This window comes from Paraburkholderia phenoliruptrix, assembly GCF_019511605.1.
GTDB lineage: Bacteria > Pseudomonadota > Gammaproteobacteria > Burkholderiales > Burkholderiaceae > Paraburkholderia > Paraburkholderia phenoliruptrix_A.
The window spans coordinates 1-57,671 of record NZ_JAEUAV010000021.1 but is presented as its reverse complement, the minus strand read 5'-3'; the positions used below and the strand labels follow the sequence as shown (position 1 = coordinate 57,671).

Sequence of the window (57,671 nt, the reverse complement as noted above, 5' to 3'; positions counted from 1 at the left end):
TCACCTTTTCCTGCGCCAACTTTCTTTTAGCGCCGTCCGTCCTGCGTCGGCGCGACGAAAACACCGCTGGCAAGCGCACGTTTTTTCTCGCGGCGCCAGTTGGTGTTCTCGAACCTCCTGGAACTCCTCACCATCCCGAAACAGCTCACCTTGACAGGCATTGCCTGGTCGCTAAAAACAAAAGGTGAGACTTTACGGGAGGCGGTATTGCGACTCGCGGCTTTCGCTCAATGCCGCGGCGAACCACACGGCCACACGCGGCACTTCCCACCCCCGCAGAAACCTCCACGTCGAGGCGCTGCCAGCACTGTCTGCCGAACAGACGAGTGCGCGCTTGCAATCACTTTCTTCCAATTCGACCCGCGGCCTGGTTGTCGCGCCGATCCCCACCCGGTAAACCCGATCCCCCTCTTTTCAAGGGGGCTGGTGCAGTTTGTCTGCTGGCAACCTAACGATCAGAGGCTTCAGGCGCAAGCACCGACACAACGCCAGGCGCTATGACGAGGAGACCAGCGCGGGCCGATTGGCGCAGACAACAGGCATGCCTGACAAAGCATGGCCGGCCACAACGGAGGAGGGAGAACCAAGATGTCTCGCAGCACACGAGCAGGAAACAGGGCGCCGCATCGCGTGACGATTCTTGCAGGGATGATTGCAGCCGTTGTGGGATCGAACGCGCACGCTTTCAAGATCAACACGTCCTCGTCCGACTGGGACCTGAATTGGGACAACACCGTCACCTATAACCTGGGCGTTCGCGCGCGCGGCATCGACCCGAGGATCGGCAACAATCCGAACTTCGACGACGGCGACTACAAGTTCCGACATGCCGGCGACGTGGTCACGAACCGCGTCGCGATGGTTTCCGAATTTACCGCCGCCTACAAGGGCTACATGGGTTTCAAGCTCTCCGGCTCGGCATGGAAAGATTTCGCCTATGGCAGCGGCGACGTCACCAACCCCGGCGTTTTCGCGCCGGCTGGAGGCGGGTTGCCGGCCGTGACGTACCGCTCGCTTGCCGCATATCCGAACGGTCACTACGGTTCGTTCACGAACCGCTATTACGTTCAGGGCGCCCAACTGCTCGACGGCTTCGCGTTCTACAACACGGAAATCGGCGGCAAAGCGGTCTATCTGAAGGCCGGCCAGTTCACCGAATACTGGGGCAACTCGCTGCTGTTTCCGTTTTCTGGCATTTCGGTCGCGCAAGGCGCGCTCGACAGCATCAAAGGTCTGAACTCCCCCGGCACGCAAACCAAGGAACTGCTGCTTCCGCGCCCGCAGATCAGCATGACCGCGCAAATCACGCCCGAGCTCTCGCTGTCCGGACAGTACGCGCTTGGCTGGACGTACAACCGGCTGGCTACGGGCGGCACTTACCTGCAGGCAAACGACGCCATCGCGCAAGGGCCCTCCGGACTTCTCGCGACGACGCTGCCGGGCGCCGCGGTCGGTCACCCCGGCGGCTTTGTGCCGGTGTTCGTGCCGCAGGGTGCTTCGAACACGCCGCCGCAGATCGATAACAACTTCGGCGTGAAGCTCGGCTGGACCCCCAGTTTCTTCACCGGACAGATGGGCTTCTACTACCGCCGCTTCGACGAGTCGCAGCCGTGGGTGCTGACCAACTGGTCGCGCGGGCTTCCCACCGACTATCACCTGGCCTACAACCGCGGCGCGCAACTGCTCGGCTATAGCCTCGACACGACCATCGGCAACGTGGCCGCCGGCTTTGAACTGTCCTGGCGGCACAACACGGCGCTCAATACCGCGCTGAGTTCCAACATCGCAAGGCAGACGGAAGGGGCCAAAGGCGACGTGCTCAACCTGATTGCGAACGCAATCGTTCCGTTGTCGAGCTCGCCGTTGTGGCAAACGGGCTCGCTGGTCGCGGAACTGTCGTATTCGCATCTGCTGTCGGTGACGGAAAACGCGTCGATCTACAACGGCGTGGGCTACCGCGGGTGTCCCAGCAACAACAAGTGGAACGGTTGTTCGACCAAAGACTACGTCGGCGCCGGTTTCGTGTTTACGCCGCAATGGCTGCAGGTATTGCCGGGCGTGGACCTCAGCATGCCCACCTCGATGACAGTGGGCCTCTACGGCAACAACCCGCAAAACCCGGGCTCTTCCGCAGCAGGCCAGGGCTTTTTCACCTATTCGGTCGGCTTGCAGGCGCTGGTTCGCCAGAAGGCCACCGTAACACTGGCCTACAACGGCTATCACGCACACGTGAACACCCGGTCCGTCACGCCGAGCGGCTTGCCATACGCGTCAGGCGGCAATGGCCTGTTCGACCTCAATGACCGTCCGTGGATCTCGTTGACTGTTCAATCGTGGTTCTGACGCGGACCTCGTAACGACTGGAGACAAGCATATGAAAACATTGTTCCATCTGATAGCGGCAGGCGTCGTGACGCTGAATGCGCTCGGCGCATTTGCCGCCGTGTCGGCCGACGAGGCCAAACAGCTGGGCACCACGCTGACCGCGTTCGGTGCCGAGAAGGCGGGCTCGAGCGACGGCGTGATTCCCGAATATGCGGGCGGTTTGACGAAGCCGCCTGCGGATTTCGCGCCGGGCAGCGGCGTGTGGCCGGACCCGTTCAAGAGCGAGAAACCCGTGCTTCGCATCACGGCCTCCAACATGGGGCAGTACGCGGACAAGCTGACGCCCGGCGTACAGGCGCTGCTGCAGCGTTTCCCCGACTATCGGATCGACGTTTATCCGACCCATCGAACCATGCATTACCCGCAGTGGGTGCTCGACAACACGCTGAAGAACGCCACCCAGGCGAAGCTCACCGGCAAGGTGGAAGGCGATGGTGTAGAGGGCGCATTTGGCGGCATTCCATTCCCGATGCCGAAGAATGGTTATGAGGTCATGTGGAACGCGCAGTTGAGCTATCAGCGCACGCAGTACGACGCACAAAACGTCGGCGCGTATCTCGTCGACACGTCCGGCGCGCGCACCGAACTGCCCGTCATGAACGTGATCGAGTACAAGCCGTACTACGACCGCAGCCGCGCTGGCGACAAGTTCAAGGGACCGCACGACCGCATGTGGCTGACGCTGCTCACGCCCGCCACGTCCGCGGGTACGTCGAACCTGGTCGACTATTCGATCAACTACTCCGAAGCCGACCAGGTGAGCTGGGCGTACTTCCCGTCGCAGCGCCGCGTGCGCATGGCGCCCGACTTCAAGTACGACACGCCGACAGCCGCCTACGGTGGCGTGCTGTTCTGGGACGAGGCGAAATTGTTCGCCGGCCGTATGGACAAATTCGACTTCAAGCTGATCGGCAAGAAAGAGATGATTGTCCCGTACAACAATTACCGCTACTCGCAGCTTCCTGTCGATGAAGTGTTCGGGCCGAAGCACATCAAGCCCGATGCGTTGCGCTGGGAGCGGCACCGCGTGTGGGTGGTGGAGGCAAGCCTGAAGCCGGACGCACGCCATGCGTATTCGAAGCGCGTGTTTTACGTCGACGAAGACGGCTGGACGCTGCAGGAAGCCGACGGCTACGGTCACGACGGCAAGTTGTGGCGCGTGGGCCTCGACTATCCGATCAACTATTACGACGGCAATGGCGGCGTCTTCATCAGCGCGAACACGTTCTACGACCTGCAAAAAGGCAACTACTTCTCGTTCTTTACCAGCAGTTCGCGCGGCAGCCCTCAGCTTCGTGTAGCGGACAAACTCGAGAAGCCGAATCTCTTCACGCCAGCAGGCATGGCGGGAACAGGACTTCGCTGATGCGTGCCGGTCTGCCGCACGGCAGATCGTCGAGGTGCGAGACGGCGGGCGGAACAGCTGCGCAACGCCCGCCGGGTGTGCGGAACAGGTTATGAATCACCGAGGGCGGCACATGTTTCAGCAAAAGTATCCGGGCCTCGTTTGCGGGCGCGTCTTCGCGGCAGCGCTGCTGGCCGCGCTGTTTGCCACGCTGTCGCCCACACTGACAGCAGCGGCACCGGCAGCGACCGGTGCCCAGACTGGCGCCGGCGCGGCGGCGCCGCATGCCGCGCCGGGCGATCCGTTCGTCGATCCATTGGATGGCGAGGCGGTGATGCACGCCGACACCACAAAGCGGCCATTGATGGCCGTCGCGCTTGCCGGGCAACGTCTGATTGCGGTCGGCATGCGCGGCCTGATCGTCGGCTCGAGCGACGGCGGCAGGACCTGGTCGCAAGCGCAGGCCCCGGTGAGAAGCGACTTGCTGGCGTTGAGTTTTCCCGACGCCGAGCACGGCTGGATAACCGGTCACGACGGCGTGATCCTGCATTCCGCGGACGGCGGCCGCACGTGGAACAAGCAGTTCGACGGACGCGCGGCACAGCAGGCGTTGATCGACCACTACAAGACGCGCATTGCTGCCGGCGAGGCCGCGCTAAAGCCGTATCTCGACCAGTTGCTGCTCAATTACAAGGCCGGCCCTTCTTTGCCGCTACTCGGCGTGTGGTTCAAAGACGCGCTGCACGGCATCGCAGTGGGACCGTTCGGCATGGCCATTGCCACGGACGACGGCGGCAAGCACTGGGCTCCCATGCTGGAGCGCATCGAGAATCCTGGCTTCCTGCATCTGCAATCGATCAGCGAAGTAGCGGGCGATGTTTTCATAGCGGCCGAAAAGGGAACCATCTTCAAGCTCGATCACGACACCGGCGTTTTCCGCCCGGTCGCAACGGGCTACGCGGGCAGCCTCTTCGGCGTGGCCGGCAACGGCGGCGTATTGATCGCATACGGGCTCAAAGGCACCGTCTATCGGAGCCTCGACCACGGCGCGAGTTGGACCCGCGTCGACAGTCCGTTGCACGGCCTCGTCACCGCCGCTGCTTACGTTGCGCAGAAGAGGGCGTTCGTGCTGGTCACGGCGGCTGGAGAAGTCGCGCTCGCGGACGAAACCGCGCATGAGTTTCATGTCCTCAAAGCCACCCGGCCGGTAGCCGCGACGGGTGTGCAGCCGCGCTCCGCGCATGAGATCGTGGTCTGCGGACTGGACGGCGTGCATGCCGTCGCGCTTCCGTAATTCGTTCGCTTCAGGAAGATCAACATGGGAATTTCATCGGACGGCGAACGCGTCGATGCTATGCCGGTCATCCGCCATCTTGCGGAGTTCGACACGGCCTCCGGCTCGCGGCTTGAGCGGCTCATCTTCAATCACCGGCGCTGGATCGTGGCCGTGTGCGCGCTGCTCACCGTCGTGCTCGGATTGCTGGCCACGCAATCCACCATCAGCGCAAGCTACGAAAGGATGATGCCCAGGTCCAGTCCTTTCATTCACAACTATCTGGCCAATATGGGTTCTCTGCGGGGGCTCGGCAATTCTGTGCGCATCGTCGTCGAAAACCCGAACGGCACTATCTACGACGCCGCCTACCTGAAGACGCTGCGCGAGATTAACGACCGTATTTACCTCATTCCGGGCGTCGACCGCTCGTTCGTGAAATCGCTGTGGATGCCCGTAGTCCGCTGGACGGAAGTGACCGAAGAGGGCTTTCGCGGCGGCCCCGTGATGCCGGACAACTACGATGGGTCCGCGGCGAGCATGGCCCAGTTGCGCACGAACGTGGCGCGCTCGGGCATTGTCGGCGCGCTTGTCGGCAACGACCTGCGCTCCAGCATGATCTTCGTGCCGCTGCTCGACCGTTACGCGGACACCGGCCGCCTCGTGGACGCGCGCGCAGTGCACGACGAGATCGACAAGATCCGCCGGCAGTATTCCGGCGAGAATGTGCGCATGCACGTGATCGGCTTTGCGCAGCTGGTCGGCGATCTGATTCACGGCCTGATGCAGGTGGCCGTGTACTTTGCGATTGCGGCAGTGATCGCGGCCGCCGTGATCTTTGCCTACACCCGCTGCATGCGCAGCACGGCGCTTGTCATCTATTGTTCGCTGACGGCCGGGTTGTGGCAACTCGGTATCGTGCATTTGCTGGGCGTGGATCTCGACCCGTATTCGATCCTCGTCCCGTTTCTGATTTTCGCTATCGGCGTGTCGCACGGCGCGCAGAAAATGAACGGCATCATGCAGGACATTGCACGCGGAACAGACCGCTACGTGGCCGCCCGATACACGTTCAGACGGCTTTTCGTCGCGGGGCTAACCGCGCTTCTTGCCGATGCCGTCGGCTTTGCAGTGCTCATGCTGATCGACATTCCCGTGATTCGCGGCCTCGCGCTCTCGGCGAGCATCGGAGTCGCCGTACTGATTTTCACGAACCTTGTGTTCCTGCCGGTGCTGCTCTCCTACACCGGCGTCAACGCAAAGGCGGCCGCCCGCAGCGTGCGGCCGAGCGACCATCATTCGTTCATCCGGCTGCTCACGCCATTCACGCGGCGCGGCCCGGCCGCCGCAGCGGTGTTGTGCGCAGCGGTGCTGAGCGTAGGCGGTCTGGTTATCGGACAGCATCTGAAGATCGGCGACCTGGACCCCGGCGCGCCCGAACTGCGGCCCGATTCTGTCTACAACCGCGACACCGCGTACATCACCGGGCACTACAGTCTGTCGACGGACCAGTTCGCCATCATCACCCGAACGCCGCCTGGCCAGATCAACGACTTCAGGACGCTGGTCGAAATGGACACCCTCGAACAGGAACTGCGCGACCTGCCGGGCGTGCAGACAACCCTGTCCATTAGCGGCCTGAGCCGCCGCAATACTGCGGCGGGATTCGAGGGAGACCCGCGCTGGATGACGCTCAGCCGCGATCCCATCGTGTCGACCGAAGCTGTCAATAACGCCTATGTAGCCAACCCGGAACTGGTCGACGATACGCGCTCAGTTGCGCCCATCGTCGCTTACCTCGCGGACCACCGGGCCGAGACGCTCGAACGCGTGGTCAAAGCGGTCGAGTCGTTCGCAGCGCGGCACGACGGGCCACAGCGAAAATTCCTGCTCGCGGCGGGCAGCGCAGGGATCGAGGCGGCGACCAATATCGCGGTCGAGAAGGCGAACCGTTCAATGCTGCTGCTCGTGTACGCGGCCGTGGTCGTGCTGTGCTTCATCACGTTTCGTAGCTGGCGTGCGGTCGTGGTCGCCGTCGTGCCGCTCGTGATTACGTCGATATTATGCGAGGCGCTGATGGTCGTGCTCGGCATCGGCGTAAAGGTCGCAACGCTGCCGGTTACGGCGCTCGGCGTGGGCATCGGCGTCGACTATGCGCTATACCTGGTGAGTGTGCAGTTGGCGTTGCAGCGGCGCGGCCGCTCGCTCGACGACGCGTATCGCGAGGCCCTGAACTTCACCGGAAAGGTGATTGCGCTGATCGGCGTGACGCTCGCGTCTGCGGTTCTGACGTGGATATGGTCGCCCATCAAGTTTCAGGCGGACATGGGCGTTCTTCTCACGTTCATGTTCGTCTGGAACATGATCGGCGCGCTCGTGCTGATCCCGGCGTTGTCCCACTTTTTCCTTTGCCCGGAAAAAGCGGCAGCGAAGAAAAAGGCGCTCGCGGAAGGCCGCATGGCGGAGAAGCCGCAGTGAAAAGTGCAGACTCTCGCGGTGTGAGTGGCAACATGCGAGTCAAAGCCTGTTGCCAGGCTAGATATAAACGGTGGAGACACGAATGAGCGGTAAACACACAAGCACGCTGGTGCACCGGTTTCTGCACTGGGAGAACGTGCAGCCCGATGCGGTCTATCTCACGGAGCCGTTGCCGGACGGCCGCATGGTGGATTACACCTGGCGGCGAGTGGGCGACGAAGCGCGGCGCATGGCGGCATGGCTGCGCTCGCAGGACCTTGCGCCGAACAGCGCGGTGTCGATCGTGGGAAAGAACAGCGCCCACTGGCTCATCGCCGACCTCGCGATCTGGCTGGCCGGCCACGTGTCCGTGCCGCTGTATCCGGGCATCAGCGCGGCGACGGCGCGATACATTCTCGAACACAGCGACGTGCGCTTGCTGCTGGTCGGCAAGCTGGACGGCCAGACCGATTGCTGGGACGCTGTGAGCGACATCGTGCCCGCGCATGTGCGCCTCGTGAGCCTGCCGATGTCACCGCCCCTGCCGGGTGCGCTGGCTTGGGAAACCATCATGGCCCAGCACTCGCCGTTGTGCGACGTGCATTTGCCCGAGCCTCAGCATCTCGCCACGATCATCTATACGTCGGGCAGCACCGGCCGGCCCAAAGGCGTGATGCATAGCTTCGGCACGATGCACGACTATGCGCTTGCGGCCGGCAAATTCTGCGATTTCCGCCCTGGCGACCGCGTGCTTTCTTATCTGCCGCTCGCGCATACGGCCGAGCGCTCGTTTGTCGAGTCGAATTCGCTGTGTCACGGCTTTCGCGTCTTCTTCAATGACAGCCTCGCGAGCTTCACGGAGGATCTGCATCGCGCGCGGCCTACGGTGTTCATCTCGATGCCGCGGTTGTGGACAAAATTCTACCAGGCGGTGTGCGCGCGGCTCGGTGCGAGCGAGCAGGCGCTGTTGCATACGACAGCGCCCGAAGCCGACGCGCTCAAAAAGCAGGTCCTCGCCATGCTCGGGCTCGACCAGACGCGGCTGGCATTCACAGGCTCCGCCCCGCTGCCTGCGGAGATTATCGACTGGTATCGCGCGCTTGGTCTGGAACTGCTCGACGTGTACGGCATGACGGAGAACTTTTCATACTCGCACTACAGCCGGCCGGGTCAGGTCAGGGTGGGTTACTCAGGGCAGGCTATGCCTGGCGTCGAGTGTCGCATCGACGAAGGCGGCGAGATCGTGCTCAAGGCGCCGACCATGATGCTTGGCTATTACCGCGAGCCGGAGTTGACGGCGCAGAGCATGACCGCAGACGGCTTCTTCAGAACGGGCGACTGCGGAGAGCTGGACGAGCTAGGTCGTCTGAAAATCACGGGGCGCGTGAAGGAAATCTTCAAGACGAGCAAGGGCAAATACGTTGCGCCCTCGTCGATCGAGAACCGGCTGAGCCATCCGAAAGTGGATGCGGCCTGCGTGATGGGCCACGGCCATGCGCAGCCCTTCGCGTTGCTGTTGATGTCGCCCGCCGCGAGGGTCGAGCTCGAGAACGCCGAAGCACGTCACGCGCTGTGCGAGCAGATGCAAGCGTTGCTCGATCGTGCGAACCACGAACTGGAAGCCCATGAGAAGCTGGAGTTCGTCGTGCTCATGAAGGAGCCGTGGACAGCCAGCAACGGCCTCCTCACGCCGACCATGAAAACGCGGCGCAAAGCGATCGAGGAACGATACCTGCCGCTCGCCAGGGCATGGGCCGAGCTTGGGCAGACTGTCGTCGTGGAAGAACGTTGAGAGCACTCACATGCTATTCAATCAGGTCATGCTTGCGCGCCCACACCATTGCGTCATAGCGGCTCGACACGCCGAGCTTGCCGAAAATGTTCCGCAAATTCCATTTGACCGTCTCTAGCGTGATATTGAGCGAGAGGGCGATGCGCTTGTTCGACATCGCCTGTGCTACGAGGCCGATGATTTCGACTTCGCGCTGTGTCAGCACTGGCTGCAGCTTCGACCCTCCATTCCGACGCACGCTGCCTGCCGTGCCGTCGGGAACGGCCGCCTCGGGGAATTTGTCCAGCAGTTCGGTCGCGTAGCGCAGCGCGGCCCCGTCCAGTTTTCTCTCGCGCACCATGCTGGCCAGCAGCTTGCCGGCCGGCGGCCCTTCGTCGATGAAGGTACGCACGAGGCCAAGTCGCTGCGCGGCTTCCACACTTCTTGCGAGGCACACCTGGGCGTCGTCAGCGCTTTTCTGGTCGGCGAAGATAATGGCCGAAAGCAGGTCCGTCAGTGCAGTCAACCGGCCTCTGCCGAACGCCTCGGCATGACTGCGCGTCACCTGCAGCGCGCGCAATGCTGTCTCCGGTTGCTCGTCGCGTAACAGCCGTGCCTTTGCCAGCGCTGCGATGGCGGGAATTTCTGCCCGGAAGCCCTGTTCCGCCGGATACGCCAGCGCCAGTTCCTCTAGCGACAGGTAGGCCTCGTGCGCCTGCGCGCGGTCTGCCTTGACGAGCAACACCCTGACCTGCTCGGCCAGCATGTGAGCGACAGCCCGCATCTGACGCATGCTGCGCAGGTGCGCCACCTGATGCCGCAAGAAAGCCAGGGCCGCGTCCGCGCTTTCCTGCAGCAGGTCGAGCCGCGCACGGCACAACGACGTGCGGATCATCACGTCAGGTCCCGACGATTGCAGCAGGCCACGGCGATTGGCGATGGTTTCGCGGGCGTCGTCGATACGATCCAGTTCGTAGTAGACGTCAGCAAGCACGCTCGCACAGATGTTCGCGCTGATCGAATAGCGGCCGACTGCCTGAATGGAGCGAGTCAGCAGGGCCGAGCCCACGCGCTCGGCTTCGCGCGCATGGCCCTGCAGCAGCAATGCCGACGCGTGCGTTGCCTGGGCCACGAGAGCCATGTCGTTATGCTCGTCGGTGGGCGGAATGGGGTGCGTGTCGAACAGACGTTTTGCATCCGCGTATCGGCCTGCCGCGCCGTAAGCCGCGCTTAGCGCGGCGAGGCGCATGTATTCGAGAAACGGATTTTCCAGCGGCACGTCGCGATGCGGTTCGAGCAGATCGATCATGCGCTGCGAGTCGTCCTGCTGGAATGCAATGGCCGCACTGATCAGCGGGATGCTGTGCGCGACCTCGGGATCGCCTGAGGACGCGCGCGATTGCAGCTGCGCGAGCCACGCCTTGGCTTTCACGGGCCGCGTGGTCAAAGCCACCGCAAGGCACGCGATGAACAGCAGCCGTTGATGCGTGAGCAGGATGTCTTCCGGCAGATGCTCCAGCAGATGAAGCGTTGGCCCCAGATATTCGAGGCTCCAGGTGGCAGGCGCAGCGCGCTCTATGACGGCGGCCGCAAACCCCACGTCTTCGCCGATGCTGGCGTGCCTCACGGCCTCTACGAGCAGACCGTGCTCGGCGAACCATTGAGCCGCCCGCCTGTGCAGGTCGCGCACCGCAGCCGGGTCGCGCCCCGCGAGCCGCGTTGTCAGATATTCGCCGAACAGCGGATGAAAGCGGAACCAGCTCAGGCGGTCGTCGGAATCCACACGCATGATGAGCAGATTCTCGTCTTCCATGCGCTTGAGCAGTTGAGCCGTATTCGCGTTGTGCGTGACATGGCGCGCGAGCGGCGCACTGAAGCGGCGAAACACGGACAGCGCTTCGGCGAATGTGGTGAGTTCCACCGGCAGATACGCCATGACTTCTTCGCTCAGATACGTTTGCAGATCGCTCGAGCGCCAGACGAGATCATGCAGCGTGGCCCGCGTTTCGGGCCGGTTTTTCAGCATGATCGCGATAAGCTGTATGCACGAAGGCCAACCGCTCGTCAGTTCGTGGATGAGCGTGAGCTCGTCTGCGTTGAGCTTGCCGGGCCCGAGGTTTTCGTCGATGAAAGCGCGCGTTTCCGGCAGGTCGAACGGCAGCGCCGCGCTATCCACCTCGACAATCTGATCCATCATGCGCAGCCGGCTCAGCCCGAGCGGCGGTGCGACGCGCGAGGCGATCACCAGATGCAGGTTGCCCGGGCCGTGATCGAGCAGCTTCTGCATGAACCGGTGCGCGAGCGGCGCCTCGACGTAATGGTAATCGTCGATGATCAGATAAAGGTCTTTGGGCAGATCGAGCGCTGCCTCGACGATCGTGGCAATGGACGCGTCCATTGCCGGTGCACTCGCTTCTTCGAGCGGCAAGTCCATTTCGACAGGAATACCGCCGCGCTGCATGGCAGCGAACAGCGCGGTGCAAAAAGCGATGTAGCCCTTGTCGTCTGCAGTGAGCGACAGCCACGCGACTTCCGCGCCTGCCTTCAGACATGTCTGGCGCCACTGCGCAAGCAGCGTGGTCTTGCCATAGCCCGCGCTGCCCGTGACGAGCGCAAGCCGGCAGTGCTGCATGCGCTCGAGTTGCGCGAGCAGATCAGTGCGCTCGACGTGCTTTGCGCCGATGCGCGGCGGCGAGAACCTGGTAGAAACCAGATGTTTGATAAAGGGCGTATTCAAGGAGTCACACGGTCAATGCATGGCGGCAGACGGGCGGCGCTGCGCCTCCGTCTTTGCCCTCCACCTTCGCCTATCTGCGGCTGCAAATGGCCCCCTCACAATGAGGGGTGATTAATAGGATGGCCGGACCTAACTTATCACAACCGCAACGTCAGGCAATGGCGTTCGTCAACATCCGGAGGGGAGATGAGTTATTCGCAGACGGTGGTGGGTTCGGTCGGCTGGTTGACGATGGACCGGCCAGCCGCAATGAACAGCCTCAATCGCGAAATGGCGACGGGGCTGACCGCGCAACTCAATGCATGGCGCAATGACGACGCGGTGCGCGTCGTCGTGTTGACGGGCAACGGGCGCGCATTCTGCGCGGGCGCGGATCTGATCGAGGCGGCGGAGCCGCCATGCCCCGAAAAGCGCGAGTTTCTCGAACTGATCGTCGAGTTCTTCGACACGTTGCGGGCGTTTCCGAAGCCGGTCATCGCGGCCGTCAACGGTATCGCACTGGCGGGCGGTCTGGAAGTCGTGCTCGCATGCGACCTCGTGCTTGCTGCAGACTCCGCCCGCCTTGGCGACGCACATTCGAATTTCGGCGTGTTTCCGGGTGCGGGCGGCGCCGCTATCCTGCCGCGCAAAGTGCCGGCCAACGTCGCTCGCTATCTCCTCTTCACGGGCGACTCAATGAGCGCTGCCGAATTGAAATTGCACGGTCTCGTCAACGAGGTGCTGCCGGACTCCGAATTGAAGCCGCGCGCCCAGGCGCTCGCAGACCGTCTCGCGAAAAAGAGCCCGCTGGTCCTCGCGCGCATGAAACGCGTCGCCAACGAAGCCGCGGACAAAACAGCGGCAGACGCGCTGCGCCACGAGCTGCTGGAACTGCGCAATCACCAGCGCTCGTACGACGTTCAGGAAGGACTGCGGGCATTCGCCGAAAAACGCGAACCGCAGTTCAAAGGCTGCTGAGGCTCAGCTAACCGATACGAACTCGAAGCAAAGACCATGGAAAACATCTACATCGTGGGCGTGGGCATGACGCCGTTTGGCCGCCATCTGGACAAGTCGGTCAAGCAACTGACCGCCTGGGCCGTCGAAGACGCGCTCAAGGACGCCGGTTGCGAGCGCAAATGGATCGAGGCGGCGTATTTCGGCAATACGACGCAAGGGCACATGCAGGGGCAGCACATGATCCGCGGCCAGGTCGCGCTGATCCCGCTCGGCCTGGGCGGCATTCCGATTCACAACGTCGAAAGCGCGTGCGCGTCGGCGAGCAGCGCATTCCATCTCGCGGTGACACAACTGCGCGCCGGCATGGCGGACGTGGTGCTCGCCGTGGGCGCGGAAAAAATGTATTCGCACGACAAGGCGCGCATGTTCTCCGTGTTCGATTCGGCGTGGGACGTGGAGACGGCCGAGGCGAACGCCGCGCAAATGGTTGAACTGGGCAAGGGCGTCACGCCCCCGCCGGGTTCCACATCGGACAAACCGTACAGCGTGTTCATGGACGTTTATGCGGGCATCGGCCGCCAGTTGATGGCTCGGCACGGCATTACGCAGCGGCAGTTCGCGGCGGTCTCGTCGAAGAACCACGGCCACTCGGTGCACAACGAGCGTTCGCAATACCGTAAGGCGATGTCCGTCGAAGAAATTCTCGCGGCGCCGCCTATCACCTTTCCGCTCACATTGCCCATGTGCTCGCCTATTTCGGACGGCGCGGCCGCGGCGATTGTCTGCACGGAGTCCGCCCTCAAGCGCTACGGTTTCAATCGCAGCCGCGCGGTACGCGTGCTCGCGACCATCGTGCGCTCGGCGTCCCAGCGCGCAGGCGACGATCTCGCGAACCACATCACGGTACACGCGGCGAAGCTCGCTTACGAGGAAGCGGGTATCGGGCCCGAGGACATCAACGTGGCGGAATTGCACGACGCGTCGTCAATCGGCGAAATCGCGCTGTGCGAGAACCTCGGCTTGTGCAAGCCGGGCGAAAGCGGAGTGATGGCCGAGCGCGGCGAGTCGAGCCTCGGCGGGCGTTTGCCGATCAATCCGTCGGGCGGCCTTGAATCGAAGGGGCATCCGATCGGCGCGACAGGTCTCGGCCAGATCTTCGAGCTGGTCGAGCAGTTGCGTGGCGAATGCGGACCGCGCCAGGTACACGGCGCAAGATTCGCCGTTCAGGGCAACGGCGGCGGTCTGTGGGGCGTCGAGGAAAGCATCGACCACATCGGTATCTTCGGGCGCGCTTAGATCAAATAATCGAGAGACACGACATGTCGTTCCATTTGCCCACTGAAGAGCAGAATCTGGCCGTAGAAAGCTTCCGCAAGTTCCTGCAGTCGGAAGTCAAACCCGTGGTCAAAGAGTACCGCGACCGTTTCATTCCGAAAGACCGTATGCGCGAATTGACGCAGCGCATTGCGGAATTCGGCCTGCCGGGGTGCACGATTCCTGTGGAATACGGCGGCATGGGGTGGTCGTTCACGACGCAAGGCATGCTGTTCGAAGAACTGGTGGCCTGTTCGTGCGACGTGGCGCTGTGCGTGATGCTCAACATGGGCCTCGCGTCGATGCTGGTGAACGCCCGGCCCGAGGTCCGCGCGCGCTATATGCCCGATTGCCTTGCCGGCAAGATTTTCGGCTCGATCTGCATCAGTGAGCCCGATGTGGGCTCCAACGTGGCCGAGCTCAAGACGCGGGCCGTGCGCGACGGCGATTACTTCGTCATCAACGGTGAAAAGACGTGGATCACGAACGGCGTGTATTCGGACGTGCTGATCTGCACAGTGCGAGGCGACAAAGGCCTTTCGCATATTCTGATCGACCGCAACGAGCATGGCTACGAGTCGCGCAACATCGAGAAAATCGCGCTCAGTTCGCAGTCCACCGCGCAAATTTTCATCACGGACGCGCGAGTGCCCGCCACCAACCTGATTGGCGAAGAGGGCGACGGTCTGCGTAATACGATGAAGGTATTCGAGACTGCGCGGGCGCACGTCGGCACGCTTTCGGTCGGCATCATGCGCGCGGCGCTGGACGAGTCCATTGCGTACGCGACGCAGCGCAAGCAGTTCGGCAAGCTGATTGCCGCGCACCAGTTGATCGCCGCAAAAATCGCCAACATGGCGATCATGGTCGATGCGGCGCGGTTGATGTGCCAGCGCGTGTTCGGCCTGATCGACGCCGGTGTGCGGTGCGACATGCAGGCTTCGATGGCCAAGGCGTTCGCGACCGAGGCCGCGGTCCAGGTGTGCCGTGACGCGGTCCAACTGCACGGTGGCAACGGCATCACGAAGGAGTTCAACGTGGAGCGTTTGCTTCGCGAGGCGATCATTATTCCCATCCCCGACGGCACCACGGAGATCCAGCAACTCATCATCTCGCGCGCGCTGACGGGCGTCGCCGCCTTCGTCTAAGCACGACGGCAGGCACCGGCTGTTCCGCGGCGCAACTTGGTGGCCGCGTCGCGGCGAGCTTGCGGCGATTGCCCCTTCAAACGAGGGGCGCGGTGATCGGCGCGGCTGCGTATCATGAAGTGATACCGGCTCGCTCGGTGGGGCGTTCATAACAACTGGAGGAGAACGTATGACGCGCAAAGTCGTCGTCGCGGGAGTGGGCATGGTCCCATTCATGAAGCCGGGCGCCAGCGAAACCTATGACCTGATGGGCGCGCAGGCCGCAAGGCTCGCATTGTCTGATGCCGGCGTCTCATATCAAACGATCCAGCAGGCGTATGCGTGCTTCGTTTATGGGGACTCCACGGCGGGACAGCGCGCGCTCTACCACGTCGGCATGACCGGGCTGCCCATCATCAACGTCAACAACAACTGCTCGACGGGATCTACGGGGCTTTTCCTCGCGCGCCAGGCGATTGAAGCGGGTGCGCTCGACATTGCGCTCGTAGTGGGCTTCGAGCAGATGAATCCCGGCGCGCTCGGCAGCTACTTCAATGACCGGCCGTTGCCCTCCGAGCTATTCCTCAAGCAGTGCGATCGGCTCGGTGTGCCAACGGAAATCGCGCCGGCCTTGCGCATCTTCGGCGGGGCGGGCGTGGAGCACATGAAGCGCTTCGGCACGCCGCTCGAAAGCTTTGCAAAGATTCGCGCGAAGGCCAGCCGGCATGCGGCCAACAATCCGCTTGCCGTATTCCGCAAGGTTGTTTCGCCCGAAGAAGTGATGGCCGACCAGGTTCTCTGGCCCGGCGTCATGACGCGCCTGATGGCTTGTCCGCCAACCTGCGGCGCGGCGGCGGCGGTTCTCTGTAGCGAGGACTTCGCGCGTAGTCGCGGCCTGGATGCACGGGTCTGGATCGCAGCGCAGGCGCTGACCACAGACGGCCCGGAATCGCTAGAAGGCGACGACCTGCGCGACGTGGCCGGCTTCGGCATGGCCAAGAACGCGGCGCGCCAGGTGTACGAGGCGGCGGGCATTGGTGCCGAAGATCTCGACGTGATCGAACTGCACGACTGTTTCGCGCACAACGAACTGATCACATACGAAGCGCTTGGACTGTGTCCGGAAGGCGGCGCTGCCGGATTTATCGACGCGGGCGACAACACCTATGGCGGGCGCTGTGTCGTCAATCCGTCGGGTGGGCTGTTGTCGAAGGGGCATCCGCTTGGCGCGACAGGCCTCGCGCAATGTACCGAACTAGTCCAGCAGCTTCGCGGCACTGCCGGCGAGCGGCAAGTCGACAATGCGCGCGTTGCGTTGCAGCACAACGTCGGCATCGGCGGCGCCTGCGTGGTGACCATGTACCGCAACTGAGGGAGACATCGATGGACTTCCAACCCGATCCCGGCCTCGGTGCGTTCCGCGCAGAGGTCCGTGCGTTTTTGCGCGAGCATCTGCCGCGCGACCTGGCGGGCAAGCCGGTCGGCAGCGTTCGCTCGATGCGTCCGGACCTGGTGCGCTGGCAGAAGATTCTGAACAGCAAAGGCTGGGGCGCGCCCTACTGGGCGAAGAAAGATGGCGGCACAGGCTGGAGCGTGTTGCAGCGTCTTGTGTTCGACGAAGAATGCATGGCGGCAGGTGCGCCCACGCAAGACGGCTTCGCGCAAAAGCTGCTCGGGCCGGTGCTGAACGAGTTTGCGTCTGAAGAGCAAAAGGCCGCGCATGTTCCGCACATTCTCAATGGCGAACGTTTGTGGTGCCAGGGCTTTTCAGAGCCCGGTTCGGGATCGGACCTCGCGTCGCTGCGCACGCGCGCCGAGCGCGACGCCGATTCTTATGTGGTCAACGGCCAGAAGATCTGGACGAGCTATGCACACGAATCCGACTGGATCTTCCTGCTGGTACGCACCGACACGGAGGTGAAGAAGCAGGCCGGCATCAGTTTCCTGCTGGTCGACATCAAGACGCCCGGCATTACTGTGCGGCCGATCCGCAGTATCGACGACTGTCATCACCTGAACGAAACGTTCTTCGACAACGTGCGCGTGCCGGTGGCCAATCGCGTCGGCGCGGAAGGCGACGGCTGGAAAATCACCAAGTTTCTGCTCAATAACGAGCATGCGAGCGCGGCTGAGCTGCCGTTGTTGCGCCGCTATCTGATGCAGTTACGAAAGCTCGCGACCGTGCAACGCTTCGGCGGCGAGGCGCTGATTGCACAGCCGGCCTTCGCGTTGCGACTCGCCCGCCTGGAAGCCGAAGTCAACGCAATTGCGATGATGGTCCAACGCGTGGCGGCGATGGAGCAGGACCACAGCCCGGCGGCGCATGCGCTTGGATCGATTCTGAAAGTGCGGGGCACGGAGTTGCAGCAGCGTATGAGCGAGTTCATGGTCGAGGCGCTGGGCGACTATGGCGCCGTTGCGTACCCTGAGCCCCACGACCCTTGCCATGACGAGCCGTTGCCGTTGCAGGACCTGGGCCGCGGTGTGGCCAACGAGATGTTCTTCCGCCGGGCGTCCACGATCTACGGCGGGACCAGCGAGGTCCAGCGCGGCATTATCGCGAAGATGCTGTTCCAACTCTGAAGCGCCCGTCCATCATGAACTTCAATCTCAATGCAGAGCAGCAATTGCTGCAGGACAGCGTCCGTCGTTTTGTGGAGAGGGCATACAACTTCGAGGCCCGCACCGCGCTTATCAACACGCGTTCCACATGCGACGCGGCGCATTGGCAGACTTTTGCCGCGAACGGCTGGCTGGCTGCGGCGCTGCCTGACGCATACGGCGGTCTTGGCGGCACCTTGCTCGATACCGTGCTCATCGCGCATGAATTCGGCCGTGGGCTCGTGACGCAGCCGTACCTCGGCTGCGCCGTGCTGGCCGCACAAACACTGCTGGCGGCGGACACACCTTCGCAGAACGGACGCTGGCTGCCGCAACTTGCCGACGGCTCGCGCAAGTTCGCGCTTGCTTACAGCGAGGCCCAGTCGCGTGGCTTCCCGGAAACGGTGAGCTTGCGTGCGAGCGCAACGTCGCATGGCTATTCGCTTAGCGGCAGCAAAACGCTAGTGCTGGGCGGCGCCGACGCGCACAGCTTCGTGGTCTCGGCCATCACCCCCGACGCAGACGGCATCACGCTCTTTCTCGTGCACGCGGACACGCCGGGCCTCTCGCGCCGCGTTTTGCCGCTGCACGACGGGAGCTTTGCCGCCGAACTCACGTTCGGCCAGGTGCAGGTCACGCGCGACGCCGTGCTGGGCGAACCCGGCAAGGGCTTGCCCGCGCTGCGCGTCGGTTTGGCGCACGCAACAGCTGCACTGTGCGCGGAACTGATCGGCGGAATGGAAAAGGCGATTGAACTGACGGCCGAGTATCTCAAGGTGCGTAAGCAGTTCGGTGTGCCTATCGCCAGTTTTCAGGTGTTGCAGCATCGCATCGCTGACATGGCCGCGGAAATGGAACTCGGGCGCTCGATGCTGTACGCGCTTCTTGAATCAATTGAAAACGGCGACGAACCGGCGCGGCTGCGCGCCGTATCACAGGCCAAGTCGATTGTCGGGCGGGCGGCCCGCTTCGTCTGCGCGCAAGCCATTCAGTTGCACGGCGGCATTGGCATGACGGAAGAGTACCAGGTCGGTCACTTCTACAAACGCGCGGTGGTGGCCGACGTGCTGTTCGGCAGCGGCGACGCGCATGACGCGGTGTGTGCGGCGCAGCTGCAAAAAGATCTGCTTGAAAAGGAAAACCACGCATGAAAAGTTTCGAGAAGATTGCGGACTTGCAGCCGCTTGTCGGCGAACGGATCGGCACGAGTGACTGGCTGCTGATCGACCAGCAGCGCATCAACCAGTTCGCAGGCGCAACGGGCGACCATCAATGGATTCATGTAGACGTCGAGCGTGCCAGGCAGGGGCCGTTTGGCGGCACGATCGCGCACGGCTTTCTGACGTTGAGCCTTCTGCCGGCGTTTCTCGCTACCGCATTCGAGATCAAGGAAACAAGGAGCGGCCTGAATTACGGCCTGGACAAGGTGCGCTTCATTGCGCCCGTGCCGGTCAACAGCCGTCTTCGCGCGCACTTCCGGCTCATGGATTGGACGGCAGTGAATGGCGGCGGCGCACAGGTGAAGACCGAGATGACCGTCGAATGCGAAGGCGCCGAAAAGCCCGTGTGCATCGCCGAATCGATCACACGGCTCTTTCCCTGACTTTCCCCTTTGACAATGAATCAGGAGACATTCGCATGAGTATTCGTTTCGACGGAAAGGTCGCGATCGTGACGGGGGCGGGCGCCGGCCTCGGCCGCGCTCACGCACTCGGGTTTGCCGAGCGTGGCGCGAAAGTGGTGGTGAATGATTTCGGCGGCGCGCGCGACGGCACCGGCGGATCGTCCGGCGCCGCGCTGGCCGTGGTTGAGGAGATTCGCAGGGCGGGCGGTACGGCCATTGCCGATGGCGCAAACGTAGCCGAGCACGAGCAGGTGCAGGCGATGGTCAAGCGCGCCGCAGCCGAGTTCGGCCGCGTCGACATTCTCGTGAACAACGCGGGCATCTTGCGCGACAAGAGCTTCGCGAAGCTCGAGATGCGCGATATCAGCGCGGTGCTGGACGTGCATCTGATGGGTTCGATCAACTGCTCGAAGGCCGTGTGGGAAATCATGCGCGAACAGGGCTATGGCCGCATTGTGATGACCACTTCCTCGTCGGGCATGTATGGCAATTTTGGCCAGGCGAACTACGGCGCGGCCAAGATGGGCGTGATCGGCCTCATGAATGCGCTGACCACCGAGGGCCGCAAGAGCAATATCAAGGTGAACACGATTGCGCCGGTCGCTGCCACGCGCATGACTGCTGACATCCTGCCGGAAGCCATGTTGCAGCGGATCCAGCCGGAGCGCGTGACGCCCGCCGTGTTATTTCTCGCGAGCGACGAAGCGCCGTCGAAGACTATCGTGGCGGCCGGCGGCGGCGCGTTCGCCGCTGCAACGGTAGTGGAAACCGAACCCGTACTTCTGCCGGATGACGAGGTCACGCCCGAAGGCGTTGCGGCACGCTTTGGCGATATCGCCAACTGGAGCACGGCGCGCGCGTACGACGAATCGGGCCATCAGGTCCAGGCGTTTCTCAAGCTCGTGTGCGGGCAATAGATAGGATAAGCAACGGCGCGGGCGCAAAGTCGCCGCTATCTGCGGCGACCTTTTGCATTGAGCGCGAGGCGAAGCCTTGCCTCGTCGGACGGTTCACGGCCTGACGTTGCGAACCACGCACTACGGAACCGCGAAGTTCCCGAACCAACAGACAACGTGCCACGCGCGGCGCCCAATGCACCGCGCGCGCCACGGCCGCGAGGCGTCGGCGTAACACAACGCCTCATCACTCATCATCTCACCCAAGATGCCGCGAAATTATCAGCTTCTGAATGTGGCTGGTCCCTTCATAAATCTTGCAAATCCGCACGTCGCGCAAATACCGTTCAACGGCGAAGTCGGTCAGATAGCCGTAGCCGCCGTGAATCTGTAGGGCGTCCGAGCAGACCTTTTCGGCAATCTCGCTCGCGAACATCTTCGCGATGGACGCTTCCTTGATGCAGTCGGCCCCCGTATCGCGCAAACGCGCGGCATGAACGCAATAGTGCAAGGCGACCTCCACCTGCGCGGCCATATCCGCAAGGTCGAACGCCACGCCCTGGAGCTTGATGATGGGCGCGCCATAGGCTTCCCGTTCGCGCGCATAACGCACGGCAGCGTCCAGCGCGGCTCGCGCGACGCCCGCCGCAATGAAGCCAATGCCGATCCGGCCGTCGCAAAGCCCGCCCATTACGGTGCGATAACCGTCGCCTTCGGCGCCCAGCAGATTCACGGCAGGCACGCGGTAGTCCTCGAGCGAAATCTGCGCGGTATGCGCGGTGTGCTGACCAAGCTTGTTTTCCACGCGTGTCACGTGATAACCAGGCGCTTTCGGGTCGATGATGAACGTGCTTGCGCCGCGCTTGCCGGCCGCCTTGTCTGTTATCGCGAACGCGACGCCGACACCGGCCTCGCTTCCGTTCGAGATGAATTGCTTGGTGCCGTTGAGCACGTAATGGTCGCCATCGCGGCGCGCCGTGGCCCGCAGCGCGGCGGTATCCGAACCGGCGTGCGGCTCGGTCAGCAGGAACGCGCCAATCGATTCCCCACGCGCCATGGCGGGCAGATAACGTTGCTTCTGCTCTTCCGTTCCGTGCTGAACAATGCACATCGCCGTAAAGTTGTGGACGTGCACGATAGTGGCGACGCCCGCGTCCACGGCGGCAATTTCGTGTTGCGCGAGGCAGAAGTCGAGCACGCCGGTCCCTGTGCCGCCGTATTGCTCGGGAATCAGCATGCCGAGAAAGCCGAGTTCGGCGAGCGCCTTCAACTCGTCGCCCGGCCACGCGGACGTGAGATCGCGTTGCGCGGCGGTCGGTGCGACGATCTCGCTCGCCACACGCCGCGCGGTATTGCGAATCAGCAACTGCTGCTCAGTGAAGAATGCGTTGGAGGTGTCAGTCATGAGGATGTGCCTTCGCGTTGATCATGCGTTTCGAATGTTGGGCTGCGGATCAGCGGCCGGACCAGTCGCGCAGCACGGCTTCGTTGTGCTCGCCGCGTCGTGGAATCGGCCCCGGCCGTCCGGCGGGCGTGGCGGAAAAGCGGGGGGCGGGCGACACTTGCAGAACGCCGTCTTCCCGCAAGTAGACGCCGCGCGCGCGCATGTGGGGGTGATTGGCTGCTTCGTCGGGAGTCAGCACCGGCGCGAAGCACGCGTCCGTGCCTTCGAGCAGCGAGCACCATTCATCGCGGCTGCGGCTCGCGAAGAGCGCAGCGAGCCGCTCGCGCAAACGCGGCCATACGCAGGGGTCGTAGGGTTTGTCGAACTCGGGGTCGCTGCCGAGGCCGAGCTTCTCGCGCAACTCGCGATAGAACTTCGGCTCGAGAGAACCAACGGAGATGTACGTGCCGTCCGCGCACTGGTAGGTGTTGTACCAGTGCGGGCCATCCAGCAGGCTCTGGCCGCGTTGCGCGCGCATGTGTCCGGAGGCCTGCAGCGCCAGCAGTAGCGACGTCATATGCGCGCTGCCGTCGACAATAGCCGAATCGACCACCTGGCCCGTGCCTGTGGCGCGCGCGTTCATGATGCCCGCGAGCAGGCCCACGGCAAGATACATGGAGCCGCCGCCTACGTCGCCGACAAGGCTGGGTGGCGTGATCGGCGCTTCGCCCGGTTGCCCTGCGTACCAGAGCGCGCCGGACAGCGCGATGTAGTTCAGATCGTGACCCGCGGCGTGGGCGAGCGGACCGTGCTGCCCCCAGCCGGTCATGCGCCCATAGACGAGGCGCGGATTGCGTTGCAGACACACGTGCGGCCCGAGACCCAACCGCTCCATGACACCCGGACGCATGCCCTCGATCAGCGCATCGCACTGAGCGACGAGACGCAGCACCGCTTCGACGCCTTCTGGCGTCTTCAGGTCCACGCTCACCGACCGCTTGCCGCGATTGGCAATCTGCGCGCGGCCCAGATCGAGCGCGCCGGGCTCTGCCTCGGCCCTGTCTACTACGACCACGTCCGCGCCCAGATCGGCCAACAGCATGCCGCAAAAAGGCCCCGGTCCAATGCCCGCGATTTCCAGCACCTTGAGCCCGGCTAGCGGGCCTTGTCTCTTCGTTGTCATGGGTGGCCACCTTTTATGGATGCAACCCATGATAGTGAGCACCCGTAGCCGCGGCTCCCCCTATTCTTGAGGGGGACAGTGGTTATTCAGCGTGGCCTATGCTTGTACGGCGCCGCAATACGGTGAAACGGTGGCTTGTTGTCGCGGGGCGCGACATGGCCGAATCTTCAAGCAGTGTTCAAAACGGGCGGGCCGCCAGCTCAAGCGCGACGCGAACGCAGGAATGCTGAAGGCGGCGCGTGAAGTGCGAGACAGTATTCGCGCAATCGGGCGGCGAGAGCCTTGCCATGAAGCGATGGTGGAAGGTCACCGTCTGCTCGAAAGTCCGGCCCCGGCCCACGGCCGAGGCCGTGCGCCCCTCGCGGAAGAAGCGCGGCGAGGCGACCGTTGCCAAAAGCGGCGAGTACATGATTCGCATTGCCAATGAAGTCCATACGCGCTGGAGCGCTTTGCCGGACAAGGCGAGCAGGCCAATCTGCGTGTGCGCTGCTACGGTCGCAAGACTGTGAAGGTATGTGGACCGGCAGTCTGACGGTGCTATTGGCGCGTGAGCGGCGGCCCAGCCGCCGCGCGAATCAATCCGAAGAGGAAGGACAAGGAGATGACCGCTACACGACATATTGTGGAACCGACTGAACGTGTCAATGGTGGAGCAGAAGGCGGGACAGCCGGTGCAGGTCGTCAAGCAGAAATTCACTTACGAGGACCTCGCCACGGCGGACGACAACATGCGCGCGAAGGCAGTGGACTGGATCAAGGTGCATGCCAAAGAACAGCACCCGTTCTTCATGTACCTGAACTTTCTGAAGGTCCATAACCCGAATAATCCATCACCACGCTGGAAGGGCAAGTCGCCGGGCGGCGGAAACTATCTGGATTCGCTAATGGAATTGGACGACAACAGCGGCCAGATCTTGCAAGCCATCCGCGACCTGGGCATTGCCGAAAACACGCTCGTCATCTGGACAACGGATAACGGCGCGTGGGTGGACGCATGGCCCGACGCGGGTTACACGCCGTTTCGCGGCGAAAAGGGCACGCCGTTTGAAGGCGGCTTCCGCGTGCCCGCCATCGCATGGTGGCCGAGGCACATCAAGCCTGGGTCGGTAAATACCGACATGTTCTCGCACATGGACTGGTGGCCCACGTTCGCGTCGCTGGGCGGAGAGACACCGCCTCCGCACGAGTGGAAGGACAACGAGGGCAAACCGATTATCTTCGACGGCATCGATCTGAGCGATTCATTGCGCGACAAGGGACCGGGCAAGCGCACGGATTTCATTTACTTCTCGGGGCAAAGCTTCGGCGCTGTACGGGTGAAGAACTTCAAGGCTGTCTACACTGCGCAGGACACGTGGCTCGGCCCGCAACGTTCGATGAAAGCGCCAGCCATCTACGATCTGCAATGGGATCCGCGTGAACAGTTCGACATCGTCTTCAACGGCGCCATGCCGACGAGCGGCAACCAGACGTCGCCAGGGCGCTACAGCGGCGCGGATAACGGCTGGGTCGGCCTGCACATGATTCCGGTTATGACGCGCTTTTTCGAAGAATTGAAGACGCATCCGAATCTGCCGTATATGCCGTTCGGCGAGGGGCGTTATCTGGCCATTCCCGAGCAATACCGGTAAGCGAAACACACAGTGTTGCCGCTACGCACCGCGCCGGTTCCGAAGTGGTGAGCGCACAGCGCTCGCCGCGCATGGCGTGATCGTATCGGGCACTGCCAGGTATCGCCTTCGTGTCATGCGCAGGACCAAGCCGCTTTCGGATTGCGTGCGTTGCGCGCTGTCCCCGCTCAACGACAAAACCAAGGATCACAGATGAATTTGAAAAACGCGGTAGTAGTGGTGACGGGCGCGGCATCAGGTCTCGGTCTCGCGACATGTCAAAGGCTTGCGGCAGCGGGAGCGCGCGTAGTCGGGTTCGATCTGGACCAGTCGAAACTCAGCGAGGCGCTAGGCCGCGATATGATGAGTATTGCAGTTGACGTGGCCAACGAGTCGAGCGTGAAAGAGGGTATCGACGCGGTCGTCGACCGGTATGGCGCTATCCACGTTGCGGTCAATTGTGCAGGCATCCTTGGGCCCTGCAAGACTGTCTCGAAGGGCCAGTTGTTTCCGTCGGATGTGTGGAACCGCGTGCTGTCCGTGAATCTTACTGGCACGTTCAACGTGATCCGGCACGCGGCGCTTGCCATGACACATAACGAGCCCGCAGAAACCGGCGAACGCGGCGTGATCATCAACACGTCATCCGGTGCTGCGCGCCAAGGTCAGATGGGCCAGGCAGCCTACAGCGCGAGCAAAGCAGGTGTGATCGGCATGACGCTTCCCATCGCGCGTGATCTGGCCGAACATGGCATCCGCGTTGTATCGGTCGCGCCGGGTCTGTTCGAGTCCGGCATGTCCGCCGGTATGCCGCCGAAGGTCTCGGATGCGCTCGTCGAAAAAATGCTGTTCCCGCGCCGCATGGGCAAGCCGGACGAATTTGCGGCGCTGGTCGAGCACATCATTGGCAACGCTTACCTGAATGCGCTGACCATCGACATGGATTGCGGCACGCGCTGAAGGCGTGCCAGACAACCGGCAGCGGCGTCGCAAAGCCGCAAAGCCGCGAAGCCGCGAAGCGCGGCTATCCCAACCATCCACACTATCTAGACACTTTCGCAAGCGTAGTCGCGACCTGTCTGATGCGCGGGCCAGCGTGATCGTGGAATCGCTTGATTCCCTGGCACAGGTAGTTCAGTCCCGGCTCGCCATCGGGCGTTCGAAGCAGGCGGTTTTTCGGGCACTCGCCCCAGCAGGAGTTCAGGTATTTGCACTCGCGGCAGTACTTCGGCAAGCTCTCGCGCTTCGAGAAGCCGAAGTCCATTTGCCGCTTGGAGAACGCCATCGTGCCAAGGTGCGCCGTTTGGAGATTGCCCAGCGCATATTCCGGATGCACAAAGTGATCGCATGCGTAGACGGTCCCGTCATGCTCGACGGCCAGCGCTTTTCCGCAGAACTCCGCAGTGACACAGGTTTGCGCCGGCTGGCCCATCGACTGGACAACGGCCGTCTCGAACAGATTGACCAGAATCACACCCATGTCTCGCTTGTACCATTCGTCGAACGTGCGAGAAAGGAAGTAGCCCCAGTCCTGCGGATCGACAGACCAGTCCGTCACGATGGAGTTGGCGGTTCCGGGACGCGCCGCGTCGGAGCCGACGAGCGGCATGAACTGTGAGGATGCAACGCGCGGCGCGACCGTTCGAAAGTCCTTCGGTTCGACACACGGGATGAACTGCATATACGTGGAGCCTATTTCGTCGCGCAAAAACCTATAAACGTCGACAGGACGTTTGGCGTTGCTGCGATTGACGACGGTCAGGGTGTTGAACTTCACGCCGTGCTTTCGCAGCAGTGCGACGCCGCGCATGACCTGGTCGAACGTAGGCTGCGCTTTCCGGTCGAGGCGGTAAATGTCGTGCAACTCGCGCGGACCGTCGATGCTGATGCCGACCAGAAAGCCGTGCTCCTTCAGGAATTCGCACCACTCGTCCGTTAGCAGCGTGCCGTTTGTCTGGAGATCGTTTTCGATCCGTCGTCCTGCGGGCTTGTACTTTTCCTGTGGCGCGACAATGTCGCGGAAAAATTCGAGGCCAAGCATGGTCGGTTCGCCGCCTTGCCAGGAGAAGATTACCTCGTCGCCGTTCTGTGCCTCGATGTATTGGCGGATGTAACGCTCGAGCATGGTGGTCTCCATTCGATGAACACGACGCTGCTGCAGAAGGTGCTCTTTGGTGCACACGACGACGCAGCGCTATTGCAGGCGGCATATTTCTGCCGGTCCCGCATTGCAGTTCAGGCGCGACAGCAAGCCGCTGGCCGACAGCGCCTACATGTGGTGGCCTACCGCGAACAAATCACGGGTCTCCAGTATCATTCCGCTTCCCAACCTGCTTTGGAGCCACTTGTGCCCGCGCGTCTGTTCCGCTCCGCGAAAGCTGATCGAAACCGTTTCATTGCGCTTTACGTCAGCATGGCCGTTGGCTTGCTCGTCGCAGCGGGGCTGTTCGTGTACGAGGCAAAGGTCATCGTCGCCGACAGTCTGCGCGACGAAGAAGCGTTCACCGTGCTGGGCACCGCCAATCGCGTGCTGCACGATCTGGAGAATGCGGAGACCGGACAGCGCGGCTATCTGCTGACCGGCGACGAGAGCTACCTCGTGCCGTACCGCCAGGGCATTCGCGATCTGGACGACACCATATTGCGGCTGCAGCAGGCAGCGGGCAGCGACGAAAGGTCGCTCGAACTGTTGCGCCGGGTCCAGCATGCGAAGACCGACAAGGTCAGCGAAATGGCGCGGACCATCGAGCTCGCGCGCAGCGGCAACCGCGCGGCTGCCATTGCGCTCGTGCAGACGAACGAAGGCCAGCTTTACATGGTTGAGCTGCGCCGCGATCTCGGCCTGTTGCTGAACGACTGGCGGGAAAGACGCAACGCGGCCATGCAGGACGCGCACCAGCGCCTCGTGTTCGGAAGCGCTGCGCTCGTGGCCATCGCTTTGCTCGTATGTTGCCTGATGGTGTACACGGTTTATATTCAGCGCCGCGCGTTCGCGAGGGTTCATGCCCATTCGAATGCACTCGATCAACAGGCTGCGCAGGACGCGCTGACGGGACTTCCGAACCGCCGTCGGCTGCTGTCCGCGATTGACAAACTGTCGAACCAGGCAGGCGACTCACGGCGAGTCGCGCTGCTGTACCTCGACATAGACGGCTTCAAGAACGTCAACGACGCGCTCGGCCATAGCGCAGGCGACGTGCTGCTGCGCCGGCTCGCGGAGTCGTTGCGGGCGGCGACGCGTCAGAACGACATGCTGGCGCGTGTGGGCGGCGACGAGTTCGTGTTGCTTGCAGCCGATTGCGGCGACGACTCGCAATTGCGGGATCTTGCCGAGCGCCTTCTTGCGAGCGTCAGGGCCGTAGGCGAACGCGAGTATGGCGGCCGGTTCTCCATTGGCGTGAGCATCGGCGTTGCGACGTTTCCCGACCGCGTCAAGAGCGTAGGCGCATTGCTTGATGTTGCCGATGCGGCCATGTACGTGGCCAAGCGCAGCGGCCGTTCGACCTATAGCTTCGGTGCTTCGTCCGGAGCAGGGCTTTCCAATGTGATCAGGCTGACGCGATGACAGGTCGGGCGAGCCTCAAGCATTTTGCTTGAACCTCGCTAAAGGTGAGCCGTTCCAGGATGGTGAGGAATTCCAGGAGACGGCCTCACCGTGGTCGTATTCGAGCCAAAGGTGAGACGTTCCAGGAGGTGTAGCGCCTTGGGGCAATGGTGAGTGATCCCAGGGTTCATTCCGCACCGCTCATGCATGGCGAGGCGAGGGTGCGTGCAAAGGTGAGGAGTTCCAGGAGGTCACCGCAAAGGTGAGCCGTTCCAGGAGATCGGGCATTGCAAGCCGCCACGTGCTTGCGCGCGGCGCTCATCTCCTTACATCTGCTTGCATATGCGAACAATGCGTTAGCGCGAAAACGCGGCGCCCGCCCGCATGAAAGCACCCTGCACCATACATGCAGCGCGCATCTCGGCCTCGATACCCGATACAGCCCGACGCATTTGACGCGCCGTTTGTAACGACCCGGTAAAACATCGTCTTCCGTGGATTGATAAGTTGCGAACTGACACGCGGCGCGACCACGCTTGCGTGACCATTCATCCACCGAAGGAGAAACGATGAAGAAGCTGTTGGCAATCGCAACGTTGGCCGCCTTGAGCGCAACTTTGAGCGGATGCTGGTGGGGACCGCCGCCTGGTTGGGGCGGCGGCGGTCCGGGCGGCGGCCCCGGCGGTGGTCCTGGCGGCGGGCATGGCGACGGTCCGCATGGGGCGGTCGTCGTGCCGGGCCACGCCACGCAGGGTTGACGTGAGCCGCTAAGGCGACGGTTGCGAATGGCGGGGCGCGCACCGCCATTCGTTTCAGGCCGGGAAGCTCATTGAAACCACCAGCCCGCCATCGGCCGCGTTGTCCACGTGAAAAGCGCCGCCGTTATATCGCACGAGACGCCGCACGATCGCGAGACCCAGGCCGCAATGTGCGTCGCTGCTACGTGCTTCGTCCAGTCGTACGAACGGTTGCAATGCGCGCTCCAGTTGACCGCCCGGAATACCGCTACCGTGATCGCGAACTGTCAGCGTGTAGTGTCCGTTGTGCCGCGAAGTCGACACTTCGACCGGCGGCTCGCCATAGGTGAGCGCGTTTTCGATCAGATTGCCGAGAATGCGGTCCAGGTCGACGAGCGGCAAGCCAAAGCCGTCGCCCGCCTGCAGATCGAGGCGGATCAGCGCGTCGTCCCCGAGACTCTCGCCGTAATGGCGGCGGCAGTGCGCATCCACGCTCGTGCGCGGCGAATTGTCGGCGCTCTCGCGGGCAAAATCCAGGAACTGCGTGACGATGCGCGACAACGACTCGGCATCGCGCAGAAAGCCGCTGCGGTTCGCTTCGTCCGGCAGCAGATCGGCGCGCACCTGCATGCGCGTGATCGGAGCACGCAAGTCATGCGCGACGCCCGCGAGCATCACCGCGCGTTCCTGCTCCGCCTGCGCGAGTTGATGCACCATCTGGTTGAAGTCGTCGACGAGTTCCTTTACCTCGCGCGGACCGCTCGCCGGCACGACCGGCGCACGATGTCCGAGGCGAAACTCGCGCGCGGCAATGGCGAGGCGGTGCAACGGCCGTTGCAAATGCCACGCGCCGAACAGCGCAAGCATCACCGCGAACACGAGCATCATGGCGGATGCGCCAAGAAAGCGGCGCGCGGGCAGAATTGCATTCTCGAGCTTGAGCCAACCAGGATTGCCCGCATAACGCACCCAGACGTTGCCGTTCTCGGCGTCCGCGACCACTTCGCTTCCGGGCGGCAGCTTCGCGCGCAGCGCGCTTTGAAACGGTCCGGACGTGTCCCGGCACGGCGCCGGGCAGCCATACGGCGTGGCGTCGCTCGCGTTGATCGGCACGACGCCGAGCGTGGCCGAAATCTGCGCAGCAGTCACTGCGCCGCTACGTTGCGCTTCAACCGCAAGCAGCAGCGCGCGCTGCGCATGCCCCGTGTCGAGCTGCCCACGATCACGGTCCACCAGCAACAATGAAGTGACGTGGACGATGACAATCAGGCCAACCGTCATCAACGCGAGCTGGCCGAACAGCGTGTTAAAGGGATTCTTCATCGTGGCTGCCGCCGGGCACGAACATATAGCCGATGCCGCGCACCGTCTGAATGCGTCTGGGATTCGCCGGGTCGTCTTCCAGCAGCCGGCGCAGGCGCCACACGGGCACGTCGATGCCGCGTTCGGTCACTTCCGAGTGCGGGCCATGCAGTAGATCCACGAGCTTCGAGCGCGAGAGCGTTTGCGTCGGATGCTGCGCGAGCAGTTCCAGCAACGCATATTCGCTGCCGGTCAGTTTGAGCGGCTCGCCGTTACGAAACAGCGTGCGGCTCGCGAAGTCGAGGCGGAACTGGCCGAAGCGCAGCGCCTCGCGCTTTTCCACCGGCGCCGTTGCCGACGCCGGCTGCGCATGGCGTCGCAGCACGGCGTGAATGCGGGCAAGCAATTCCTGCGGCATGAAGGGCTTGCCGAGATAGTCGTCGGCGCCCAACTCGAGGCCGACCACTCGGTCTACACCGTCGGCGCGCGCCGTCAGCATGATCACGGGAATCGTGTCGCCGCTCGCGCGCAGTTGCCTGAGTGCGGTGAGGCCGTCCACGCCCGGCATCATCAGATCCAGCACGATGATGGACGGCCGTTCGCGCTCGAGCCGGCGTGCTAGCTGGTTGGCGTCATGCAATACGGAGATCGCGATGCCGCGTTGCTGGAAAAACGTCCGCAGCAGGTCGCGAAGGTCGACGTCGTCGTCGACCAGTAAAACCTGGATGGGCATGTCTTGCATGATCGGGCCCTGCTCGATGAAGTCGTTGGCGGCGTGCACGGGGCGCCTTGCCACCGTAGCCGAATATAGCGAATCGCCCGGTGCCCGCGCTTTCGGGTTCTTCTGCAAGCTTACCGTTTCTTACGAAACCGTTTCGGGTATCCGGCCATGCTCCATTCGCGACGCAACGCCTCAAAAGCGCTGCACGGTAGGCGTGTCTTCGGCCGCTGCGGCGAATCACGCAACGATCCGAACGTACCAACCCTATGCACCCCACGCACAGCGTTACAGCCTGTAATGCTTGCCTAAGCCACCGTAAGCCGGCTTTCCTTATTGTGAGCCATCCGTTGCCGCTGGCTCGGCGTCGTGTGGCTCTTACCCGAACCGGCGACGCATGCCAGACGGTCCTTTGTCGAATCTAGTCGAAGGATGCTCCGAGCATGCCAACCCTGTCCAATCCGTTCGCATCCCCGACGCGTGCGCCCTGTTCCGCACTTCTCGCCGCGGCTGCTGCCGCCGCCATGCTGATGCTCGCGGCGTGCGGCGACAACGCGACTCAGGGCCCGCCGCATATGACGCCCGAAGTCGGCGTGGAAACCATCAAGCCGCACGCCGTTGTCTCGAACACGGAACTGTCGGGCCGCCTGTCCGCTATTCGCGTCGCGGAAGTCAGGCCGCAGGTGGAAGGCATTATCAGGAAGCGCCTCTTCTCGGAGGGCTCGCAGGTCGCGGCCGGCGCGGTGCTTTACCAGATCGACGCAGCCAGCTACCAGGCCGCCTACGACCAGGCGGTCGGCACCCTTGCCAAAGCCGTTGCGACCGCGAACGCGGCGCAAACCAAGGCCACGCGTTACGCGCAATTGTGGAAGATCCAGGGCGTGAGCCGGCAGGACTACGACGACGCCGTGGCCACGCTCGCAGAAGCCAACGCCGACGTGCTCGCCGATCGGGCCGCACTGAAGACCGCCGCGATCAACCTCGGCTATACCAAAGTGGTTGCGCCTATCGCGGGGCGCATCGGCAAATCGAGCGTGACCGAGGGCGCGCTCGTCACCGCCGAACAGACCACTGCGCTCGCCACCGTGCAGGCGACGGGCGAAATGTATCTCGACGTGACCCGCTCTTCGGCGGACTGGCTGCGCCTGCAGAAAGAGTTCGCCAGCGGCCAGTTGCAGCAGTCGGGCGCCGACGGCGCCGTCGTTCATCTGGTGATGGAAGACGGCAGCACATACGCACAGCCAGGCAAGCTGCTGTTCTCCGACATCACCGTCGATGCCACCACCGGCTCCGTCACCCTGCGTTGCGTGTTCCCGAACCCGGACGGCGTGCTGCTGCCCGGCATGTTCGTGCGCGCCCGGCTCGAGGAAGGCGTGAATCGCGAGGCGATTACGGTGCCGCAACTCGCAGTCACGCGTGCGTCCGACGGCTCCGCGAGCGTGCTGACAGTGGGCGCCGACAACAAGGTCGTGCAGACCCCGGTCACCGCCGACACCGCGTCCGGCACCGACTGGATCGTCACCAGCGGCCTGAAGGCGGGCGACCGCGTGATCGTGTCCGGTTCGCAGAACGCGCGCGCCGGCGCTGTCGTGAAGCCGGTTCAGGCGTCTGGCGCTTTGCCCGCGGCGGCCACCGCAGGCAGCGCGCTCCCGGCGTCTGCCGCCCATAGCTAAAGCGAGACTCTCATGGCAGGTTTCTTTATCAACCGACCGATCCTCGCGTGGGTCATCGCCATTGTCATCATGATGATTGGCGGCGCTTCCATCACGACGCTTCCGGTCGAGCAATATCCCAGCGTGGCGCCGGCCTCGGTGCAGATCACCGCAACGTACCCCGGCGCGTCCGCCGAAACTGTCGCGACCACCGTGACGCAGGTGATCGAGCAGAAGCTGAGCGGTATCGACCATCTGCTGTATATGTCGTCGACGAGCAGCTCCGTTGGCCAGGCGCGCATCACGCTGACGTTCCAGCAAGGCACCAATGCGGACATCGCTCAGGTGCAGGTGCAGAACAAGGTCGAACAGGCGACCTCGTCGCTGCCGGAGACGGTGCAGGAACAGGGCGTGCAGGTCGCCAAGGCGGCCAACTCCTTTCTGATGATCGTGTCGCTTTCGTCGAGCGACGGCAGCATCAGTTCCATCGACCTCGGCAACATCATTGCGACGCAGATCGAGGATCCGCTTACGCAGATTGACGGCGTGGGCGACGTCACGCTGTTCGGCGCACAGCATGCGATGCGCATCTGGCTCGACCCGGTCAGGCTGCAGGCGGTCGGGCTGACCACCAGCGACGTCACCACCGCGATCACGAACCAGAACGTGCAGCTCTCCGTCGGCCAGATCGGCGGCTCGCCGTCGACGAAAACCCAGGCGTTGAACGCGACCATTTCCGCGTCGAGCCTGCTGACCACGCCCGCGCAGTTCGGCGCGATTCTGCTGCGCGTGAACAGCGACGGCTCGAAGGTCATGCTGAAGGACGTTGCGCGCATCGAGGTGGGCGCTGACGACTACAGCACCGACTCCCGCCTGAACGGCAAGCCCGCCGCCTCGCTCGCGATCAAGCTCGCGAGCGGCGCCAACGCGATGAGCGTGGCCAAGGCCGTGCGCGCGAAGCTGGAGGAATTGAGCCCGCAACTGCCGCGCAATGTCGTGGTCGATTATCCGTACGACACCACCCCGTTCGTGCGCATTTCGATTGAAGAAGTGGTCAAGACGCTGATCGAGGCGGTGCTGCTCGTCTTCGTCGTGATGTACGTGTTTCTGCAGAACCTGCGCGCAACGCTGATCCCGACTATCGTGGTGCCCGTCGCGTTGCTCGGCACGTTCGCGGTGATGTCGGCAGTCGGCTTCTCGATCAACGTGCTGTCCATGTTCGGCATGGTGCTCGCAATCGGCTTGCTCGTGGACGACGCAATCGTGGTAGTGGAAAACGTCGAGCGCCTGATCGCGGAAGAAAAGCTCTCGCCGGTCGAGGCCACGCGCCGCGCGATGAAGCAGATCACCGGCGCGTTGATCGGCATTACGACTGTGCTGATTGCCGTGTTCATTCCAATGGCGTTCTTCGCCGGCACGACGGGCGCAATCTATCGGCAGTTCTCCATCACGATTGTCGCGGCGATGCTGCTCTCGGTGTTCCTCGCGTTGACGCTCACGCCCGCACTGTGCGCGACATTGCTCAAGCGTTCGGACGTCGAGCATCATGACAGGCGCGGCGTGCTCGGCTGGTTCAACCGCGTGCTCTCGCGCGGCACGGATCGCTACGATTCGGCGGTGGCGCGGGTAATCGGCAAGCCTATGCGCTATATGGTGATCTATGTGCTGATCGCAGGCGTGGTTGCGCTGCTGTTCATGAAACTGCCTTCGTCGTATCTGCCGGACGAAGATCAGGGCAGCATCATCACGTCCATCTCCGCCCCAGTGGGTACGCCCGCTTCGCAGACGCTCGAAGTCGTGAAGAAGGTCGAGAACTACTATCGCAGCCAGCCTGAAGTGGATCAACTCATTGCCCTGACGGGATTCAGCTTCAACGGTTCGGGGCAGAACAATGCGCTCGCCTTCGTCAAGCTGAAGGACTGGAGCGCGCGGCGCGGCAGCAACGGGTCGGCGAGCACGGTCATCCAACGCGCGAACATGCACTTTGCCGCCTTGCGCGATGCACAGGTGTTCGCGGTCAATCCACCCCCCATTCAGGAACTGGGCACGCAAAGCGGTCTCGACTTCGAACTGGAAGACCGCTCAGGCCAGGGGCACGACAAGCTGATGGCCGCACGCCAGCAGTTGATGGCGCTCGCAGCGAAAGACCCCGCGGTAGCCGGCATGCGGCCAGGCGGGCTTGAAGACACACCGCAATTCCACGTCGATATCGACCGGGAAAAGGCAAGCGCACTCGGGCTTTCCATCTCCGATGTGAACGATACGCTGCAAACGGCGTTCGGCTCCTCTTACGTGAATAACTACGTGGACACGGGGCGCATCCAGAAGGTGTACGTGCAGGCCGATGCGCCGTATCGGATGATGCCGTCGGATATTGGGCGCTGGTACGTGAGGTCGAGCACGACCAGCAGCACCTCCAACGGTACCTCCAGCAGCACTTCCAGCAGCGCGTCCAGCAGCAGTTCGACGAGCGGCACGACGAGTGCCGCCAGCACAACCAGCGGCTACGACGGCCAGATGGTGCCCTTCTCCGCATTCGCGACCGGTAAGTGGACGTTCGGGCCGCCGCAGATCGAGCGCTTCAACCGCACACTAGCGATGGAGATGACCGCGCAAACCGGAGCGAACGCCAGCACCGGCCAGGCGATGGCCGCCGTCGATGCGCTCGTGAAAAAGCTGCCGGCGGGCTATGGCATCGACTGGACAGGACAATCGTACCAGGAGCGGATGGCGGGTTCGCAGGCGATTTACCTGTACGCCATTTCGCTGATCGTGGTGTTCCTGTGCCTCGCGGGTCTCTACGAGAGCTGGTCCATTCCAATCGCGGTGATTCTCGTGGTGCCGCTCGGCGTGCTCGGGGCAGTGCTGGGCGCGCACCTGCGCGGCCTGTCGGACGACATCTATTTCAAGGTCGGTCTGCTCGCGACAATCGGACTCTCGACGAAGAACGCGATTCTGATTGTCGAGTTCGCGAAAGACCTGCAAGCGCAAGGGCGCGGGCTGATCGAGGCCACTGTCGAAGCTGCGCGTCTGCGTTTGCGCCCGATCCTGATGACGTCGCTCGCGTTCGTATTCGGCGTGCTGCCGCTCGTGATCAGCACGGGTGCGGGGTCCGCGAGCCGCCATGCGATCGGCACAGGCGTGATGGGCGGCATGATCGCCGCCACGGTGCTCGCTATCTTTTTCGTGCCGGTGTTTTTTGTCGTCGTGCGCCGCCTGTTCGGCGAGCACGGCGGCGCGAGGCAACAGGAAGGTGTTGAATGATGAAACTTAAACTGAGTGCCTGCGCAGTTGCGCTCGCGCTGCTCGGGGGTTGCACGCTCGACCCGCACTACGAGCGGCCGGCCGCGCCGATTCCGGCGGCGTATCCGGAAGGCGACGCATATCAGAGCACGACGGCGGCGCGGGCCGCAGCGGAAGCCGGGGCGAGTCAGATGGGTGTGGTAAGCACCACGGGCACCACGGGCACCACGGGCACCACGGGCACCACGGGCACCACGGGCACCACGGGCGCAACAGCGACAACAGCCGCCACAGCCGCCACAGCCGCCACAGCCGCCACAGCCGCCACAGCCGCCACGTCAGCGACCCCCCCGCTCGCTGCAGACACCGCGTGGCGCAGCTTCTTTCGCGACGAGCGTCTGCAGCGCCTGATTGAAATTGCGCTCGCCAACAATCGCGACTTGCGTGTGGCGGCGCTGAACGTCGCGGAATACGAGGCTCAATACCGGATCACGCGCGCCGCACTGGCGCCGACCATCGCCGCGACCGGCAGCATGACGCGCGAACGGACGCAGGGTGCAATCGCCAGCTCCAGCGATGTGAGCGTGGGCACGACGTCGTGGGAAATCGACTTCTTCGGACGCCTGCGTAGCCTGAAGCGTCAGGCGTTGGAAAACTATCTGGCAACGGACGCATCGCGGCATAGCACGCAAATCAGCCTGATCGCGACTGTGGCGACCGACTATCTGACCTTGCTCGCCGACGAGCGTCTGCTGGAACTGACAGAAGACACGGTGAAGTCCGACCAGGCCACTTACGATGTGACGAGGCGCGTACAACAACTCGGCAATGCGTCGCTGCTCGACGTGCAACAGGCGCAAAACTCACTTGCGAGTGCGAAGGCAAGTCTGGCTTCATACCGGCGGGCGGTCGCGCAGGACCGCAACAACCTCGCGGCCGTGCTCGGCGCGCCGATTCCCGAGGACCTGCCGCCTGCGCGCACGTTCGACGACGAAACCATGTTCGCGGACATCGGTGCGGGCACCCCGTCGTTGCTGCTCACCCGTCGGCCGGACATCGTGCAGGCGGAGCATGCTTTGAAGGCGGCCAACGCAAACATTGGCGCGGCGCGTGCCGCATTTTTCCCGAAGATCGAGCTGACGGCGAGCGCGGGCACGTCGAGTTCTGCGCTGTCGAATCTGTTCAAGGCAGGTACCGGCGCGTGGACGTTTGCCCCAAGCGTTTCGGTGCCCATCTTCGATTACGGCAGCAACAAGGCATCGCTCGACGTGGCGAAGATCGAAAAGCAGATCGAGGTGGCCGACTACGAAAGCGCCATCCAGACGGCCTTCAAGGAGGTCGCGAATGCGCTGACGGCGCGTGCAACCTATGTGGACCAGGTGCAGGCGGACCGCGAATATGTAGCCTCTGCGCAGAGCTACTACACCCTTGCTGAAGCACGCTACAAGGCGGGAACAGACAGCTTTCTCACCTTCCTCGACGCCCAACGCACCCTTTACACGGCGCAGCAGCAACTCGCAACCGACATTCTTTCGCGGCAGTCGAATCTCGTGACGCTATACAAGGTGTTGGGCGGCGGATGGGACAGCTCGAACAGCTAAGGGGAGATTTTTCGGGAGCCGGCGAGGTGAAAATATGCGTACCTGTCCGCGCACTTTGCAGTCAAAGGTGAGCAGATTCGGGAGCGCAGTGTCGTGGCGCGCTCCCGTTGTCCCGCTCACTTAATCGCCACCGTGCGCGAGCGCCACGCGCGATTTGGACTCGGGGCTATGCGCGACAAAGTACTTCTTCGACCACGCGCCGTCTGGTGCGAGCTTGAGTGACTGATGTGCGCCGCCGTGCCGCTCGCGTATCGCAAGAGCCCGTGCGCGATAGTGCTCGTAGAGCCGCAAAAATTCCGCGAGATACGTGCCGGCAATGCGGCGGTCGCGGATTTCGAGCAGGTTTTCGTCGTTGAAATGCTCCGAGTTGTTGCTCATATTCGCCGAGCCGGTGTAGACGATCGGATTCGTGCCCTCGGCGTCGATCACGATGAACTTGTGGTGAACGATTACAGGCGCATAGGGCGGCGGATTTTCGCCGGGAAAAAGTCGCAGCTCCGGCTCGAAGCCCGCTGGGACGGTTGCCGGCGAGAAGTATTCCGCGTCGATCACGTCGTGTTTTTCACGGCCCCGGTGGTACAGGTCCATGTTGGCGAGCGCGGTGGTCGTGACGATCTGTCCGTTTTCCTGCGCTTCTTGCGCCGCCTGCGCCGATCTCGGGCTAATGTGGTTGACGAGTCCGAACATCATCAAGTCTCTGTCGCCCGCCGCGAAGCATGCGTCGCGTAACGGTTCGTCGGTCGGCATGAAAAGACAGAACACCACCGAGTGCTTTGCGTGTTTGATCGCATCGACAATCGTATCAATCTGCGTGCGCGAGTTCTTCTGCTCCGGTGAGAAGCACACCCGCACTTTCGCGCTGCCTACTTCGATAGTCTCCGACCAGCCCGGCGCGAGCTTCGCTGTCTCCGCAATGCCCGGATTGCCTGCCAGCGCTTTAGCGCGTTCGCTGTAAACCGAGGCGAGTTGCGGCGAGTCGAACAGATGCAGCACGTTCGCCTGTTCGGTGATGCCCTCGGTCGTGAAGTTTGCCGAGCCGGTCAGCACGCGCGCGGGTGCGAGCTTGCCGTTGCCGTCGTCGGTGACAATGAACTTGTCGTGCATGATGTGCGTCTTGTCGCGCGGCGCGAATGTGGCGACAGCGGCAAGCTGTTCGACGGCGGGCTGGTTAGGCGAAGGCGCGGGCGGCTTACCCCTTTGCGACACCTTGTGAGCGTCGTACACGATTGCGAGCGCCGCCTTGCCCTCTTTCTCGCCGAACGCGGCGAAGGCAGGGATGGCCCATAGCTGATCGGTGAGGTGATACACGGCGGACGCCGCGCGACGCGCGTCCTTCAGCGTCAACGCGAACACCTGCTGCAAATCGTTCGCGAGCCAGGTGCGCAGGCGCAACGCCTGTTCCGCCGACGGCGCCTCGTTCGGCGCAAGATGCAATGCCGCCACCTTGCGCGCGAATGCCTGCGAACTGACCACCGCGCGGTTGAACCACGTACCGATGTGCGCTTCGATATGCGACGGCAACGTCAGCTTGCATTCGCCTTTCTGCGCGTCGAGCAGATGCAGGGCGTCGGGCTTGCCAACCACTGGATACACCAGATACGTGAAGGACTGTTCACGATCCGCTTCGTCGATACGTGCGTCCCACCACATGAACTTCTGGATCGGCGCCTCATTGGTCGGCGCGTCTTTCTGCGTGTCCGGCACGGCGCCTGTAAAGGTCAAGCGGTTCGGCAGCCAGCTGCTTGCCTCGCGTTGCCGTCCGTCCGCAGAAAGAAAACCGGGCGTGCGCTTGATCGCGAAGCCGAGAAAATCGTCGCGTGTTGCGCCTTCGGGCCAATCGAACGCGAGTAGTACGAGTGTCGGAGAAAGATAGCTGCGCACGCTGACGTTCATCGTCTCGCTCCACTTTGCCAGATAAAGATTCCAGTCTGGACGCGCAGTTTGTTGGAATGGTGACAACGCAGAAATTAGCGGCCGTCAATTAACGGCAGCGCTGCCTAAAACTTGAGAAATAAATTCGCGCCTTCAAACATGGGCGGAAAGTCTGTCGTCATCGCTTGGTAACACGTGCGAGCAATACTGCAGCAGTGCTGCAAGCACGATTCAAAAAGCAATTCCACGCGCGAGCCATATCGCACGAAAACATATCGCACGAAAAAACGCGCTGCTCCAACGAGGGCAGACGCGAAGGCCAGAACCCGGGGTTCACATGACTATCCGTCATCGCATCACGCTATTGGTTGTCTTGATGTTCGTCGCCTTGTCGGCGATAGGCGGCTACGCCGTCTACCAAACGCGCGGCAGCGCAGCCGAAGTGCGCAAGGTCACCGAAGGCGTCGTGCCGAGCGCGCTTGCTTCCGCCGACCTCGTTTCGCAGGTCAAGGACGTGCAGATCGCCACCATGACGCTCGTCTACGCGCCCGACGGCGACATGGTCGCGCAGGCGCAGGAAGAACTGAAGAAGAAACGTATCGCGCTGGAACAGGCGCTCGCCTTGCAGGCCAAAGACGCTGCCAGTCACGCGCAAAAGGGCCTTGTTTCGCAGGCCCGTGACAGTCTCGACAACTACTTCTCCGCGATTGCCGAGACGGCGAAAATGAAAGCCGACGGCAAGAACGAACTCGCGCAGGCGTATCTGTTTGCAAACGTCGCGCAGTATCGCGACGAGCTGGAAGGCATTGTCGACACGCTGCGCGTCGAGAAAAACCGCCAGAAAGACGAAGCAATCATCGCGCTCAATGCGACGCTTGCAACCACGACGACGGCAATTGCTGCCGTCACCGGCATCGCGATTCTCCTGCTGACTTCCATTGGCGCATTGCTGTATCGGCAGATTACGCGGCCGCTTAGCCGCATGCAGGCGATGATGAGCGAGATTGCATCGAGCCAGGATTTCACGCGCCGCGTGCCGGTAGGGCGTCTTGACGAAATTGGCCGTTCGATTGTCGCGTTCAACGGCATGATCGAAAAGATCCAGGAAAGCTCGGCGCAACTGAAACAGAAAACCGCCGACATTCAGGCGATGTTGCAGAACATGCAGCAGGGCATTCTGACGGTGATCGACGGTGTCGTGATTCACGCGGAGTACTCGGCGTATCTGGAAGACATTTTCGAAACGAAAGACATTGCCGGCCGCTCACTCATGGATCTCGTGTTCGCGGACACGGATCTCGGCGCCGACGCGCTGTCGCAAGTCGACGCCGCCGCGCATGCGTGCCTCGGCGAAGACTGCATCAACTTCGCTTTCAATCAGCATTTGCTGGTCGGCGAAATTTCGAAGCGCATGGCCGATGGCCGCGTGAAGATTCTCGACCTGAGCTGGTCCGCGATTACCGACGAAAACGATGTGATCGTGCGCCTGATGCTGTGTGTGCGCGACGTGACCGAGTTGCGCAAGCTCGCGGCGGAAGCGAGCGAACAGCGTCGGCGCCTCGACATGATCGGCGAGATTCTCGCCGTCAGCGAAGAGAAGTTTCACCACTTCATTGAAAGCTCGGCGGGCTTCATTAGCGAAAACGAGCGCATCATTCGCAAGCATTCGGAAGCAGATCACGCGGCAATTGCCGAACTGTTCCGCAATATGCACACCATCAAGGGCAATGCGCGCACATATAACCTGCAGCATCTGACGGACGTCGTTCACGAAACGGAGCAGAGCTACCACGAACTTCGCCGCCCGGACGCGGACCGTTCGTGGGATCAGGAGCATCTGATGCAGGAGTTGGCGCGCGTGCGCGAGGCGATCGAAGCTTACGCGCGTATCAACGAACATAGTCTGGGGCGCAAAGGCCAGGCGCGGCGCAACGACGCCGGTAATGCAGGCCGCTATGTGATGGTGGAAAAGGAGCAGATCCAGCGCACGCTGAATCTGCTCGATACGACTGATGCCAACGCGCTGCACGAGTTGCAGGCCCTGCACGGTACCTTGCGCCGCAACCTGCGCGCGCTCGGCAGCGAAAGCATTCGCGACGCGCTCTCGGGCGTGCTCGGTTCGCTGCCCTCGCTTGCGGGCGAGCTGGGCAAGCCGGCGCCGAGTGTGCAGATCGACGACAACGGTTATCGTCTGCGCGGCCACGCCGGTAGTTTGCTTAACAACGTCTTCATGCATTTGCTGCGCAACTCGATGGACCACGGTATTGAATCAGCCGAGGCGCGCAGCGCGCAAGGCAAGGCGCCGCAGGGCACGATTTCCATCGAGGTCGGCGTGGACAGCGGCGTGTTGCAGATCACGCTCAGCGACGACGGCCGCGGCCTCGCGCTCGAGCGCATCCGCGGCATCGCGATTGAGCGCGGCTGGATTGGCCGGGACGACGCTGTGAGCGATGAAGCCATTGCCGACTTCATTTTCCGGCCGGGCTTTTCGACGGCGGAAACAGTGACGGCGGTGTCAGGCCGCGGCGTCGGCATGGATGCCGTGCGCGACTTTCTGAAGCGCGAGAACGGCAGCATTGAACTGCGTTTCACCGACGACCATAAAGGCGCAGCGTTCCGTCAGTTCCAGACCATCGTGTGTCTGCCGGACAGCATGGCCGTCGATACGCTCGGCACCGAAGCACGCGATGAAAACGGCGAACTCCGCACGGACGCAATCGCGCAATGACGCGTTTGAGCGTGGCTTTGCGCCGGTGAATTGCGGCGCTTTTCAAGGAATGGTTGTGATCCAACAGTATTTATTGGCGGCGCTGGCCGGCAGCGCCGCAACGGCGTTGCTCGGCTTTGTCGCGCATCGGCTTCACAGCGCAAGGCTCACGGCGCGGCTGCATGCGCAGGCCGACGCGCGCGTCGATTCGCTCAGGCTGGAGCGCGCGAGTCTCGACGTATCGGCGCAAGAACACAAGCAGGCCGAGCAGGCGCTGCTCGAGCAAAACGAGCAGTTGCGTGCGGAACTGGCGCAGCAATGCGCAAGCGCCGACGAATTGCGTGCGGCGCTCGCAGCCGTCACGCAGAACAAAGCGCAGTGGGCGCAACAGGCGCAGCAACTCGCGAGCGAAGCGGCGCGTCTGAAAGGGCTCGGCGCGGCGTTCGAGCGTTGGCACGAGCAGATGATCTCGCTAATGACGCAGAACCACGACATGCACTCGAAGAACCAGGAACTGTCGTCGATTGTGCGGCATGTGGTGATCGTGTCGCTCAACGCGTCGATAGAGGCGGCGCGGGCGGGCCATGCCGGCCGTGGCTTTGCCGTGGTGGCGAGCGAGGTGCGTTCGCTCGCCGCGCGCTCCGAGGAGTTGTCGAAGAGCTATCGCGACAGTTTGCATCGCAACGACCTGACCACGACGTCTACGTTTCAGGACATTCAGGCGGGCGGCAAGATGATTGCGGCTTCGCTTGCGAGCGTCGAGTCGATGGCCCAGCAATTTCACGCGAAGCTCGACGAGGTACCCGCGTGATCTCGGCGCATGCAAAAGACAGCTTTGAACGCATTTTCCGCAAGGCCGCGCAGGCGCGCCTGCCTTCCGATCCGGACGACTCGTGCGAGATCGTGACAGCCTCGCAAGCCGATGAGGCCACGGCGCTTGGCAGCCAGGTGGTCGTGCTGACCATCTCGTCCATCGTATTCAGGGTTCTGCTGATTCTCCATTTCGACGAAGACGACAGCACGCGGCGCTACTACCTGAGGGACGAAGCCGACGAACGGCCCTTTCAGGAAGCTTTCCTTGAAATCTGCAACCTGTGCTGCGGGGCGATAAACCAGGAACTGCTGCGCTATTTCCCGGACCTCGGCATGTCGACGCCTTATGTGCTGAGCGCGCGTTGTCTGCCGCATCTGCGTGAATTGAAGCCTGCGCTGCTTTCGTCGTACTCGGTGACGCTTGGCGGCACCGCCCGCCTGGGCGCCACTCTTTGCGTTTGCGCGTATGCGCCGGTCGACTTTATCGCCGACATGAGCGCCGTCGAGGAAACCAGCGGTGAGCTGGAGTTGTTTTGAGCGTTTGGTCGTTTGATAGTTTGTAGTGAAGGAAACGATATGTCGAAAATTCTGGTGGTGGATGACTCGAGCACGGTACGCGACGAAGTGGCCGGCTTTCTGAAGAAGAACGGCCTCGACGTGGACACGGCAGTAGACGGCAAGGACGGTCTCGCGAAACTGAAGGCGAGCCCTGGCATCAAGCTCGTGATCAGCGACGTCAACATGCCCAACATGGACGGCCTGACGATGGTCGAAAAGATTCGCGGCGAACTCGCGAACAAGACCGTCAACGTCATCATGCTGACGACGGAAAGCAGCCCGGCAATGAAAGAGCGCGGCAAGGCGGCGGGGGTCAAGGGCTGGATCGTGAAGCCGTTCAAAGGCGACGCGGTGCTCGAGACGTTTCGCAAGCTCGCGAGCTGAGACGCGGACACGCTCGCTAAAGGTGAGCGTTTTCGGGAGTGCTTCGGCGCGGTGGGGCGAGCGCCGGACCCGCTGCGTTGTTGCCGCCGGAATGCGCGGAATCCGTTAGAGGTCCGCCCGGCTTGGCGGCGAAAGCACGAACCGTTGGCTCGTGTTCAGCACCGAAGGTGAGAAGATTCGGGAACCTTTGGGCCCGCTGCGCGATCCGTGAGCCACTCTACGACGTGCGGCTCACCGTTAATCTGAGTCGCGAAACCTGGACGCCTGAAAAACCAGGTTGCGCACAAGTCGTTTTGCATCGACACCACGCGTCAACTGCTTACCTGGGTATCCAGATTATTCGCGCGTATTCAAAGGTGAGAGTTTTCGGGAATGGTCAGCTATGCGTCTACCGCTCCCCGTCCAGCATGGCTTTGCGGCATGTCCGCAGCCGCCAAAGGTGAGGGTTTTCGGGAGCCATGAAGCCGCGGGTTGCGGTGATCGCCAACCGCCGCGTGGTCAAAGGTGAGGATTTTCGGGAGCGGGCGGTGCGGCATGTGCGTGCCGGGACACCCCCGGCACAATACGCCGAATAGACAAAAAATCTCCGCAAAAACGCGGCAGAACTGCTGCCGGATCGCTGCAAAAACACCGCGATTCCTAACGTGCGCCGTTCCGACAGTAGACAAATCATTGCCGCGTGCGCTTAAAGGTGAGACTTTTCGGGATCCACGATAGATGCAGTCGGACGCCTTACACCGGCCTCACACCGGCTTCGCAATCTCGCGAATATCGGCCACCGGCGCCTCGCCGAATGCATCGCTAAATGCGTATTCAAGCAATTGCGCGGCGGATTGTTCGGGCGTGGCAAGCTGACCATTGCGCTTGAGGTCTTCGAATTTATCGCGCAGCGGAAACTGCTCGACGCCCGTGCCGCGAATCTGCGCCTGCATGTTCGTGTCGATGACACCGGGCGCGAGGCTGCAAATGCGCAGCGCGCGGGTAGCATCCAGCGCGACGGCGCGCGCGTGATGATCCAGCGCCGCCTTGGTCGCGCAGTAAACGCTCCAGCCGGCATACGCATTGCGCGCCGCGCCGCTCGAAATGTGCATGATGCGCCGGTCGCTCACGTCCGGGCTCGCGGCGGCGAGCGCGCCGGCAAGCATGAGCGGCGTGGCCACGTTCAGGCTCACCGCGGTCGCAATGGCCGTCGCGTCCTGTCCTTCGATTGGACCAATCGGTTGCACCATGCCCGCGTTGTTGATCAGGAGGACGGTGCGCGCGCCGCTCACGAATGCCCGCAACGCATCTGTTTGCAGCCACTGCGCAACGCGCGCCGTCTCGGCCAGTTCGAGTTCGACTTCTTCGAGCAGTGCGGGAAAGCGCTGTTTGAGCGACGCATGGCGCGAGCGTGACAGACCGAGCACGGCGACATTGCGGGCCAGCAGTTGCTCGGCGAGCGCCGCGCCCAGGCCGCGCGTGTGGCCGGTGACGATGGCGCGAATCGGAGAAGAGGGGTTCATGTCGGTCCTTATATTTGGCTGATGCAGGCCGATATCTTCTCACGCATGTTTCAGACGCGCAGCGGTGCGGCCCGCGTGCTCTCAGGCGGCGCGAAAGCGTTCGCGGTACTGCATTGGCGTGACGCCGATTCTCTTCACGAAGACAATGCGCATGCGGTCGGCCGTGCCGAAACCGCAATCGTAGGCAATGGCCTTGAGCGCGGCGGCGCTGCTTTCGAGCAACTGGCGCGCCGCGTCAACCCGCGCTCGCTCGACGAATTCATGCGGCGTCACGCCGGTTTCCTGCACGAACACGCGCGCGAAGTGGCGTGCGCTCATACCGGCGACATCGGCGAGTTGCCTGACGGTAAAGCTTTCGTCGATGTGCTGCATCACGTGCGCCTGCACCTTCGCAACCGGCGACGTGTCGTCGGCCGGCGCCGTGAGGTACGGGCTAAATTGCGATTGCCCGCCCTGGCGCTGCGCAAACACGACGAGGCGTTTTGCCACCGCGAGAGCGATATTCGCCCCGTGATCTTCGGCGACTAGGGCAAGCGAAAGGTCGATGCCCGCAGTCACGCCCGCTGAGGTGACCAGTTGTCCGTCGCGCAGATAGATGCGGTCATAGTCGACGCGCGCCTTGGGAAACTGCGCAGCAAGTTGCGCCGCGTGCTGCCAATGTGTGGTGACGTTGCGCTCATCCAGCAAACCGGCGTGGCCGAGCGCGAAGGCGCCCGTACAGATGGAGCCGTAACGGCCGCATTGCGGTGCGACGTTCGTCAGCCAGTCGAGCAACGGCGCTGCGGGCGGCTCGCCTTCGGGCAACGCCGGGCCGCCTGCGACCAACGCCAGGTCAAACGGCTCGTGAGCCCGCTCGAAAGCGGCATCCGCGATCAGCGTCATGCCGTTGGACGCACGCAGCGGCGCCTGAGTCGCACTCAGCAGCGTGACCGTGTAACGCGCGTCAGGCGCGATAAAGCGGTTCGCTTCGGAGAACACGTCGACGGGGCCGGCGACGTCGAGCGCCTGCACGCCAGGAAAGATCGCGATTGCGACGGTGGGCATCGAATGGTTCCTTCTCTTCAAAGGCGAGCGCGTGGGGCACGGCAGTCAACGCGGTGCGATTGGCAGTGTTCGACGGCTTCACGCGATTGTCGCGCAAAGCGTGTTGACCAATACTGGACTTCAGCGGACGCACCGCATCGACGGTAAAAGCCATGCGGCAAACGCGGTGGTCCAGCATAGCAAACGTGCTGGCACGCGGCGCGGCGAGCGCGTTCCCTTCATTCACGCATTCAGGGACTCAGGCAAATGACGACGATTGCAGGCATTCATATTCCCGACAGCATGATGGCGCGCGAAGCCACCGAACTCGTGCGCGATACCGAAACCGATCTGCTGTATCACCATTCGCGGCGCGTGTTCCTGTTCGGCGCGCTGGCCGGCGAGCGCAAGCAACTCAAATACGACGCGGAGCTGCTGTATATCGGCGCAATGTTCCATGACATGGGGCTGGTTGCGCCGTACAGCACGGACCATGAGCGCTTCGAGGTGGACGGCGCCAACGCGGCCCGCGACTTCCTGCGGCGTCATGGTATCGGCGAAGACGACATCGAACAGGTATGGACCGCGATTGCATTGCACACCACGCCGGGCATTCCGCAGCATATGAAGCCGGTGGTCGCGCTGGTCACGGCGGGCGTGGAAATGGACGTGCTAGGCATTGCCTACGACGAATTCACCGAAGAGCAGCGTCACGCGGTCACGCACGCGCATGCACGCGGCACGCACTTCAAGGAAGGCATTATCGACGCCTTCACGCAGGGCATCATCCACAAGCCGCACACCACGTTCGGCAACGTAAAGGCCGATGTGCTGGAACTGAAGGATCCGCATTACCATCGGCAGAATTTCTGCACGATGATTCTCGGCTCCTCCTGGAAGGAATGACGCAAGCGTAGCGAGCCCCGCGCGGCGCCATATGGGATGATGAGCGATTGAACGAACTTCCCGCGCCGCGCCATGGTGATCAAAAACCTTCTGCGAAAGCTCGACCTGACCACGCTTCAACTGTTCCTCGCCGTCTATGAGGAGGGCACGCTCACACGTGCCGCGGAGCGCGAGGCCATTGCCGTATCCGCGGCGAGCAAGCGCCTGCTCGAACTGGAACAGGCGGTGGGCGCCACGCTCTTTCAGCGCAACGCGCGCGGCATGACCCTCACGCCGGCGGGCGAAACGCTGCTGCATCACGCACGGCGGGTACTGCGCGACATCGAGAACATCGGCATCGAGCTGGCTGGGCATGCGAGCGGCGTGCGCGGCTACGTGCGGATGATGGCGAACCTGTCCGCCATTGTCGAATTTCTGCCCGAAGACTTGCGTGCGTTCCAGTTGCTGCATGAGCGCGTGAAGCTCGACCTCGAAGAGCGGCCGAGCGGCGGCGTGGTGGAAGCCGTGGACGACAGCCTCGCCGATCTCGGCATCTGTTCCGCCGACGCCGACACGCGCGACTTGCATGTCGAGCACTATCGGCACGATTCGCTGGTGCTCGTGATGCGCGACGATCATCCGCTCGCCGCACGCAGCAGCGTAGCTTTTGCCGAAACGCTCGACGGCGACCACGTTGGCCTGCATGCCGCGAGTTCGATCAACGCCCGGACGCACATCGCCGCGCGTCAGGCGGGCAAGTCATTGCGGCTGCGCATTCACGTGCCGGGCTTCGACGCCGTGTGCCGGATGGTGCAGGCGGGCATGGGCGTCGGCGTGTTGCCGCAAAAGGTCTATGAGCTGATGGGGCGTCCGCTGGGGCTGGTCGGCGCGCCCCTCGAAGACGACTGGTCGCACCGCAGCCTCGTGCTGGCGGTGCGCGACGTGCAGGCGCTCTCGCCCGTCAGCCGTCTGCTGTTCGATCATTTGCGCTCGATCGAAGCGTCGCAAGCCGCACAAACCGCGCAAACCGCACAAGCCGCACAAGCCGCACAAGCCGCACAAGCCGCACAACGCCCGGCGCCCTGAACCCGCGCCGCGCCTGAGCGTTCGCCGTTCGCGAACGGTCGTTGGCGAATTGCGGTTGGACGCCTCCGCCAGATGGCTGCAAGCTGTCTTGCAACAGAAAACTGCTTTGGAGACAGCACATGGGTGGACCCCTTCAGGGTATCCGCGTCGTCGAGATCGGTACACTCATCGCCGCGCCGTTTGCCGCGCGTCTGATGGCCGAGTTCGGGGCAGACGTCGTCAAGATCGAAGCGCCGCAAACCGGCGACCCGCTGCGCAAATGGCGCAAACTGCATGAGGGCACCTCGCTCTGGTGGTACTTGCAGTCGCGCAACAAGAAGTCGGTTTGCGTGAATCTCAAGTCGCCGGATGGTGTGGAAATCGTCAAGCGGCTGGCCGCCGAGGCCGACGTCGTGATCGAAAACCTGCGTCCCGGTGCGCTCGAGAAGCTTGGCATAGGCTGGGACGTGCTGCACGCAATCAACCCCAAGTTGACGATGGTGCGCATTTCCGGCTATGGGCAGTCGGGCCCGTATCGCGACCGTCCGGGGTTTGGCGCCATCGGCGAAGCCATGGGCGGGATTCGCTACACGACCGGCGAAGTGGACGGTGCGCCGGCGCGCGTGGGCGTGAGCCTTGGCGACTCGCTTGCGTCGCTGCACGGCGTGATCGGCGCGTTGATGTCCTTGCTGCGCGTGAAGACCGGGCAGGGCGAGGGGCAGGTGGTGGACGTGTCGCTTGTAGAAAGCGTCTTCAATCTGATGGAAAGCCTCGTGCCGGAATACGACCTGCTCGGCCATGTGCGCGAGCGCAGCGGCGGCGCGCTGCCGGGCATCGCACCGTCCAATACCTATCCCACCGAAGACAACGGCTACGTGGTGATTGCCGGCAACAGCGATCCGATTTTCCGGCGCCTGATGCAAGTGATAGGCCGCCCCGATCTCGCCGACGATCCCGCGCTCGCGCACAACGACGGCCGCGCCCAGCACTGCGCGATGCTCGACGACGCCATCGCCGCATGGACCTCGCACCATTGCACGGACGACGTGCTCGCCGCGCTCGAACGCGCCGAAGTGCCGGCGGGGCGCATCTATTCGGTCGCCGACATTGTGGCCGATCCGCACTATCAGGCACGCGACATGTTGTTGCAGGCGCAACTACCGGGCGGGGCCTCGGTGAAGATGCCAGGCATCGTGCCGAAGCTGTCGGACACGCCGGGCGAAGTGCGCTGGCAAGGACCTGCGCTTGGCGAACATACCGGCAGCGTGCTGAGCGAACTCGGCTTTGCGAGTGAAGAAATCGAGCGGCTGCGCCGCGAAGGAGCCGTGCAATGACAGACGCGAGAACCCCGCCACTGACGGACCCAGTGCAAGCCGCCGACAAACTGATCGTCCAGGAAGTTGCGCCGCGCGACGGCTTGCAGATCGAGCCGACGTGGGTAGAGACCGCGGACAAGATCGCATTGATCAACGGCCTTTCCGAGGCCGGCTTCACACGCATCGAAGCGGGCTCGTTCGTGTCGCCGAAAGCCATTCCTGCGTTGCGCGACGGCGAAGCCGTGTTCGCGCAGATCGAGCGGCGCGCGGGCGTAATCTACGTGGCGCTGGTGCCCAATCTGAAGGGTGCGGAACGCGCGCTCGCCGCGAAGGCTGATGAGCTGAACCTCGTGATGTCGGCGAGTCAGACGCATAACCGCGCGAATATGCGCATGAGTTGCGAGTCGTCGCTCGCGGCGTTTGGCGACATCGTGCGTCACGTGAAGGACACTGGCGTGCGGTTGAACGCAACGGTCGCAACGGCATTCGGCTGCCCGTTCGAAGGCGTAATCGACGAGGATCGCGTGGTCGGCATTGTCGATACTTATCGCGAGATGGGCATTAAAGGCATTACGCTTGCCGATACAACCGGCATGGCCAATCCTCGCCAGGTGGCGCGGCTCGTCAAACGGGTGCTGCAACGCGTGCCGCCTTCCGCGCTCACGCTGCACTTTCACAATACCCGCGGGCTCGGACTTGCCAATGTGCTGGCCGCGTACGAAGCCGGCGCGCGGCGCTTCGACGCCGCGTTGGGCGGCCTCGGCGGTTGCCCGTTTGCACCGGGTGCGTCCGGCAACATCTGCACAGAGGACCTCGTGAACCTGTGCAACGAAATGGGCATTCCCACCGGGATAGACCTGGTGAAGCTGCTCGCGCTGTCGCGAGCACTGCCGGAGTTGCTCGGCCACGACGTACCGGGGCAAGTCGCGAAGGCAGGACGCAATAGCGACCTGCATCCCGTGCCCGACTACGTGCTGCATATCTGATTTTTGCTGATCCACTAAACGACCGGACGGCAGGGCCCGAATCCGGCATTGGAGACGAAACATGAGTGACCTTGGCGCAATCGCAACCGGCGAGCGTGGACAGAGCGCGGACGGCGCGGCGGCCATCATCCGCAAAGTGGCATGGCGGCTGATGCCGCTCATCATGATCTGCTATCTGTTTGCGTTTTTCGACCGCATCAATATCAGCTTCGCGAAGTTCCAGTTGCAAAGCGATCTTGGGCTGTCCGATACGGCGTATGGTCTCGGCGCGAGTCTGTTCGTGATCGGCTACGTATTGTTCGAAGTGCCAAGCAATCTTTTCCTCTACAAGGTGGGAGCACGTCGCTGGATCGCGCGCATCATGATTTCATGGGGACTCGCGACTGCGGCGATGGTGTTCGTCAGCAACGAGTGGCAGTTTTACGGACTGCGGTTTTTGATTGGCGCAATGGAGGCGGGCTTTGCGCCGGGCGTGCTGTACTACCTCACGCTGTGGTTTCCGCCGAGCTACCGCGGACGCATCACGTCCATGCTGTTTCTTGCGTCGGCGTTTTCCGGGCTGGTGGGCGCGCCGCTAGCGGGGCTTGTCATCGGCCATATGAACGGCGTGCTCGGCATGCCCGGATGGCACTGGCTGTTCCTGCTCGGCGGCCTGCCGTGCATACTGCTGGGTTATCTGGTGCTGAAGCTGCTGAAAGACCGCATTGACGATGCGAACTGGCTCTCGCCCGTGGAGAAGTCGTTTCTCGCTGAGCAGATTGCGCAGCAGAGTCATCATCCGCAGACCGGGCATTCGTTTTTGGGTGCTATCCGCACGCCGGGTTTCCTGACGCTTGGGCTTGTCTATTTTCTGATTCAGATCGCGTCGTACGGGTTGAATTTTTGGGCGCCGCATCTGATTCGCGTGGCCGGTACGCACAATCCGACGCTGATCGGGCTGTTGACCGCGGTGCCGTATGTGTGTGGCGCGATCTGCATGGTGGTGGTGGGTCGCTTGTCCGACGCCAACGGCGAGCGGCGCAAGTTCGTGGTTGGTTTGCTGTTGATGTCGGCGCTCGGATTTTTCGCGGCGGGTTTCTTCGACAAGCAGACCGGTTTCCTGATCGTAGCGCTGGCCGTAATGGGTGCGGGCGTGGTCGCGTCGATTCCGGCGTTCTGGGCACTGCCGCCGAAGCTGGTGACGGGCGCCGGCGCGGCGGGCGGCATCGCGCTGATCAACACGTTGGGTCAGCTCGGCGGGATTGTCAGTCCGATCATGGTGGGCCGCGTGCGGGATCTGACTGGCAGCACTACGCCAGCGCTGTATGTGATCGGCTCGCTGAGCGTCGTTTGCGCGGCGATTGTGTTGTGGGGGTTGCCGGAGTCGTTGAGGAGAAGAGATGTGGGGCGGGTGCGGTGAGGGGTCAGTGCGGTCGGCTCGGGCCTTCCTTCTTCTGAGTGCTTGCGTGAGGTGAGTGATATTGCTGTCGTGAATGCGGATAAACGTACGCCCGCATTCACGAAAGAGGCCCGTTGCCGCGGTGAGCATGTGCCACGTTTGTTATTGGCCTCTCCTGGCAAAGGCCCATTCCGCCGGCAAAAGCCGAGTCACGGTCAACCGTCGTAGTACTCGGAGCGGGCGATCACGCGATTGACGCCGCGCGGGCACTGGCATGCGACGATATCGTTGTCTTTCACCGCGGCAGTGGCGCCGGTCAACCCCCAGCCTTGCGCGGTGCCGAGCATCGGGCCGGGATGCCCGCAGCGTCCGCACGACGCGAGTCCTCCGTCCTTCGCGAGTGCGCCGTTCTCGTCCGCAAAATTCTCGTCGCCCTCGAGTACCTGGCCGCCGGTGGTCGTCCGGTTCCCTTTGATTGCCAGCATCGTTGCCATTCCAGTTCTCCTTGTTGGGTTCGATCGTGTTGATCCGCTCTGCCGCGCATCAATACCGGTCAAGCGCCGCCTGCAGCATCTTCAGTCGGGTCTTGCCGTCTGGTGTGAACACTGTGTCGAACCGCACGAGCCCTTCCTTATGCAGATGACACGCCATGGTGAAGCTGACCATCATGCCCGGCTCCGCGCTGTGCACCTCGATGTCGATCGCCTTGAGTCGAGGCTCGTACTTGAGCAACGTGGATTCGATCGCATTGCGCAGCCGGAATGTCGATGAGGGCAGGTGCCGGTAGATTTCGGACAGATCGTCCAGCCCGAAGTCCGGCAGATGCGCGAGCGAGCGCCGCCGGCTGTTCAGGATTCGCTCGATGTTGTCCCGTACCGAAAGGAAGGTTTGTTCCTCCGGTGTGAAGTCGCTGATTGCAGAGCCGTCGGCAAAATGCCCGGTGATCCGCTCGAAAAGTCCTGGTCCGATTCGCATGGGTGCCTCAGTGCGCCATACCGGCAATGGATGACTGCAGCCAGCGGTCGATGGCGAACCAGACCAGTCCGGCTGCAAAGCCGGCAACGGCGACCCAGGCGACAGGAGGCAGCGGCGGCAGCCGCCAGGGGGAGGGGTTGATTACGAGGGGCGCGGATTGATGCCCCACGCTGCTGTCTGTGCTGGTCCCACCGGCACGCGCAATGCAGTCGTCAATCGAATGAATGAGCTTCTCGCGCGCTGCGCTGTCGTTCATGGCGTAGCGACCCCTGAACCCCAGTCTCAGCACAGCGGCAAAGATTTTTAGCAGAGGCTGTACAGGGTTGTCCTCACTCAGGCGCCGATCGATCCGTCTTAACAACTCTTCGCCCGCGTCGTTGCGGCCGAACACGCGCACCTGGAGTGGCTCGCGCTCCCACGAATCGCGCGCCGCTCCAGTAAGCCCGTTCAGAGCTGCTTCATCGAGCAGCGCGCATTGCGCATAAAGGGCGTCGTCAATTACGTCGACTGCAAGACCGCGCCGCTGCAACTGGTCGCGCAGCGCGGCGACCTGGGCATTCGAGTCTTCGAACACCACTTCCGGCGCTGGCGGGTTGCCGCTGCGCAGCGCAACGACAGTACTTGCCGTGTCGCGTAGTGCAAGGGGAAGCAGATCTGAGATCTGTTGTGCGGGGGAGGGTTTCATCGTAGGCGTTCGACACCGATTGTCTGCATGTCTGCTGCGGCGTTACCGGCCACCTGTGCAGTGGAGATCTGCTCGCTCAGCGGCTGCCGCTCGAAGTGCTGCGGTATCGTGAAAGCGCCACGTGCCGGCAGAGATAGTGTGAGGTTCATCGTTGATAACGTTGCTGATTCAGATCGGTCGACTGCGGGACTGGACGCTGCGCGAGCTTCCAGAGAATCGCCATACCCTTGCTACAAAAGTGTTACGGAGTCCTTTTCGCATCGCTCAGTATCTGGTCTTTTCCGCTGCTGCTGAGCAGCAGATGTTTAGCATGCAATCCCTCTCAAAAACAGCTTTGAAAGTAGTCAGTTGTCACAGAGTGGTCAAAAGCAACAAGCGTTGGCTTCTCACGTGCGCAATGCTTCACTGGCCCAATAAAGGCGCGTAACGTATTCCCCCCAGATGCCCTATCCGTTATCAGCTCCGAAGCAGTACTGACCAGGTGAGGAATTTGCAAAAGATGGCCAGCCCGTATGACGAAGCGAGGAAGTTTGTATCCAGTGTGACGTCCATACCTGGACGCCAGGCGTATTTCCTGGACGTGCCGGGCACGGACAGCGCGGCGCAGCTCTCGGTCGTGTCGTTCGAGGCTTCCGAAGAACTGGGTGAGCCGAACGTCGTACGCGTCGTGGTGACCCATCCGGGGCAGCTGGTGCGTGCCGATTACCTGAGCCGCGACGCGGTGTTCCGGATCGTGCCGGACGATGCATTGCCGAGGCAATTCTCAGGCTACATCGAGCAGTTCTCGACCATCCAGACGAGCCGCGATTGCACGCGCTACGAGATTGTCATCAAGTCGCATTTCGGACGGCTTGCGGCCACCACCAACACCCAGATCTACCAGCACCAGACCACGCCCGCGATCATTGCGGCCGTGCTGCGGCGCCACGGCCTGAGGGAGCACCAGTTCTCGTTCCGGCTGAGGCGGCAGTACCCCAAGCATCTGTTCCGCTTCCAGTACAGGATCGACGACCTCGCGTACGTGCAGATGCTCATGCAGAAGGCGGGCATCTACTGCTATATCGTGGAAACCGAATTCGGCGATATGGTGGTGTTTTGCGACGATATCGATCACTACCTCTACGATCCGCAACTGGTCGTGCCGTATCGGGAAACAGCGGGCCTCGAAGCGGGCGGCGTGGAAGCGCTCACGTCACTCAGGACCCACACCGTAACGGTGCCGGCATCGTTCGTGGTCGCGGACTACAACCCGGAAAGCGCCTGGGAGAGATTCCGGGACGACGCGAACGTCGCCCCGCAGGACCCGACCACATATGGTCAGCCGTACATCTACGGGACTCACCATCTGGACCAGCAGGGCGCCCGGTGGGAGGCGCAGTTGCGCCACGAAGCCGCAATCGCCCGGCAGGTCGTGTACGAAGGCGCGGGCAACGTATTGCAGCTGCAGTGTGCACGCGTGCTCGAGACGGACCTCGCGCTGCCGGACGCGCCGAAAGGGCAGGTGGTGATCGGCATCAAGCACAGCGGCGCACGCGATCAGGCCTACAGGAACAGCTACCGGGCGATTCCCGCGGATCGGCGCTTCCGCCTTGAGATCAGACCGGACACGTGGCCGAAAATCGCGGGCACGCTCAGCGCGCGCATTTGCAGTCCTGACAGATACACCTATGGCTACCTGAATTCGGTCGGGTACTACGTGGTCCGCTTCGACGTGGACTTTGCCGAGTGGCCCAAGGGTGGCGAAAGTGTGCCGCTGCGCCTGGCAAAACCGTTTGCGGGCAAACTGCAGACGGGCATGCACTTCGTCGCCCTGGATAACGACGAGGCAGTCATTTCATTCCGCGACGGGGATCCGGACAAGCCTGAAATTACAGCGTTTCACCACCACAGCCAGGCGCGTGATCTGGTCACGAGCGACCGCCGCTGGCTGTCACGCAATGTGATCCGCACGCAGAGCAACAACAAGCTGCGCATGGAGGACTGGGCCGGCCAGGAAGGCATCAAGCTCAGCACCGAGCACTCGGGCAAGTCACAGCTGAATCTCGGCTATCTGGTGAACCACAAGCTGGAGTATCGCGGCGAGGGCTATGAGCTCAGGACGTCGGGCTACGGGGTCGAGCGTGCAGGCAAGGGGCTGCATCTGACCACGTACGACCGGCCGGGCGCGAGCGGCAGACAGCTCGACATGCAGGAGACCGTGGCGCAGCTCGAAAGTGCGCTGGCCACGGCAAAGGCACTGGCAGCGTCTGCCAGCGCGGCGAAGGCGGAGCCGGCCGACACGGATGCGCAACAGCAGATGAAGGATGACCTGGAGGGCCTGAAGAAGCCTGGACTGCTCATGAGTACGCCGGCTTCGGCGGCAATAGTTGCAGGGCAGGGCCTGCAGTTCGCCGCCTCGGGGGACGTTTCGGCGGTTGCGGGGAAGAACGCCGACTGGAGCGTGCTCAAACGCTTCACGGTCGCCGCGGGCGAGAAGATCTCGCTGTTTGCCCAGAAGCTCGGCATCAGGATATTTGCAGCGAAAGGCCCTGTCGAGATTCAGGCTCAGAGCGATGCGATGTCGCTGTTTGCAGACCAGGATGTGTCGGTGGCGAGTGTGAACGGAAAGGTCACGATTGCGGCTGCGAAGGAACTGACTCTCGAATGCGGCGGCGCATTTATCCAGCTTAAAGACGGGAACATCACGCTCGGCGGTCCTGCTGATCTGTTCTTCAAGGTGATCACGATCCAGAAGAAGGGGGCGGCGTCGATGCGAACGTCCTCAAAGCTGCCCGCGCCTAACGACCTCGCCGACGTAGTCGGACATAGCTCAAGGTTCTCCGGCTAACCTCACTCCATCTGCAACATGGCCTCACCACAAAATCCTCCGACAACTGGGCAGAGCACTTCTGCTGCACCCCAGCCTGCGCCGTCACTGAACTGGCAGTATCCGTTCCCCGCAAAGGACGCCAGAGCAGGCGCAGATCCGCAGACCTTTTACGGCGCGTTGGGCGCCATGAGCGACGGATTCTTTCCGCTCGGTGTGAATGGCTTTCCGCATGGCGGCGTTCACTTTGGCAGCGCCTCCGCGTCGCGTCTGGACCAGTCGAGAGGTGTGCAGGTGATCGCGGATGGTGAAATCGTCGCATACCGGATTGACGATACTTACCCTCATCTGCACTACACGCAGACGCGCCGCTGGGCCTGGTATTCGACGGGTTTCGTACTGGTCCGGCACAGGATGACCATGCCGCGCGCGCCAGGCAGTACGGCCGCCCAGCCAGCCGACGAGACGCTGACCTTCTTCAGCCTGTACATGCACATGGCTGACTGGAGTACCTACCTGCTGGACGGAAAGCTCGCGCGGCCAGGCTGGTGGCCAGGCGTGGACGCATTCCGGATCGGCAGCAAAGATACACAGACTGGAGGCGGCGGAAAGGGTGCGTTCGTCTACACCGCTCCGAAGCCCGGCAAGAAGAACAAGTTCACTCCAGGGCAGCACGTGGCCTTCCTGCCGGAAGGCAGCGAGGTCGCAATTGGCGAAACACGCGGGCCATGGGGACATATCAGGCAGATCACCTCGGGAACAATGATCGCTGCCAGAGCCGGGGATTACTTCGGCTGGGAAGACGGGCCGCAGGCGCCGTGGCAGTTGCCGGACGGCGTCAGTGAGGAGGCAACGCCAGGCGAAGCTCCTATGCCCGGCCTCGCCACGCAGGCCGGAACGGCACGCACGGCGGAAGGAGACTGGGGCTGGATATACCTGCACGACCAGCAGGCCGTGAAAGAGCCCACAGGCGTGGGCACGGTGATGACCCATCCGCAGTTCGAGCCGATTCCGGTGAAGGCCGGTACGCTGCTGGGCCAGCCAGGCGAATATGTCGACTACGAAACGTCGACGCCCCTTCCGCCTTCGCCGAGCCGACAGCTGGTACATGTCGACGTTTTCGCCGATGAAACGCTCAAAAACTTTATCGACAGGAGCCGCGCGCGTGCCGCACAGCTGCCTGCTGCGGACCGGACCATCTTTGTTATCCCGGCCGGAATCAAGCTTGTGGCGAAACCGGCCGACCCGGATCTCACTCTCGGCGGCACCGTGC

The 57,671-nt window shown here is 62.7% G+C and carries 43 protein-coding genes and 1 pseudogene; 31 read left to right on the top strand and 13 right to left on the bottom strand.

Annotated features, from left to right (window positions below):
- Nucleotides 1-555 precede the first annotated feature (555 nt).
- From JNB89_RS22970 to JNB89_RS22950, 5 genes are all read left to right on the top strand, one after another.
- Nucleotides 556-2,343, top strand: a complete 1,788-nt coding sequence (locus JNB89_RS22970) for a DUF1302 domain-containing protein (RefSeq protein WP_346656221.1) — start codon at nt 556-558, stop codon at nt 2,341-2,343.
- Nucleotides 2,344-2,374: 31 nt separating this feature from the next.
- Nucleotides 2,375-3,751 carry a DUF1329 domain-containing protein gene (locus tag JNB89_RS22965; RefSeq protein WP_220363702.1) on the top strand — a complete coding sequence of 459 codons (1,377 nt, stop codon included), beginning with the start codon at nt 2,375-2,377 and terminating at the stop codon, nt 3,749-3,751.
- A 112-nt stretch (nt 3,752-3,863) separates the two neighbouring features.
- Nucleotides 3,864-5,024 (top strand): YCF48-related protein, encoded by a 1,161-nt coding sequence (locus tag JNB89_RS22960; RefSeq protein ID WP_220363701.1) that lies wholly within the window; start codon nt 3,864-3,866, stop codon nt 5,022-5,024.
- A 24-nt stretch (nt 5,025-5,048) separates the two neighbouring features.
- Nucleotides 5,049-7,481 (top strand): efflux RND transporter permease subunit, encoded by a 2,433-nt coding sequence (locus JNB89_RS22955; RefSeq protein WP_220363700.1) that lies wholly within the window; start codon nt 5,049-5,051, stop codon nt 7,479-7,481.
- Nucleotides 7,482-7,563: 82 nt separating this feature from the next.
- On the top strand, nt 7,564-9,252 hold the full coding sequence (locus JNB89_RS22950) for an AMP-binding protein (protein WP_220363699.1): 1,689 nt from the start codon (nt 7,564-7,566) through the stop codon (nt 9,250-9,252).
- A gap of 13 nt (nt 9,253-9,265) precedes the next feature.
- Here the strand turns inward: JNB89_RS22950 and JNB89_RS22945 are convergent, their stop codons facing one another.
- The gene (locus tag JNB89_RS22945; protein WP_220363698.1) at nt 9,266-11,968 is read right to left on the bottom strand and encodes a LuxR C-terminal-related transcriptional regulator; all 2,703 of its coding nucleotides are present in this window, start codon (nt 11,966-11,968) and stop codon (nt 9,266-9,268) included.
- A gap of 186 nt (nt 11,969-12,154) precedes the next feature.
- On the opposite strand from JNB89_RS22945, the gene JNB89_RS22940 reads away from it, so the two are divergent.
- The 8 genes from JNB89_RS22940 to JNB89_RS22905 all read left to right on the top strand — a co-directional run bounded on the left by JNB89_RS22940 (nt 12,155) and on the right by JNB89_RS22905 (nt 20,490).
- The gene (locus tag JNB89_RS22940; protein WP_220363697.1) at nt 12,155-12,925 is read left to right on the top strand and encodes an enoyl-CoA hydratase/isomerase family protein; all 771 of its coding nucleotides are present in this window, start codon (nt 12,155-12,157) and stop codon (nt 12,923-12,925) included.
- A 36-nt stretch (nt 12,926-12,961) separates the two neighbouring features.
- Nucleotides 12,962-14,203, top strand: coding sequence for a thiolase family protein (locus JNB89_RS22935; protein ID WP_220363696.1), 1,242 nt, complete (start codon nt 12,962-12,964; stop codon nt 14,201-14,203).
- A 23-nt stretch (nt 14,204-14,226) separates the two neighbouring features.
- The gene (locus tag JNB89_RS22930) at nt 14,227-15,369 is read left to right on the top strand and encodes an acyl-CoA dehydrogenase family protein (protein ID WP_220363695.1); all 1,143 of its coding nucleotides are present in this window, start codon (nt 14,227-14,229) and stop codon (nt 15,367-15,369) included.
- A 169-nt stretch (nt 15,370-15,538) separates the two neighbouring features.
- Nucleotides 15,539-16,720 (top strand): lipid-transfer protein, encoded by a 1,182-nt coding sequence (locus tag JNB89_RS22925; protein WP_220363694.1) that lies wholly within the window; start codon nt 15,539-15,541, stop codon nt 16,718-16,720.
- An 11-nt stretch (nt 16,721-16,731) separates the two neighbouring features.
- Nucleotides 16,732-17,931: an acyl-CoA dehydrogenase gene (locus tag JNB89_RS22920; RefSeq protein ID WP_220363693.1), complete on the top strand. Its 1,200-nt coding sequence runs from the start codon at nt 16,732-16,734 to the stop codon at nt 17,929-17,931.
- A 14-nt stretch (nt 17,932-17,945) separates the two neighbouring features.
- On the top strand, nt 17,946-19,100 hold the full coding sequence (locus tag JNB89_RS22915) for an acyl-CoA dehydrogenase family protein (RefSeq protein WP_220363692.1): 1,155 nt from the start codon (nt 17,946-17,948) through the stop codon (nt 19,098-19,100).
- Complete coding sequence (locus tag JNB89_RS22910) at nt 19,097-19,552, top strand: MaoC family dehydratase (RefSeq protein WP_220363691.1); 456 nt, start codon at nt 19,097-19,099, stop codon at nt 19,550-19,552. Before JNB89_RS22915 ends, JNB89_RS22910 begins: the two co-directional genes overlap by 4 nt.
- 35 nt (nt 19,553-19,587) lie before the next feature.
- Complete coding sequence (locus JNB89_RS22905) at nt 19,588-20,490, top strand: SDR family NAD(P)-dependent oxidoreductase (RefSeq protein ID WP_220363690.1); 903 nt, start codon at nt 19,588-19,590, stop codon at nt 20,488-20,490.
- A 238-nt stretch (nt 20,491-20,728) separates the two neighbouring features.
- Here the strand turns inward: JNB89_RS22905 and JNB89_RS22900 are convergent, their stop codons facing one another.
- The 3 genes from JNB89_RS22900 to JNB89_RS22890 all read right to left on the bottom strand — a co-directional run bounded on the left by JNB89_RS22900 (nt 20,729) and on the right by JNB89_RS22890 (nt 23,454).
- The gene (locus JNB89_RS22900) at nt 20,729-21,874 is read right to left on the bottom strand and encodes an acyl-CoA dehydrogenase family protein (RefSeq protein ID WP_220363689.1); all 1,146 of its coding nucleotides are present in this window, start codon (nt 21,872-21,874) and stop codon (nt 20,729-20,731) included.
- 49 nt (nt 21,875-21,923) lie between these two features.
- Nucleotides 21,924-23,036 carry a CaiB/BaiF CoA transferase family protein gene (locus JNB89_RS22895; protein ID WP_220363688.1) on the bottom strand — a complete coding sequence of 371 codons (1,113 nt, stop codon included), beginning with the start codon at nt 23,034-23,036 and terminating at the stop codon, nt 21,924-21,926.
- Nucleotides 23,037-23,214: 178 nt separating this feature from the next.
- Nucleotides 23,215-23,454 (bottom strand): hypothetical protein, encoded by a 240-nt coding sequence (locus JNB89_RS22890; RefSeq protein WP_220363687.1) that lies wholly within the window; start codon nt 23,452-23,454, stop codon nt 23,215-23,217.
- Nucleotides 23,455-23,680: 226 nt separating this feature from the next.
- On the opposite strand from JNB89_RS22890, the gene JNB89_RS22885 reads away from it, so the two are divergent.
- Together JNB89_RS22885 and JNB89_RS22880 are read left to right on the top strand one after the other, a co-directional pair.
- Nucleotides 23,681-24,667, top strand: a complete 987-nt coding sequence (locus JNB89_RS22885; RefSeq protein WP_220363686.1) for a sulfatase-like hydrolase/transferase — start codon at nt 23,681-23,683, stop codon at nt 24,665-24,667.
- Between the two features lie 192 nt (nt 24,668-24,859).
- Complete coding sequence (locus tag JNB89_RS22880; RefSeq protein ID WP_220363685.1) at nt 24,860-25,606, top strand: SDR family NAD(P)-dependent oxidoreductase; 747 nt, start codon at nt 24,860-24,862, stop codon at nt 25,604-25,606.
- 82 nt (nt 25,607-25,688) lie between these two features.
- Here JNB89_RS22880 and JNB89_RS22875 read toward each other — a convergent pair whose 3' ends face one another.
- Nucleotides 25,689-26,828 carry an anaerobic sulfatase maturase gene (locus JNB89_RS22875; RefSeq protein ID WP_346656220.1) on the bottom strand — a complete coding sequence of 380 codons (1,140 nt, stop codon included), beginning with the start codon at nt 26,826-26,828 and terminating at the stop codon, nt 25,689-25,691.
- Between the two features lie 165 nt (nt 26,829-26,993).
- Between JNB89_RS22875 and JNB89_RS22870 the strand changes: the two genes are divergently transcribed.
- Together JNB89_RS22870 and JNB89_RS22865 are read left to right on the top strand one after the other, a co-directional pair.
- A complete protein-coding gene (locus JNB89_RS22870) occupies nt 26,994-28,211 on the top strand; it encodes a diguanylate cyclase domain-containing protein (RefSeq protein WP_013342173.1) in 1,218 nt (405 codons plus the stop codon).
- A gap of 548 nt (nt 28,212-28,759) precedes the next feature.
- Complete coding sequence (locus JNB89_RS22865; RefSeq protein ID WP_220363684.1) at nt 28,760-28,948, top strand: hypothetical protein; 189 nt, start codon at nt 28,760-28,762, stop codon at nt 28,946-28,948.
- A 54-nt stretch (nt 28,949-29,002) separates the two neighbouring features.
- Here the strand turns inward: JNB89_RS22865 and JNB89_RS22860 are convergent, their stop codons facing one another.
- Nucleotides 29,003-30,250, bottom strand: coding sequence for an ATP-binding protein (locus tag JNB89_RS22860; RefSeq protein WP_220363683.1), 1,248 nt, complete (start codon nt 30,248-30,250; stop codon nt 29,003-29,005).
- On the bottom strand, nt 30,234-30,971 hold the full coding sequence (locus JNB89_RS22855) for a response regulator (RefSeq protein WP_220363743.1): 738 nt from the start codon (nt 30,969-30,971) through the stop codon (nt 30,234-30,236). The genes JNB89_RS22860 and JNB89_RS22855 overlap by 17 nt, the downstream gene beginning before the upstream one ends.
- A 419-nt stretch (nt 30,972-31,390) precedes the next feature.
- Here JNB89_RS22855 and JNB89_RS22850 point away from each other — a divergent pair, with 419 nt between their 5' ends.
- The 3 genes from JNB89_RS22850 to JNB89_RS22840 are packed head-to-tail and all read left to right on the top strand — an operon-like array spanning nt 31,391 to nt 37,443.
- Nucleotides 31,391-32,620, top strand: coding sequence for an efflux RND transporter periplasmic adaptor subunit (locus JNB89_RS22850; RefSeq protein WP_220363682.1), 1,230 nt, complete (start codon nt 31,391-31,393; stop codon nt 32,618-32,620).
- Between the two features lie 12 nt (nt 32,621-32,632).
- Nucleotides 32,633-35,863 (top strand): efflux RND transporter permease subunit, encoded by a 3,231-nt coding sequence (locus JNB89_RS22845; protein WP_220363681.1) that lies wholly within the window; start codon nt 32,633-32,635, stop codon nt 35,861-35,863.
- Nucleotides 35,860-37,443, top strand: coding sequence for an efflux transporter outer membrane subunit (locus tag JNB89_RS22840; protein ID WP_220363680.1), 1,584 nt, complete (start codon nt 35,860-35,862; stop codon nt 37,441-37,443). The genes JNB89_RS22845 and JNB89_RS22840 overlap by 4 nt, the downstream gene beginning before the upstream one ends.
- 120 nt (nt 37,444-37,563) lie before the next feature.
- Here JNB89_RS22840 and JNB89_RS22835 read toward each other — a convergent pair whose 3' ends face one another.
- Nucleotides 37,564-39,336 carry a phospholipase D-like domain-containing protein gene (locus JNB89_RS22835; RefSeq protein ID WP_220363679.1) on the bottom strand — a complete coding sequence of 591 codons (1,773 nt, stop codon included), beginning with the start codon at nt 39,334-39,336 and terminating at the stop codon, nt 37,564-37,566.
- Nucleotides 39,337-39,652: 316 nt separating this feature from the next.
- On the opposite strand from JNB89_RS22835, the gene JNB89_RS22830 reads away from it, so the two are divergent.
- The 4 genes from JNB89_RS22830 to JNB89_RS22815 are packed head-to-tail and all read left to right on the top strand — an operon-like array spanning nt 39,653 to nt 43,777.
- On the top strand, nt 39,653-42,043 hold the full coding sequence (locus JNB89_RS22830) for a HAMP domain-containing protein (RefSeq protein ID WP_220363678.1): 2,391 nt from the start codon (nt 39,653-39,655) through the stop codon (nt 42,041-42,043).
- 55 nt (nt 42,044-42,098) lie between these two features.
- The gene (locus tag JNB89_RS22825) at nt 42,099-42,833 is read left to right on the top strand and encodes a methyl-accepting chemotaxis protein (protein ID WP_220363677.1); all 735 of its coding nucleotides are present in this window, start codon (nt 42,099-42,101) and stop codon (nt 42,831-42,833) included.
- Nucleotides 42,830-43,372: a hypothetical protein gene (locus JNB89_RS22820; RefSeq protein ID WP_220363676.1), complete on the top strand. Its 543-nt coding sequence runs from the start codon at nt 42,830-42,832 to the stop codon at nt 43,370-43,372. Before JNB89_RS22825 ends, JNB89_RS22820 begins: the two co-directional genes overlap by 4 nt.
- Nucleotides 43,373-43,411: 39 nt before the next feature.
- Complete coding sequence (locus tag JNB89_RS22815; RefSeq protein ID WP_007178665.1) at nt 43,412-43,777, top strand: response regulator; 366 nt, start codon at nt 43,412-43,414, stop codon at nt 43,775-43,777.
- A gap of 743 nt (nt 43,778-44,520) precedes the next feature.
- On the opposite strand, the gene JNB89_RS22810 is transcribed toward JNB89_RS22815, so the two are convergent.
- Both JNB89_RS22810 and JNB89_RS22805 read right to left on the bottom strand, forming a co-directional pair.
- The gene (locus JNB89_RS22810) at nt 44,521-45,279 is read right to left on the bottom strand and encodes an SDR family oxidoreductase (RefSeq protein WP_013342162.1); all 759 of its coding nucleotides are present in this window, start codon (nt 45,277-45,279) and stop codon (nt 44,521-44,523) included.
- An 81-nt stretch (nt 45,280-45,360) separates the two neighbouring features.
- On the bottom strand, nt 45,361-46,323 hold the full coding sequence (locus JNB89_RS22805; protein ID WP_220363675.1) for a GlxA family transcriptional regulator: 963 nt from the start codon (nt 46,321-46,323) through the stop codon (nt 45,361-45,363).
- A gap of 246 nt (nt 46,324-46,569) precedes the next feature.
- Between JNB89_RS22805 and JNB89_RS22800 the strand changes: the two genes are divergently transcribed.
- From JNB89_RS22800 to JNB89_RS22780, 5 genes are all read left to right on the top strand, one after another.
- Nucleotides 46,570-47,208: an HD domain-containing protein gene (locus JNB89_RS22800; protein WP_220363674.1), complete on the top strand. Its 639-nt coding sequence runs from the start codon at nt 46,570-46,572 to the stop codon at nt 47,206-47,208.
- A gap of 72 nt (nt 47,209-47,280) precedes the next feature.
- Nucleotides 47,281-48,273 (top strand): LysR family transcriptional regulator, encoded by a 993-nt coding sequence (locus JNB89_RS22795; protein ID WP_220363673.1) that lies wholly within the window; start codon nt 47,281-47,283, stop codon nt 48,271-48,273.
- Nucleotides 48,274-48,392: 119 nt separating this feature from the next.
- A complete protein-coding gene (locus JNB89_RS22790) occupies nt 48,393-49,586 on the top strand; it encodes a CaiB/BaiF CoA transferase family protein (RefSeq protein WP_135890875.1) in 1,194 nt (397 codons plus the stop codon).
- Entirely contained in the window at nt 49,583-50,554 is a 972-nt protein-coding gene (locus tag JNB89_RS22785; RefSeq protein ID WP_220363672.1) for a hydroxymethylglutaryl-CoA lyase, read from the top strand. The genes JNB89_RS22790 and JNB89_RS22785 overlap by 4 nt, the downstream gene beginning before the upstream one ends.
- A gap of 61 nt (nt 50,555-50,615) precedes the next feature.
- Complete coding sequence (locus JNB89_RS22780; protein WP_013342156.1) at nt 50,616-51,953, top strand: MFS transporter; 1,338 nt, start codon at nt 50,616-50,618, stop codon at nt 51,951-51,953.
- 194 nt (nt 51,954-52,147) lie between these two features.
- Here JNB89_RS22780 and JNB89_RS22775 read toward each other — a convergent pair whose 3' ends face one another.
- The 3 genes from JNB89_RS22775 to JNB89_RS22765 are packed head-to-tail and all read right to left on the bottom strand — an operon-like array spanning nt 52,148 to nt 53,592.
- Nucleotides 52,148-52,426: a PAAR domain-containing protein gene (locus JNB89_RS22775; RefSeq protein ID WP_135890872.1), complete on the bottom strand. Its 279-nt coding sequence runs from the start codon at nt 52,424-52,426 to the stop codon at nt 52,148-52,150.
- A gap of 49 nt (nt 52,427-52,475) precedes the next feature.
- Nucleotides 52,476-52,907 carry a type VI secretion system baseplate subunit TssE gene (gene tssE, locus JNB89_RS22770; protein ID WP_135890871.1) on the bottom strand — a complete coding sequence of 144 codons (432 nt, stop codon included), beginning with the start codon at nt 52,905-52,907 and terminating at the stop codon, nt 52,476-52,478.
- A 7-nt stretch (nt 52,908-52,914) separates the two neighbouring features.
- Entirely contained in the window at nt 52,915-53,592 is a 678-nt protein-coding gene (locus tag JNB89_RS22765) for a DotU family type IV/VI secretion system protein (protein ID WP_220363671.1), read from the bottom strand.
- A 499-nt stretch (nt 53,593-54,091) separates the two neighbouring features.
- Here JNB89_RS22765 and JNB89_RS22760 point away from each other — a divergent pair, with 499 nt between their 5' ends.
- Both JNB89_RS22760 and JNB89_RS22755 read left to right on the top strand, forming a co-directional pair.
- The gene (locus JNB89_RS22760; protein WP_220363670.1) at nt 54,092-56,419 is read left to right on the top strand and encodes a type VI secretion system Vgr family protein; all 2,328 of its coding nucleotides are present in this window, start codon (nt 54,092-54,094) and stop codon (nt 56,417-56,419) included.
- Between the two features lie 168 nt (nt 56,420-56,587).
- Nucleotides 56,588-57,671 (top strand): annotated as a pseudogene (locus JNB89_RS22755) (lytic transglycosylase domain-containing protein); the annotation flags it as partial.

Excerpts from the sequence above, each read along its gene's own strand:
- JNB89_RS22905 (WP_220363690.1), top strand. The coding sequence starts at position 19,588 with ATGAGTATTCGTTTCGACGGAAAGGTCGCGATCGTGACGGGGGCGGGC.
- JNB89_RS22830 (WP_220363678.1), top strand. The coding sequence starts at position 39,653 with ATGACTATCCGTCATCGCATCACGCTATTGGTTGTCTTGATGTTCGTC.
- JNB89_RS22970 (WP_346656221.1), top strand. The coding sequence starts at position 556 with ATGGCCGGCCACAACGGAGGAGGGAGAACCAAGATGTCTCGCAGCACA.
- JNB89_RS22865 (WP_220363684.1), top strand. The coding sequence starts at position 28,760 with ATGAAGAAGCTGTTGGCAATCGCAACGTTGGCCGCCTTGAGCGCAACT.
- JNB89_RS22925 (WP_220363694.1), top strand. The coding sequence starts at position 15,539 with ATGACGCGCAAAGTCGTCGTCGCGGGAGTGGGCATGGTCCCATTCATG.
- JNB89_RS22850 (WP_220363682.1), top strand. The coding sequence starts at position 31,391 with ATGCCAACCCTGTCCAATCCGTTCGCATCCCCGACGCGTGCGCCCTGT.
- JNB89_RS22930 (WP_220363695.1), top strand. The coding sequence starts at position 14,227 with ATGTCGTTCCATTTGCCCACTGAAGAGCAGAATCTGGCCGTAGAAAGC.
- JNB89_RS22780 (WP_013342156.1), top strand. The coding sequence starts at position 50,616 with ATGAGTGACCTTGGCGCAATCGCAACCGGCGAGCGTGGACAGAGCGCG.
- JNB89_RS22790 (WP_135890875.1), top strand. The coding sequence starts at position 48,393 with ATGGGTGGACCCCTTCAGGGTATCCGCGTCGTCGAGATCGGTACACTC.
- JNB89_RS22950 (WP_220363699.1), top strand. The coding sequence starts at position 7,564 with ATGAGCGGTAAACACACAAGCACGCTGGTGCACCGGTTTCTGCACTGG.
- JNB89_RS22855 (WP_220363743.1), bottom strand. The coding sequence starts at position 30,971 with ATGCAAGACATGCCCATCCAGGTTTTACTGGTCGACGACGACGTCGAC.
- JNB89_RS22760 (WP_220363670.1), top strand. The coding sequence starts at position 54,092 with ATGGCCAGCCCGTATGACGAAGCGAGGAAGTTTGTATCCAGTGTGACG.
- JNB89_RS22860 (WP_220363683.1), bottom strand. The coding sequence starts at position 30,250 with ATGAAGAATCCCTTTAACACGCTGTTCGGCCAGCTCGCGTTGATGACG.
- JNB89_RS22910 (WP_220363691.1), top strand. The coding sequence starts at position 19,097 with ATGAAAAGTTTCGAGAAGATTGCGGACTTGCAGCCGCTTGTCGGCGAA.
- JNB89_RS22815 (WP_007178665.1), top strand. The coding sequence starts at position 43,412 with ATGTCGAAAATTCTGGTGGTGGATGACTCGAGCACGGTACGCGACGAA.
- JNB89_RS22765 (WP_220363671.1), bottom strand. The coding sequence starts at position 53,592 with ATGAAACCCTCCCCCGCACAACAGATCTCAGATCTGCTTCCCCTTGCA.
- JNB89_RS22810 (WP_013342162.1), bottom strand. The coding sequence starts at position 45,279 with ATGAACCCCTCTTCTCCGATTCGCGCCATCGTCACCGGCCACACGCGC.
- JNB89_RS22890 (WP_220363687.1), bottom strand. The coding sequence starts at position 23,454 with ATGCGAATCATGTACTCGCCGCTTTTGGCAACGGTCGCCTCGCCGCGC.
- JNB89_RS22920 (WP_220363693.1), top strand. The coding sequence starts at position 16,732 with ATGGACTTCCAACCCGATCCCGGCCTCGGTGCGTTCCGCGCAGAGGTC.
- JNB89_RS22835 (WP_220363679.1), bottom strand. The coding sequence starts at position 39,336 with ATGAACGTCAGCGTGCGCAGCTATCTTTCTCCGACACTCGTACTACTC.
- JNB89_RS22775 (WP_135890872.1), bottom strand. The coding sequence starts at position 52,426 with ATGGCAACGATGCTGGCAATCAAAGGGAACCGGACGACCACCGGCGGC.
- JNB89_RS22880 (WP_220363685.1), top strand. The coding sequence starts at position 24,860 with ATGAATTTGAAAAACGCGGTAGTAGTGGTGACGGGCGCGGCATCAGGT.
- JNB89_RS22885 (WP_220363686.1), top strand. The coding sequence starts at position 23,681 with ATGGTGGAGCAGAAGGCGGGACAGCCGGTGCAGGTCGTCAAGCAGAAA.
- JNB89_RS22785 (WP_220363672.1), top strand. The coding sequence starts at position 49,583 with ATGACAGACGCGAGAACCCCGCCACTGACGGACCCAGTGCAAGCCGCC.
- JNB89_RS22795 (WP_220363673.1), top strand. The coding sequence starts at position 47,281 with ATGGTGATCAAAAACCTTCTGCGAAAGCTCGACCTGACCACGCTTCAA.
- JNB89_RS22955 (WP_220363700.1), top strand. The coding sequence starts at position 5,049 with ATGGGAATTTCATCGGACGGCGAACGCGTCGATGCTATGCCGGTCATC.
- JNB89_RS22965 (WP_220363702.1), top strand. The coding sequence starts at position 2,375 with ATGAAAACATTGTTCCATCTGATAGCGGCAGGCGTCGTGACGCTGAAT.
- JNB89_RS22915 (WP_220363692.1), top strand. The coding sequence starts at position 17,946 with ATGAACTTCAATCTCAATGCAGAGCAGCAATTGCTGCAGGACAGCGTC.
- JNB89_RS22800 (WP_220363674.1), top strand. The coding sequence starts at position 46,570 with ATGACGACGATTGCAGGCATTCATATTCCCGACAGCATGATGGCGCGC.
- JNB89_RS22895 (WP_220363688.1), bottom strand. The coding sequence starts at position 23,036 with ATGACAACGAAGAGACAAGGCCCGCTAGCCGGGCTCAAGGTGCTGGAA.
- JNB89_RS22845 (WP_220363681.1), top strand. The coding sequence starts at position 32,633 with ATGGCAGGTTTCTTTATCAACCGACCGATCCTCGCGTGGGTCATCGCC.
- JNB89_RS22940 (WP_220363697.1), top strand. The coding sequence starts at position 12,155 with ATGAGTTATTCGCAGACGGTGGTGGGTTCGGTCGGCTGGTTGACGATG.
- JNB89_RS22900 (WP_220363689.1), bottom strand. The coding sequence starts at position 21,874 with ATGACTGACACCTCCAACGCATTCTTCACTGAGCAGCAGTTGCTGATT.
- tssE (WP_135890871.1), bottom strand. The coding sequence starts at position 52,907 with ATGCGAATCGGACCAGGACTTTTCGAGCGGATCACCGGGCATTTTGCC.
- JNB89_RS22935 (WP_220363696.1), top strand. The coding sequence starts at position 12,962 with ATGGAAAACATCTACATCGTGGGCGTGGGCATGACGCCGTTTGGCCGC.
- JNB89_RS22960 (WP_220363701.1), top strand. The coding sequence starts at position 3,864 with ATGTTTCAGCAAAAGTATCCGGGCCTCGTTTGCGGGCGCGTCTTCGCG.
- JNB89_RS22805 (WP_220363675.1), bottom strand. The coding sequence starts at position 46,323 with ATGCCCACCGTCGCAATCGCGATCTTTCCTGGCGTGCAGGCGCTCGAC.
- JNB89_RS22840 (WP_220363680.1), top strand. The coding sequence starts at position 35,860 with ATGATGAAACTTAAACTGAGTGCCTGCGCAGTTGCGCTCGCGCTGCTC.